Source organism: Massilia sp., from assembly GCF_046293535.1.
Taxonomy (GTDB): domain Bacteria; phylum Pseudomonadota; class Gammaproteobacteria; order Burkholderiales; family Burkholderiaceae_D; genus Telluria.
Genome location: NZ_JBKBOV010000047.1, coordinates 1 through 40,825, shown reverse-complemented (window position 1 = coordinate 40,825; position 40,825 = coordinate 1). Strand labels below are relative to the sequence as shown.

Sequence of the window (40,825 nt, the reverse complement as noted above, 5' to 3'; positions counted from 1 at the left end):
AGGGCCCCGGTTGGGGCCCTTTTCATTTTCTGGCGGAGAGGGTGGGATTCGAACCCACGGTACGGTCACCCGTACGCCTGATTTCGAGTCAGGTACATTCGACCACTCTGCCACCTCTCCTGAATCGGTGCTGCGTGGTCGCGTAAGCGAGGCCGCATTATAGCGGCTGTTTCAGGTTTGTGGAAGATGAAATTATTCCACTGCATGGCTTTCCTGTTAGTGGGGCGCAATAAAATTACACGGCAGGCATCGGGGAGAAATAATATTTCATTACTGGCCCGCTTGCGCGGAGAGCTTACGCAGAAGCCAACAGGGCCCCGTTGAGGGGCCCCGTTGGCTGGTGGGATTCGCCCACGTGCCGCAGGCCGCTTTGGCGCGAGTACGCGCCAAGCTTCGAATCCCACGCGGGAGCCCCGCAGGGGGCTCCGTCCTCTCCGCCCAAAAATAAAAAGGGCCCCGGTTGGGGCCCTTTTCATTTTCTGGCGGAGAGGGTGGGATTCGAACCCACGGTACGGTCACCCGTACGCCTGATTTCGAGTCAGGTACATTCGACCACTCTGCCACCTCTCCTAATTCGGTGCGGCGCGGTCGCTGCAAGAGACACGCATTATAGCGATGGTCTTGTGAAAACGGAAGAGCAAATTCAGCCCGCGCCGAAAAACCTGATTCCGCCGACTCAGGCGGCCGGAACCAGGCGCTCCAGTCCACCCATGTAGGGACGCAGCACTTCCGGAACGATCACGCTGCCGTCGGCCTGCTGGTAGTTCTCCAGCACTGCAACCAGCGTGCGGCCCACGGCCAGGCCGGAACCGTTCAGGGTGTGCAGCAGTTCCGGCTTGCCGGCCGCGTTGCGGAAGCGCGCCTGCATGCGGCGCGCCTGGAAGGCTTCGCAGTTCGACAGCGAGGAGATCTCGCGGTAGGTGTTCTGCGCGGGCAGCCACACTTCCAGGTCGTAGGTCTTGGCCGCCGAGAAGCCCATGTCGCCGGTGCACAGCTGCATCACGCGGTACGGCAGGCCCAGCGAGGTCAGGATGAACTCGGCCTGGCCGACCATCTCTTCCAGGGCCGCGTAGGACTGCTCCGGATGCACCACCTGGACCAGCTCGACCTTGTCGAACTGGTGCTGGCGGATCATGCCGCGGGTGTCGCGGCCGTAGCTGCCGGCCTCCGAGCGGAAGCACGGGGTGTGCGCGGTCATCTTGAGCGGCAGCTGGTCGAGCGCCACGATCTCGTCGCGCACCACGTTGGTCAGCGAGACCTCCGAGGTCGGGATCAGGTAGAAGTTCTCGCCCTCGCCTTCCGCGCCGCCCTTCTTCACCGAGAACAGGTCGGCTTCGAACTTGGGCAACTGGCCGGTGCCGCGCAGCGAGTCGGCATTGACCATGTACGGGGTGTAGCATTCCAGGTAGCCGTGCTGGCCGGTGTGGGTGTCGAGCATGTACTGGGCCAGCGCGCGGTGCAGGCGCGCCATGCCGCCCTTCATCAGCGAGAAGCGCGAACCGGTCAGCTTGGTGGCGGTGTCGAAGTCCAGGCCCAGCTTTTCGCCGATGTCGACGTGGTCCTTCACCTCGAACTCGAAAGTGCGCGGCGTACCCACCTTGCGCACTTCGACGTTGCCCGATTCGTCCGTGCCCTGCGGAGTGGACTCGTGCGGCAGGTTCGGCAGCGCTGCGACGAAGCGCGCCAGCTTCTCCTGCACCTCGCCCAGGGCGCTTTCGTTGGCCTTGAGCTCGTCGCCCAGGCCGGCCACTTCCGCCATCACGGCCGTGGTGTCCTCGCCCTTGCCCTTCATCATGCCGATCTGCTTGGACAGCGAATTGCGCTTGCCCTGCAGTTCCTCGGTGCGCGTCTGGATCGCCTTGCGTTCCGCCTCGAGGGCGCTGAACCCGGCCACGTCGAGCTGGAACTTGCGGGTCGCCAGGCGCGCGGCGACGGTGTCGATGTCTTTGCGGAGAAGTTGGATGTCAATCATGTCGGGTTGGGCTTGCGTATGTCGAAAAATACAATTGTACCAAGCCGAAGGACAATCCTAGCGGGCGCTTTGAAAATCGGGCAAGGGGATCGATCACCGCGTGCCGGGCCTGCGCCAGCCCTTCCCCTGCATTACTTCAGGCCGGCCTTTTCGGCGACGCTCAGGCGCGGCGCCTTGACCACGACCACGTGCACGGTGGAGTCGATCAGGATCGCGGACTCCTGTTTGACCACCTCGACCGGACGGGCGGCGGCGGTGGCGTAGCTCGCGACCAGGCCCAGTGCGGCGGCGGCGAGGAAGATGGCTTCGAAGTTCTTACGGATGTTCATGGTGTGCTCCTTGCGGCGATGCGTTGTTGGTATGGTCGAACTTTAGCGACGCATCGCGGGAGTAGCCATCGACTTGCGATGAAATGCTGAAAAGGCGGCATAAAATGCAGGAACGGCGGGCCAGCCGCGATCGGGTTGGCCGGGTCCGGCATGGCGCGGCTATCCGCCCAACCTGGCGGCGGGAAGCCCGCCCGCGGCCTCGGGCGCGGGGGCACGCTGCGGCGTGGTCCGGCGCACGAAGGGCGTCATGGCGAACAGGATGAAGAGCCAGATCGGCGCTTCGTAGAAGAACATCTTCTCGTTGATCGGGACGAGCATCAGGAGCACCGAAAGGATCAATCCGTTCGCGACGAGCATGCGCCCCATGACCAGGGCAAAGGCGAGCACGACCACGATGCCGCCGCGCGTCAGCAGGTTGAAGATCATGCCGATGTCCTGGTAGTAGCAGCGCACGCAGGGATCGTTGGCGAAGCCCACGCCGATCAGCTTTTCTTCCAGGGTCAGGGCCAGCCAGGCGTTCACGCCGTCGATCCGGTGCGACAGGCTGCCGTCGTCCTGCTCGAAGAAGCGCGTCTCGAGATGCTCGAGAACGCCGGACAGCAGCATGTATGCGACCAGCGACGCGGCCAGCACCACGATATGGATCAGGCGCACCTTCGAATGCCACAGGGTGCCGAGGAGCAGCACCATGACCGGCACAAAATAGACGGACGAACCCGAATTGGTGACGAATACCGACAGCACGGCCACGAAACACAAGGCCACGAAACGGACGCTGAACGCCGAAGTCAGCATCAGGATCGCGGCCAGGCAGGCGACGTAATTGGCATAGGTGCCCGGCTCGACGTGCAAGCCGGAGAAGCGCGCGATGTTCAGGTAGTCCTCGACGAAGCGGCTGTTAGAACCGAAGATCATCTTGTGGAAGTCGAAGATCGGCGCACCCAGCAGGTGAAACATCAGCGCCTGCGCCCCGATGACGACGGCGTTGAGCAGCAGCAGCCAGGACACCGCGCTGACGAACTCCGCGCGCCACGCGAAGCTGGCCTCGTAGATGAAGACGGCCAGCACCACGTTCAGGACCACCAGCAACAGGAAGTGAAAAGGCACGGGCTTCACCACGAGCGCATGGAACACGAACATGGCGAGCGTCACCAGCACCAGCTGGCTCTCCGCCCGGAAGCGCACCTTGGTGATGACGAACAAGGGCGCGAGCGCCAGTGCCGAGACGCCCGCCGAGAAATACTTGGGGAACATGCTCGGGTTCGGCCCGCCCTGCTCGAACGGGGTAAACAACAGGAACAGCGGGATGAACAGCGCCAGGGCTGCCAGGATGCGACTGCTCCGTGCTTGTGGGTGCGCTGCCATGCTTGTCCGCCCGTGTGGAATCGGTCTCAGCCGGTCACCCGGTCGCCGTGCGCGGGCGCCACGGCCTGCGGCTCGCCGCCGGCCGGAGGACAGGGCAAGCCGGCCAGGATGCGCCCGAAGCGGTCGTAGTTGACGGCGGCGTTGAAACGCTCGTCCCAGAAGCGGCGCGCGGCGCGGCGCCAGGCGGCAGCGGCGGCGCGGTCCGCAAAGCGCGCGATGGCCGCCGCAACGGTCGCCGCGTCGGCGTCGGCCGGCACCAGCACGCCGTTGGCGCCGCCGATGATCTCCGCGCTGCCCCCGACGTCGGTGGCGACGATCGGGATGCCGACCGAGGCTGCCTCCATCAGGCTCACCGGGATGCCTTCGCTGTCGCTCACGTTGACGATGAGGTCGAAGCGCTCGTTCCGGTACAAGTCCATCAGCTCGGCCTGGGTGAGGTAGCCCTTGAACACGGCTTGCGCCCGTGCGCCCAGGCGGCGCGCGGCATGGGCCTGTACCGCTTCGAGCAGGGGGCCGTTGCCGACATGGGTCCAGCGCACCTCCAGCGCCGGATCGGCCTCGAGCAGGTGCGCGATGGCATCGACGAGCAGCGGCAGGCGCTTGCTGGCAATGACGAAGGAACACGATACGATACTCAGCGGACCGCTGCCGGGCTGCCGGTTCAGATAGCCCGGATCGTTCACCCCAAGACGCGCGAGGTGGAACTTTGCGGCCAGGTGGGCATAGTGCTGTTCCAGGTAATGCTTGCCGTGTTCCGAGATACAGTAGATCTCGTCGACATCGGCGACGATCTCGCGCCGCAGCCCGGCATAGCCGGCAGGCTTGAGTTCCTCGTACAGGTCGCCCCGGTGGGCGCGGCAGATGACCCGGATGCTGCCGCCCGAACGCCGGCTGAAGCGCGCCGCGCCCAGGATTTCGGGCACCAGCCAGTAGAAATAGATCACGTCGTAGGCGCCCTCGCCCGCCCGCGCCTGCCGTTTCAGGAAGCGCTCGAACATGTCGGCCCGGTAGAGCGCCCGCACCAGTTCCTTGACATTGGCCAGCTTGCCGGGCCGCTTCAGGATCAGCCTGAAATCGGGTAGCCAGCGGTACTTGAACAGGCTCGCCAGGAGTGCGGCGACCATCCGCGGCGCCCGCAGCGCCCCCCAGCGCCCGTCCGCGTAGGCCAGGTTGAGCGGCTGCCGGGCCGGGCGCGGCGCGGCGTCGCGGGTATAGTAACCCGGTACGATCTCGATATGGCCGAGGTGGCGCGCGACGTGTTCGAGCTCGGCCGTGATAAAGGTTTCGCCGTTCCCGTACGGGTACAGCGAGGTCACCATCAGCATTTTCCTGCTTGTCATCCTTGGTCTCCTCCGGCCGGCGCCGCTGTTTCACCGGCGCCTTCCTGTGCGATACGCCTGGCCATGATGCGCCGGTACATGAACACCGTATAAGCGGCCGTCGCCGTGAACGCCACGCTGGCCGCCAGCGCGGCGCCCCAGGCGCCGTAGGCCGGGATCGCCAGCATGCAGCCCACCCCATTCAGTACCAGGGACAATGTGGCGCCCAGGATGTTGACGCCCTGCCGGCCCATGCCCGCCAGGGAGTTGGCAATCACGTTCATGTAGCTCCAGGTAATAATTCCCGGCAACAGGACAATGAAGGGAAGCACGGCGCTCGCGTAATCCTTCCCGAAAGCCCAGGGAATCAGGACGGTCGACAGCGCCGCCGCCAGCACGCCCACCACGAGCGTGATCTTGAAGACCGCCAGCGCGATGCGCCCCACCATCTGGCGCAGCGCCGCCGGGGTGCCGTTGGCCGCCGCCGATTCCGGGAACACGACCACCGAGGCCGCGCTCGCGATCAGCCATAGCGCCTCGGCCAACTGCACCGAGAGGGCGTAGATGCCGGCCGAGGACGGGTCGAGCAGCAGGCTCACCATGTACAGGCCGACCCGGTAATTGAGAAACGTGATCACGTTGCTCAGGTGGGCCCGCAGCCCGTAGCCGATCATCCGCGCCAGGTCGAGCGCGCCTTCCGGGGGCGCGGCCGGGTAGCGCCGCACCCGCGTTTCGCTGGCCAGCCACAGCGCCGTCTGGCTCAGGATATGGCAGCTCAGCACCGTGGCGACGCTGATGGTGCCGGTGGCGCCCAGCACCAGCACGCCGGCGCAGAAGGTGAAGGGCTGGATCAGCGCCGTCTTGTTGAAGGTGGCGTAGTCGCGGGCGCCCTGGATCAGCGATACGGTCCAGGCAGCCAACAGCATGGCCGGGAACAGGAGACTGGCATACAAGGCCGTGTCCTTGCTGGTGCCGGGCAGGTAGCGCCCGATCACGGCGTCGCTGCTCAGCGCCAGCGCGAGCACGGCCATGCCCCACAGCGCGCAGGCCAGGATCCAGTTCACGCGGCGCATGGCGGCGGCGTCCGGCGTTCCGCTGCTCATGTGGTAGACGTGACTGGAAGCCAGGCCCAGGTTCAGGACCGCGTACAGGGTTTGCGGCAGCAGCAGCGCCGTCACCAGGAGGCCGTTGTGGTGGGGGCCGAGCTGGCGCGTGGTGACCCACAGCGCGACGAAGTACAGGGCGCTCGATAGCATCTGGCGCAGCACCGTCGAGCCGATGGCGGTCGAGAGGTTGCGCCGCGCATCCGGACTGCGCCCGAGCGGCAGCGACGCAAGCAGGCTCTTCATTTGGGTCAGCATTGGGCTCGTCGTCGCTGTCTGCGTGCTCGCTGTCGGGTTCGGGTGCGGATGGTGCGTGGGCGCCCAGTCCATTATCCGGACCCGTCAGCGCGACATGCTGCGCATGATCAAGCCGGCAGACGCGGCTGATCAATTGCCGTAATTAAATAAAGGTGAAATGCGGCGAAACCCGCGCCAGCGCAAGGTGCGCAATCGTGCGCAGGTTTAAGCTCGGGGTCCCGGCGGCCACGGCGCCGCGCTCATCCCGTTTTCCGAACAATGAACAAGCGAACCCTGCGGTATCCGATGATCGTCTGCATCCTGCTGGGGGCCGGCCTCGCCCTCAAGGCATGCATCTCGCTGGAGCGCCCGGTCGACCCGCGCGCCCTGTTCGTCACCCCCGGTGGCAGCGACACCAACACGGGAACGGAAGGCGCGCCGCTGCAGACCATCGGGGCCGCCGCAAAACGCGCGGTCCCGGGCAGCGTGGTCCACGTCGCGCCCGGCACCTACCGCGAGAACATCAAGTCGACGAGAAGCGGCACGCCAACGGCGCCGATACGCTACGTCTCGACGGTCAAATGGGGCGCGAAGATCATCGGAAGCGGCCCTGAAGCGGTCTGGGAAAACCATGGCGATCACGTCGAGATCGCCGGGTTCGACGTCAGCGGCAGCGGACGCAACGGCATCCTCAACTACGCCTCCTGGGTGCGGGTCCTCAACAACCGTGTGCACGACCTCGCGGTGTCGGGCGGCTGCAGCAGCAAGGGCGGCGGCGGCATCGTGTTCAGCAACTACCAGGCCTCGGACGGCGAAATCAGCGGCAATCTCGTGCACGACATCGGCGAACCCGGCACCTGTTCCGGCGTCCAGGGCATCTATTACTCCAACCTGCGCGGCAAGATTTACAACAACATTGTCTATCGCGCCTCGGCCTGGGGCATCCATCTCTGGCACGCGGCCAACAAGGTCGTCGTCGCCAACAACACGGTGTTCGCCAACGGTTCGGCCACGACGGGCGGCGGCATCGTGGTGGGTACCGGCGACGCGCCGGGAAACGTGGTGATGACGGAAACGAAGGTGATCAACAACATCGTCGCCTATCATCCGCGCGCATCGATCCGGCAGTATTGTTATCCCGGCGAGTCCTGCATCGGCGCCGACAATCTCGTCGCACACAACGTGGTGTTCGGGAATGCTGCAAAAATTGAAATGCTAGTTGGGAAGGATATTGGGACAATTACTCAAGATCCCTTATTTGTCGACTTCCGTCCCGACGGCAAAGGCGACTACCGCCTGCGCAAGAATTCGCCAGCCCGCAAGCGCGGCCTGGCCTCGCTTGCTCCGTCCACCGATATCGAAGGGGTGACTCGGCCGCGCGCGCCCGCGGTGGATATCGGCGCCTACCAGCAACCCTGAGCAAGCCATCGCCCATCGCCGGCCGCGCGCGGTCGGCGCGCGTCACGTCCCCTCCCCCTTGTCCTTGTCCCGATGCCATTCCTAGCAGTTTCCCCGGTGCGTCCTGCCGTACGGGGCGCCCTACGCCCTGGCTTCCCTGAATTGCATCCAACAATGCAATGTTCAAATAATTTTTTGAATTGGAACGCGCCTATGACGGGCTTTTCCTTTGCAAATTTTAAATAACTTTTGCGGAATTAATATCTCCAGAAAAATTTTCTCCGAAAAAATTGAACTCTTGCAGTTTCCTACCCTCAAAGGTTCGCTTTCACTTTTTTGAGAAGGAAACTCTTTAATGAAAAACGTAGTCAACTTTGCTTCGAATGCCCGTGTTAACGCAGTCCTCTGCAGCGCAGCGGTCTTGTTGACCGCTCTTGGCGCCAACGCCTACGCTGCTGATACCGTGACGGCATCCGAAGCGAGTGTTGCCGCGTCGAGCTCGGTCGACCAGGTGACCGAACTCTTCCGCACTCTGCTCGGCCGCGAGCCGGACACCGCCGGCCTCGCCTACTGGGTCGGCCACGTCAACAACGGCATGCCGCTGGAGAGCGTGCGCGTCGCCCTCATGAGCAGCCAGGAATACCAGAACCGGACGGCCGCCGCGACCAGCACCTCGTTCTACCACCTGTACGTCGCGACCACCGGCTCGGACTCGAACCCCGGCACCCAGGCACGTCCGTTCAAGACCATCAACAAGGCTGCCTCGGTCGCCAAGGCCAACACCACCGTGCACGTGGCGCCGGGCACCTACAACGGCAACGTCTCGACCAAGCTCAGCGGCACCTCGAGCGCGCCGATCCGCTTCGTGTCCGACACCAAGTGGGGCGCCAAGATCGTCGGCACCGGCAAGGAAGTGATGTGGCTGAACAATGGCAGCTACGTCGAGATCAACGGTTTCGACATTAGCGGCCCGGGCCGCCTCGGTATCCAGAACATGGGTTCGAACACGCTGGTGACGAATAACCGCGTCCACCACATCACCGTCTCGGGCGGCTGCACGGGTTCCGGCGGCGCCGGCATCGTCAACGCCAACTACAGCAGCTCGGCCGGCAACATCATCGGCAACGTGGTGCACGACATCGGCAAGCCGGGCGGCTGCAACGGCGTTCAGGGCATCTACTCGTCGAACCGCGGCAGCAAGATCATGAACAACATCGTCTACCGCGCTTCGTCCTACGGCATCCACCTGTGGCACGCGGCGACCGATTCGACCATCGCCAACAACACCGTGTTCGCCAACGGCTCGAGCGGCATGGGCGGCGGTATCGTCACCGGCGTGGGCGACAAGCCGGGCAACATCCAGCTGAAGAACACGATGGTCGTCAACAACATCGTGTACAAGAACCCGCGCCAGGGCATCTCGCAATACTGCTACTCGGGCCAGAGCTGCATCGGCTCGGGTAACGTGACCGCGAACAACCTGGTCTACGGTAACGGGTCGGCGATCTCGCTGCGGGTGGGCAGCGCTACCGGCACCGTCAACGCCGATCCGAAGTTCGTCAGCTACAACCCGACCGGCACCGGCGACTACCGCCTGCAGAGCAGCTCGCCGGCCGTGAACAAGGGCACCAAGAACCATGCCCCGACGACCGACATCGTCAACGCGCTGCGTCCGAAGGGCGGCGCATGGGATATCGGCGCCTACGAGAACTATTAATTATTATTAGTAGCTTGCCGTAGCACCCACAGCCCCACGATGGCCAGCCCATCGTGGGGCTTTCTCTTTTGCGTTCGCAATCCTTTGAATAGCGCCTGCCCGCTGTTATTCCTCACGCTCAAATCAAGGCTTATTTCGTAGATGAAACAGCCTTTATAGAAATATTATGTTTAGATAATATTTTTCTAAATTCAATTAAATGTTCTAAATCATTTTCGTTTCATCAGGTAAATATTCTTTGCGGAATTATTATCCCCAAAAAATTTTTCCGCAAAAACATTGAACTCTTGCAGTTTCCTGCTCTCAAAGTTTCGCTTTCACTTTTTTGAGAAGGAAATACCCTGATGAAAAACGTAGTCAACTTTGCTTCGAATGCCCGCACCAACGCACTCCTCTGCTGCAGCGCAGCGGTCCTGCTGACCGCTATTGGCGGAAACGCCTACGCCGCTGCCAATGCCACGGCATCCGAAGCGACTGTTGCCGCCGCGACGAGCTCGGTCGACCAGGTAACCGAACTCTACCGTACTCTGCTCGGCCGCGAGCCGGACACCGCCGGCCTCGCCTACTGGGTCGGTCACGTCAACAACGGCATGCCGCTGGATACCGTGCGCGTTTCCCTCATGAGCAGCCTGGAGTACCAGAACCGCACCGCTTCCAACGCCGATAATTCCTTCTATCACCTGTACGTCGCGACCACCGGTTCGGACTCGAACCCGGGCACCAAGGCGCGTCCGTTCAAGACCATCAACAAGGCCGCCTCGGTCGCCAAGGCCAACACCACCGTGCATGTGGCGCCGGGCACCTACTACGGCAACGTGACCACCAGGCTCAGCGGCACCTCGAGCGCGCCGATCCGCTTCGTGTCCGACACCAAGTGGGGCGCCAAGATCGTCGGCAGCGGCAAGGAAGTGATGTGGCTGAACAACGGCAGCCACGTCGAGATCAACGGCTTCGACATCAGCGGCCCGGGCCGCCTCGGTATCCAGAACATGGGCTCGAACACGCTGGTGACGAATAACCGCATCCACCACATCACCGTCTCGGGCGGCTGCACGGGCTCCGGCGGCGCCGGCATCGTCAACGCCAACTACAGCAGCTCGGCCGGTCACATCATCGGCAACGTGGTGCACGACATCGGCAAGCCGGGCGGCTGCAACGGCGTCCAGGGCATCTATTCGTCGAACCGCGGCAGCAAGATCATGAACAACATCGTCTACCGCGCTTCGTCCTACGGCATCCACCTGTGGCACGCGGCGACCGATTCGATCATCGCCAACAACACCGTGTTCGCCAACGGCTCGAGCGGCATGGGCGGCGGTATCGTCACCGGCGTGGGCGACAAGCCGGGCAACATCCAGCTGAAGAACACGATGGTCGTCAACAACATCGTGTACAAGAACCCGCGCCAGGGCATCTCGCAATACTGTTACTCGGGCCAGAACTGCATCGGCTCGGGCAACGTGACCGCGAACAACCTGGTCTACGGTAACGGCCGGGCGATCTCGCTGCGCGTCGGCAGCGCCACCGGCACCATCAGCGCCGATCCGAAGTTCGTCAGCTACAACCCGACCGGCAATGGCGACTACCGCCTGCAGAGCGGCTCGCCGGCCGTGAACAAGGGCACCAAGAACCATGCCCCGACGACCGACATCGTCAACGCGCTGCGTCCGAAGGGCGGTGCATGGGATATCGGCGCCTACGAGAACTACTAATCATTCATAGTAGCTTGCTGTAGCACCCACAGCCCCACGACGGCCAGCCCATCGTGGGGCTGTTTCGTCAGGCCCCGCCCGCCTCGTCGTCGAGGCTGCGCAGGAAGGCGAGCTTCTCGGCGATCTTCGATTCGACCCCGCGCGGCACCGGCCGGTACCAGCCAGGCTCGCGCATCCCGTCCGGCAGGTAGGTCTCGCCCGCCGCATAGGCATGCGGCTCGTCGTGGGCATAGCGGTAGGCGTGGCCGTAGCCGAGTTCCTTCATCAGCTTGGTCGGCGCGTTGCGCAGATGGACCGGGACCTCGCGCGACTTGTCCTTCTTCACGAAGGCCATCGCTTCGTTGAAGGCGTTGTAGCCGGCGTTGCTCTTGGCGGCGATCGCCAGGTAGACCACGGCCTGGCCGAGGGCCAGTTCGCCTTCCGGCGAACCGAGGCGCTCGTAGGTCGTGGCGGCATCGTTGGCGATCTGGAGCGCGCGCGGGTCGGCCAGGCCGATGTCTTCCCAGGCCATGCGCACGATGCGGCGCGACAAATACTTGGCGTCGGCGCCGCCATCGAGCATGCGGCACAGCCAGTACAGGGCGGCGTCCGGATGCGAGCCGCGCACCGACTTGTGCAGCGCCGAGATCTGGTCGTAGAAGTTGTCGCCGCCCTTGTCGAAGCGGCGCGCGTTGAGCGTCAGCGCGTTCTCGACAAATTCCGCGGTAATGCGGGTAATGCCTGCAGTATCGGCGGAGGTCTTGGTCTGCTCGAGCAGGTTGAGGAAGCGGCGCGCGTCGCCGTCGGCATAGCCGACCAGGGTGTCGATCGCGACTTCGTCGAACACCAGGTGCTGCAGCACGCGCTCCTGGGCGCGCGTCAAGAGCTGGCGCATCTCCTCGTCGCTCAGCGCCTTGAGCACGTAGACCTGCGAGCGCGACAGGAGTGCCGAGTTGACCTCGAACGACGGATTCTCGGTGGTGGCGCCGATCAGGGTCACCAGACCCGATTCCACGAAGGGCAGCAAGGCATCCTGCTGCGACTTGTTGAAGCGGTGGATCTCGTCGATGAACAGGATGGTGTGCTTGCCCTGCCGCAGGTAGTGCTCGGCCTGCTCGACGGCGGCGCGGATGTCCTTCACCCCGGACAGGACCGCCGACAGCGCGATGAACTCGCAGTCGAAGGCATAGGCGGTCAGGCGCGCCAGCGTGGTCTTGCCCACGCCCGGCGGGCCCCACAGGATCATCGAATGCGGCTTGCCGGACTTGAACACCAGGTTCAGCGGCTTGCCGGGGCCGAGCAGGTGGCTCTGGCCGATGACTTCGTCGATGGTGCGCGGACGCAGGGCTTCGGCCAGCGGCGGGGAGGGTTCGGTCTTGAAGAGGTCATCCATGATGCGTTCCCGGGGCGGTCAGCGGAGAGATGAGAAACAGCGCGGAATAAAGCGAATGGTTGTGCATGCGCCTAGTGTAATCGATAGGCGTCCCGGGGGAGGATGGACAAAAGGCGCGACCAAATGGACGGAAGTGTCGTCAGTCCTCGGCCAAGCCCAGACGAGCCATTCATCACAGCGACGAGGCAGCGGTCGGGGGCTCGCTAACTTCAGCACGCGCGATTTCTTTTACAACAAACTGCCGGATGAGTTAGAGTCGGTGCGACCGAATCATCAAGAGCAGGCCTGTCTGCGGTGAAAGGCTCGATGTCGACATGAATGAAATGGACGGGAAGATGGAAAAGAAGGCCGGCGTCGTCAACGTCTTCGATGCGCCGTACCGCAGCTGGTCCAAGCGGAAGACGACGCCGGAAGAGGCACTGGAACTAGTAGAGCACGAGGGCTTGGCGTGGATCGAGGCACTGGAGGTGAACGACAAGCTCATCGAGGAGGTTGCCACTCATGTGCAAGCGGCAAGTCGCATGCTTCGCATACGTGCCGACAACAGCCTGGAATGGCATGTCGACAGGGCTCTCGACAACAGTACCGCGTATCGCCAATTGCGCGAGCAGATGCCGGAACACGTACCCGAAGCTCTCGATGCATACCAGAGCTCCTATCCCGAATACGATCGTATTGCCGTCGACGAGGCCATCAATACTTACGGCATTGAGATCGCAGAGGGACAAGTCTTGTTTCACGGCGGTCACTGGGCGAGCGCAGCTCACACGCTCACGACGTCGCGTCCGTTTTCAACCTCGTTCTGTCCCCAGGTAGCCCTTCGGAATGCCGAGTGGCGGGGCAAGGCCTATGACGCTGGGCGGGTGGACTTGATGGTGGTTCGCGTAGCGCAGCCAAAGACCAAGGCATACGCCTATGGCCGGGAGGGAAATCACGGCAACGAAAAGGAAATCGTCTTTGCTAGCGGGGCACAGCTGAAGCATGTGCGCGAAACGCACATCGCTGACGTCGCTGTAAGAAAGGTAATTTCTGGCATTCGCGAGCACGAGAAGGTGGTACCTGCTTATGTTATTGAAGTCGAAATCAGTTGATCAAGCGGACAGCACGGCAATGTGCAACACCATTTCCATGGAGCACGCCGCCCCCGTCCTGATGATCCAGGACGTCTGGTCCAGGTGGACCAAGGCCTCGCGCGCCGCCGCCGATGCCGGGACCCGGCTGGCCGTGCCGCGCGTGCATCGCCTGCCCATCCTGAGCGGCGAGGCCGCCATCCGCCACGAGGTGGCGGCGCTGGAAACGGACGGCTTCGAACCGCGCCATCTGGTGCGCACCCTGGACGATCCGGCCTGGGCCCATGACCGCCCTGCCCGGCCGGACAACCTGAAGGCCTGGCGCGTGGGCGAGGGATTCGCCGTGTCCCTGTTCCGGCCATGGGACAGCATGCTGACGACCAAATGGCCGGCCTGGCTGGCTTCGCCCCTGTTCGAAGGCGGGCTGGGCGACGCGGTCCGGATCGACTGGAACGGGCGATTCCGCGCCTCGGTCTCCGGTTCGAACCGTTCCTATTTTTATGAGGAACACACTGTCTGGGTCACCCTGCAGGCCGCGCCGACCGACGCCACCTTCCTGACGCTGGAAGCAAGCAAGCACATCGACCTGCGCACCACGATCTATTGAACTCAGCGAACTCAGGGCTTGCCGACGTAGAGCACGATCTTGCCGACCGCCCTGCCGCTTTCGCTCAGCGCATGGGCTTGCGCGATGTCTTCCAGCGCGAACTCGGCGCCGACGACCGGCCGCAGCTTGCCGCCATCGACCATCGCAGCCAGCCTGTCGAGCACCGGCGCGTTCGGCCCGATGAAGACGAAGCCCGCGCGCACGCCCATCGCGGCTGCCCTGGCCTCGTCCGGCGGGCTGATGATCGACACCTGGATGCCGCCCGGCGTCAAGAGCGGCCACGAGGCTTCCTGCACCTCGCCGCCGATGGTGTCGAACACGGCATCCACCGGCTCGACGGCGTCCGCCACTTTCGTCGTGGTGTAGTCGACGAACTGGTCGACGCCGAGGGACTCCACCAGCGCGCGGTTGCGGCCGGATGCGGTGGCGACGACGATGGCCCCGGCCGCCTTTAGCAACTGGATCGCCAGCGAACCGACGCCGCCGGAGCCGGCGTGGACCAGCACCCGCTGCCCGGCGCGGACCTGGGCGGTGTCCATCATCGCCTCCCAGGCGGTGATCCCTGCCAGCGGCAGCGAGGCCGCCTCGACGTGGGAAATGGTGCGTGGCTTGCGCGCGCACTCAGTGGCGCGGATGGCGACGAACTCGGCGTAGGTGCCGTTGCGCGCCAGGTCGGGCCGCGCGTAGACCGCGTCGCCGACCTGCCACCGCGTCACATCGCTGCCGCTTGCCACCACCACGCCGGAGACGTCCCAGCCGAGGGTCAGCGGCATCCGATGCGGGATCATCCGGGCCAGGTAGCCGGCGCGGACCTTCCAGTCGACCGGGTTGATCGAGGCCGCCACCACGCGCACCAGCACGTCGTCGGGGCCGATGTCGGGAACGGGGATCTCGTCGAGGGAGAGGACTTCGCGTCCTCCGTACCGATGGATACGTACTGCCTTCATGGGCGCTCCTTGTGCGCGTCTAACAATTTCCCTCATGGCTGCGTTGCGTCGTCTCGCCGTACTAGCGTACTGTCTTCGACGACGCGCCTTGCCCTGATGGTTTTGTCAGCCGCTCCTTTGGCCTGCCGTTGGTCGTGCAGACCGATTGTACGGAAGGCAGGGAGGCGCAGCGCCCGGCAGGCGGGCTTTACTGGTTGACGACGTCGGCGCCCTTCGGCACCGAGAATGTGAACTGCTGGGCGCCCAGCGCCGGGTTGCGCTGGAAGTTGGTGAACTTCAAGAGCGAGACCTGGCCGAACTGGTCCTTCAGTTCCATCGCCACCGGCACGCCGCCCTTCAGGCCGATGCCGATCTGTTCGAAGGTTGTGTCCTTCGCCTTGGGAACGGCGGTCAGCCATTCGGCGCCGTCACGCTCGCCCGCCTCCGACAGGGCGAAGTTCTTTTCCAGGTCGTTGCTGCCGAACAGGATGGCGGCCGGGGACGAGCCCAGGGCGTTGCCCAGCTTGCGGGTGCTGACCTGGTTCAGGTCCTTGTCGTAGATGTAGAGCGTTTCGCCGTCGGCCTGCAGCAGCTGTTCGTAGGGCTTCTGGTAGGTCCAGATGAACTTGCCGGGGCGCGCGAACACGAAGCTGCCGCTCGAGACCGGGGCGGCCTTGCCGCTCTTGGATTTGGTCAGCTGCTGCTGGGTGAATTCGCCCTTGGCGGACTTGGTGGTGGCGACGAAGCTCTTGAACTGGTCGAGGGCGGCGGCCTGCGCTGCGCCGGCCGCGAGCGACGCCGCGATCAGCGCGGCGAATGCGAATTTCCTGCTTGTTTGCATACGTATCCTTTACTCTGCGGCTGGCCGAACGCGTGGGCGGGAAACCCGCCCACGCTACGAAAAGCATCAGCACAAGGCCGGCGACAATCCGTCCGGCCGGGTTATTCGGCGGTGGTGGCAGGCACGAGGATGTCGCGGTTGCCGTTCGACTGCATCGGCGACACCAGTCCGCTCTGCTCCATCTGCTCGATCAGGCGGGCGGCGCGGTTGTAGCCGATGCGCAGGTGGCGCTGCACCAGCGAAATCGACGCCTTGCGGTTCTTGAGCACCACGGCCACGGCCTGGTCGTAGAGCGCATCGGATTCGCCGCCGCCCTCGCCCGCCGGGATGCCGTCGGCATTGCCCTCTTCCAGCGTGCCCCCTTCGAGAATGCCTTCAATATAGTTCGGTTCGCCCAGCGATTGCAGATGTTTTACAACTCGATGCACTTCGTCGTCCGACACGAAGGCGCCGTGCACGCGGATCGGCAGGCCGGTACCCGGAGGCATGTACAGCATGTCGCCCATGCCCAGCAGGGTCTCCGCGCCCATCTGGTCGAGAATGGTGCGCGAGTCGATCTTCGAGGAGACCTGGAAGGCGATGCGGGTCGGGATGTTCGCCTTGATCAGGCCGGTGATCACGTCCACCGACGGCCGCTGGGTCGCCAGGATCAGGTGGATGCCGGCCGCGCGCGCCTTCTGGGCGATGCGGGCGATCAGCTCCTCCACCTTCTTGCCCACCACCATCATCAAGTCGGCCAGTTCGTCGATGATGATGACGATGGTCGGCAGCTTTTCAAGGGGTTCGGGCGCATCCGGGGTGATCGAGAACGGGTTCGGGATGTGCTCCTCGCGCTTGGCCGCTTCCACGATCTTGCCGTTGTAGCCGGCCAGGTTGCGCACGCCCAGCTTGGACATGAGCTTGTAGCGGCGCTCCATCTCGTTGACCGCCCAGTTCAGGGCGTGGCCGGCCTGGCGCATGTCGGTCACGACCGGGGCCAGCAGGTGCGGGATGCCTTCGTACACCGACATCTCCAGCATCTTCGGGTCGATCAGGATCAGGCGCACGTCGGCCGGGTCGGATTTGTAGAGCAGCGACAGGATGGTCGCGTTGATGCCCACCGATTTACCCGAACCGGTGGTGCCCGCCACCAGGAGGTGCGGCATCTTGGCCAGGTCGGCGCACACCGGCTTGCCGGCGATGTCCTTGCCCAGGGCAACCGTCAGCGCGGAGGCGCTGTCGCCATAGACCTTGGAGCCGACGATCTCCGACAGGCGCACGATCTGGCGCTTCGGGTTCGGCAGCTCGAGCGCCATGTAGTTCTTGCCCGGGATGGTCTCGACCACGCGGATCGAGGTCAGGGACAGCGAACGCGCCAGGTCGCGCGCCAGGTTGACGATCTGGCTGCCCTTGACGCCGGTGGCCGGCTCGATCTCGTAGCGGGTGACCACCGGTCCCGGATAGGCGGCCACGACCTTGGCTTCGACGCCGAAGTCGGACAGCTTCTTCTCGATCAGGCGGCTGGTGAATTCCAGGGTCTCGACCGCCACCGCTTCCTGCGCCGGCGGGGCTTCGTCCAGCAGCGCCAGCGGCGGCAGGCCGCCGTCGCCCGCCAGTTCGTGGAACAACGGGGTCTGCATTTCCTTCTGGGCCCGCTCGGACTTCGGCACGCTGGTCATCTGCGGCTCGATCTTGATCGAGGGGACCGGCGCCTGCGCCGACGGCGCGGCCGCGGGCATCGACAGCGACGCCGGCGTGGACGGCGGCAGGATGTGCGGCGCCTGAACGGGCGCCTGGGCCGGCTCGGCACGCGGCTCCAGCACCGGCTCGGCCTTGACGATGGGCGGCGGGGCCGGATGCTTTTCGGTGTACTTCTGGCGCTCGTTGACCACCAGTTCGTCGCGCTTGACGGCGGCGGCTTCGCCCTGCTTGCGGTCCTCGATGTCTTCCATGCGCATGCGGAACCAGCCGATGCTGTTCTCGACCGTCTCGCCGATGCGCTCGGCCACGGCCAGCCAGGATACCTGGAAGAACAGCGAGAAGCCCAGGCCGAACAGCAGCAGGAGCAGCAGGGTCGCGCCGGTGAAGCCGAAGGCGACGTGGGCCGAATGGCCGATCAACTGGCCCAGCACGCCGCCGGCGGCGCGCGGCAGTTCGACGTTCCAGGACCACAGGCGCAGGTATTCCAGGCCCAGGCTGCCGGCCAGCATGATGACGAACCCGGTCCAGCGCACGTACATCTCGCCGGCATGTGGCGCTTCGTCGCCCGCCGGACCGAGCTTGTCGGTCAGGCGGCGCCAGCCCTTCCAGACCCCGCGCAGGAAGATCACGCCCCACCACCAGGCCGAGAACCCGAAGATGAACAGCAGCAGGTCGGACAGCCAGGCGCCGGCCTTGCCGCCCAGGTTGGCGATCTTGGGCACGGCATTGGCATGCGACCAGCCCGGGTCGCCCTTGTTGTAGCTTAATAAGATCAGCACGAAATACAGGAAGGCCACGGCCATGGCGATCCAGCGCGCTTCCGACAGGAGGCGCGACAACCGGCCAGGCAGGGGCTGGCGGGCGCGCGTCGATTGCGCAGTGCGGGTGTATCCAGAGGTGCTGGCTTGGCTGTTCTTGCTCATTGCTTGTACTACGAAAGTGGCATTGAAAGCGAAAAAGAAGTGTTCGCTATCGACAATCCAGCCATTCTAAGCCATATACGGCTGGGCCTGCCTACGATTCATGCTCGCGTGCATCATCGTCTATAATCTTGTGTTGCAAACCGAGCCTTGATCTTTCCGAAGGCCGCCCCCAGTTTCCGCTTGTTCATCTCTTATTGAAGCCTCCCATGACTACTTCCAAACACGCCAAAGTCCTGATTCTCGGTTCCGGTCCTGCCGGCTACAGCGCAGCGGTGTACGCCGCGCGCGCCAACCTGAGCCCGATGCTGGTCACCGGCGTCGAACAGGGCGGCCAGCTGATGACCACGACCGACGTCGAGAACTGGCCGGGCGACCCGCTGGGCGTCCAGGGTCCGGAGCTGATGCAGCGCCTGCTGCAGCATGCCGAGCGCTTCAACACCGAGATCGTGTTCGACCACATCCACACGACCTTCCTGAACGAGAAGCCGATCCGCCTGGTCGGCGACAGCCACGAGTACACCTGCGACGCCCTGATCATCGCCACCGGCGCCTCGGCCCAGTACCTCGGCCTGCCCTCGGAACAGGCCTTCATGGGCAGGGGCGTGTCGGCCTGCGCCACCTGCGACGGTTTCTTCTACCGCAACCAGGAAGTCGCGGTCATCGGCGGCGGCAACACCGCGGTCGAGGAAGCCCTCTACCTGGCCGGCATCGCCTCCAAAGTCACGTTGATCCACCGCCGCGACAAGTTCCGCGCCGAGCCGATCCTGGTCGACCGCCTGATGCACAAGGTTCAGGAAGGCAAGATTGTGCTGGAACTCAACCATACCCTGGACGAGGTACTGGGCGACAACAGCGGCGTGACCGGCCTGCGCATCAAGTCCACCGAGACCGGCGCGGCCAAGGACATCGCCGTGCACGGCCTGTTCGTGGCGATCGGCCATAAGCCGAACACCGGCATCTTCGAAGGCCAGCTGGACATGCAGAACGGCTACATCAAGACCCGCTCGGGCCTGGAAGGCATGGCCACCGCCACCAACGTGCCGGGCGTGTTCGCCGCCGGCGACGTGCAGGACCACGTGTACCGCCAGGCGATCACCAGCTCGGGCACCGGCTGCATGGCCGCGCTCGACGCGCAGCGCTACCTGGAAGCGCTGGAGGACGACCCGAAGTAAAGGAGTCGATATACGATGGCGGGCATGAAGGACTTTTCCGAACTGAAGGGCTTGCGCGACAAGCTCAAGGAAGACGAGCGCGTGCGCGCCATCGAGCGGGCCGAACGCGAGAAGCGCGAGCGGATCGCGAAGGAGCGCGCCGTGGAATTCCGCGGCGCGATGCAGGGCGTCACCAAGATTCCCGAATCCGACCGCTACGTGTACCGTCCGGTGTACGTGGCCTCCGACCGTGTTTTCAAGGACCGCACGCCGCTCACCGAGGAAGAAGAGATCGAAGCGGTGCTGCGCGAGTCGCTGTCCGACGGGTTCGACGTCGAGGGCCTGCTCGACGAAGACCCATCGCTGAGCTACGCCCAGCCGGGCGTCGGCCCCGACGTGGTGAAAAAGCTGCGCAAGCGCCACTGGCCCGTGCAGGACGAACTCGACCTGCACGGCTTGACCCGCGACGGGGCGCGCGACGCCGTCACCGATTTTCTCCACCGCGCCAACCGCCGCGGCGTGCGCTGCGTGCGCATCGTCCATGGCATCGGCTACGGCTCCCCGCAAGGCCAGCCGGTCCTGCGCGGGATCGTGCACAGCTGGCTGGTCCAGAAAAGCGAAGTCGTCGCCTTCTGCGTTGCAGGAAAGAAAGACGGCGGCCATGGTGCCCTGATCGTGCTGCTGCGCCCTGCCTTGCTCGAGTAAGCCGCCGTACGGAGTGCAACATGGACACAACAATACAATGTGTCCTGATATGTATTACATGTAAAATGCGCTCCACCGGCATTCGCCGGAATTGACGAGAAGGGAATGGTGGCGAATTGAAGGGTACTTCCGCGATTCCCATGGAGCACGGCCGCCAGGTCGACCTGCTGAACTGCGCCGACGAGCCGATCCATCTCCCCGGCTCGATCCAGCCCCACGGCGCCCTCCTCTTCTTCAACGCCGACGGCGCGCTCGAAGGCTGGAGCGCGAACGCGCCTGCGCTGCTCGGCCTCGCGCCCGAACCCGGCGCTTCCTATGCCGCGCTGGCGCTGCCGCCGGCGGCGCTCGAACTCCTGCTCGACTACATCGGACCGGGCGAACCCGAAGTCACTCCCTCGATGGTCCCGGTTCGCATCGGCGACATGGATTTCGATTGCATCGTGCATGCCGCCTTCGGCCGGGTGATCGCCGAATTCGAGCGGCGCGAGGCGGGCGCCGACGAGGTGGCGCAGTTCGCGCTGAGGGCGCACGCGTCGATCGACCGCCTGCGCCGCCAGAAGACCATCGACGGCCTGCTGTCCATCGCGGTGGACCAGATCCGCGAGATCACCGGTTTCGACCGCGTGATGGCCTACCGTTTCCGCCCGGACGACAGCGGCGACGTGGTCGCGGAAAGCCGGCGCGAGGATATCGTGCCCTACCTCGGCCAGCGCTATCCGGCCTCGGACATCCCGGCCCAGGCGCGCCGCCTGTACGTCCTGAACACGCTGCGTTCGATCATCGACGTCAACGACACCATGGTGCCGCTGCTGGGCATGCCGGGAGCGCTGCCGCTCGACATGAGCCATGCCGTGCTGCGCAGCGTCTCGCCGATCCACATCGAGTACCTCAAGAACATGGGCGTCGGCGCTTCGATGAGCGTGTCGATCGCCATCAACGGCCAGCTGTGGGGGCTGATCGCCTGCCACCACATGTCGCGCAGGCTCGTTCCCTACTCGATCCGCATGGCCTGCGACGTGCTGGCCCAGGTGATGGCCTCGACCATCCACAGCATCGAGTCGCGCCTGGAAAGCCAGATGATCGAGCGCTCCGCCTCGACCCGCACCAAGCTGGTCGAAGACCTGCTGCTGGAAGACGATCCGCTCGAGACCTTCGGCCGCTTCCACGATGCCATCCTGGCCGCAACCCAGGCCCAGGCCCAGGTCACCAGCTACTACCACAAGGTGCAGGTCCGCGGCGACCTGCCGCTCGACCTGGCCGAAGCCATCGTCGCCTCGCTGCCCGAAGGCGCGCACGACCTGGTGGTGCGCGAGAAGCTGGACGACTGGCCGGAACCGATCCGCGCCCGCCTGGGCAAGTGGGTCGGGCTGCTGGCCCTGCCTTTCGATCCGGCCGCGAACGGCTGGAACCTGCTGCTGCGCGTCGAACAGATCGAGCAGGTCGCCTGGGGCGGCCGGCCCGAGAAGACCACCGCCTTCGGCCCGCTGGGCGAGCGCCTGACCCCGCGCGGCTCGTTCGACGCCTGGTACGAGACGGTGCGCGGCCATGCGCATCCGTGGGAATCGACCATCCTGGTCAACTCCCGCCTGACCCTCGCCGAACTGGTGCGCGTGATGACCGCGCGCCGAGCCCAGCTTGACGCCACCCGCGCCCAGCTGCTGGCCATGCTCGGGCACGACCTGCGCGACCCGCTCCATTCGATCAACATGGCCGGCATGGTGCTCGAGAAGGGCAGCAGCCAGCCGACCCTGGGCAAGCGCATCCAGTCGTCCACCAGCCGCATGCAGCGCATGATCACCCAGGTGCTGGACATGAGCCGCATCGACGGCGGACTGGGCCTGGGCGTGACGCTCGAGCCGGTCGACCTGGCCGCGCTGGTGGAAGACCTGATCGACGAAGCGCGCCTGGCCTACCCGACCATCCCCTTCCAGCTCGCCTGCGACGAACAGGCGATGGTGAACGCCGACAGTGGACGGCTGGCCCAGGTGCTGTCCAACCTCTTGAGCAATGCGCGCCACCATGGCGAGGTGGGCAAGCCGGTGCGCGTCTGCGTGCGGGTGGAAGGCCGGGAGGCGGTGGTGGAGGTGAGCAATGCGGGCGGCCCGATCCCGCCGGAACTGGTGGCGACCCTGTTCAATCCCTTCAAGCGCGCCTCGCTCAACAACCCGCGCAACCGCACCGGCATGGGGCTGGGGCTGTACATCGCGCAGCAGATCGTGCGCGAGCACCATGGCGACATCGCGTATCGCCATGACGGGAACGAGGTGGTCTTCTCGGTGCGTCTACCGCTGTTGTAGGGTGGGCGGGTTCTCCCGCCCACGCGTTCAACTATCGCCAGCACCGCCGCGAAGCTTCAAACGTCAGCGATCACCGCGTGGGCGGGAGACCCGCCCACCCTACCGTAAACGCAGAGCGGCATGGTAGTCTAGCAACACTGCCAGCTCTTCATTACCGCATGACCCTCATCAAGTTCATCGAAATCATGGCGATCCTGGTCGGCGCCTTCTCCGGCTTCATCGAAGCGCGGCGCAAGCGCATGGACCTGGTGGGTGTCTTCACGGTGGCCTTCATCACCGCCTTCGGCGGCGGCACCCTGCGCGACATCCTGCTCGACCGCCGGCCGCTGTTCTGGGTGATCCACCAGGAATATGCGATCCTGATCTTCGTGCTGGCCCTGGTCGCCTCGCCCCTGATCCGCACCCTGCGTCAGATCGTCTCGGAACGCTTGATCGTGATCGCCGACGCGGTGGGCCTGGGGCTGTTCTCGGTGGCCGGCGTGTCGGCCGCGCTGGCGGCCGGCATGCCCTTCTTCATCGCCTCGATGATGGGGGTGATCACCGGGATCTTCGGCGGGGTGCTGCGCGACATCGTCTGCAACGAAGTGCCGATGGTGTTCCGCGACGGGAAGCCCTACGCGATCTGCGCCTTCCTGGGCAACTGGCTGTTCCTCATGATGCGCCACTACGGCGTGGAGCCCGATTTCGCTCTGTGGACGAGCGCGACGTTCATCAGCGGGCTGCGCCTGCTCACCTGGAAGTTCGATTTGCGGATGGGGCGCTGAGGCCCCACGCGCGTTGGGCCGGTCAGACCGCGTCCGCGCCGGTCTCGCCGGTGCGAATGCGGATCACCTGCTCCACGTTCTGGACGAAGATCTTGCCGTCGCCGATCTTGCCGGTGCGCGCCGCCTTGATGATGGCGTCGACCACCTGATCGGCCATGCCGTCGTCCACCACCACCTCGATCTTCACCTTCGGCAGGAAGTCCACCACGTACTCGGCGCCGCGATACAGCTCGGTGTGGCCCTTCTGGCGGCCGAAGCCCTTCACTTCCGTCACCGTGAGGCCGGTGACGTTCACTTCGGCCAGCGCCTCGCGCACTTCGTCCAGCTTGAAGGGTTTGATCACGCAGGTAATCTGTTTCATGTTCTTGTCTCTCTCGTAAAAACAGGGATTAGTCAGGGATATTCTTCAGGTCGTCCATCCACACGGTGGCCTCGGAATCCGAAGGGGCGCGCCAGTCGCCGCGCGGGGACAGCGAGCCGCCGTTGCCGACCTTCGGTCCGTTGGGCACGCAGGTGCGCTTGAACTGGCTGGTCTTGAAGAAGCGCCACAGGAAGATGCCCAGGTTCTTCTTGATCGCATCGAGCCCATATTCGTTGCGCACGTTGGCCGCGCTCGGCCAGCGGCCCTGCGCGCGGTCGTGCCAGGCGCTCCAGGAAAGGAAGGCCACCTTGCTCGGCTTGAAGCCGTATCGCAGGGTGTAATACAGATTGAAGTCCTGCAGCTCGTAGGGGCCGATGGTGTTCTCCGTGATCTGGGCCGGCTTGCCGTCCTTGTCCCCGCCCGGGACCAGTTCGGGGCTGATCTCGGTGTCGAGGATCTTCAGCAGCACCTCGGCGCCATTCTCCACCACGCCGCCGGTCTCGGCCACCCAGCGCACCAGGTAGGAGATCAGGGTCTTGGGCACGCTCGCGTTGACGTTGTAGTGCGACATGTGGTCGCCCACGCCGTAGGTGCACCAGCCCAGCGCCAGCTCGGACAGGTCGCCGGTGCCGATCACGATCGCATTGTGGAAGTTCGCCAGGCGGAACAGGTGGTTGGTGCGCTCGCCCGCCTGCACGTTCTCGAACGTGATGTCGTATTCCGCCTTGCCTTCCACGTAGGGGTGGCCGAGGTCCTTGAGCATCTGGATGCAGCTCGGGCGAATGTCGATCAGCTGGGCGCTGCAGCCCACCGCCGCCATCAGCTCGTTGGCCTGCCTGAGCGTGCGCTCGCTGGTGGCGAAGCCCGGCATGGTGTAGGCGAGGATGTTGGTGCGCGGCAGGCCGAGCCGGTCCATGGCCCTGGCGCAGACCAGCAGCGCGTGGGTCGAGTCGAGCCCGCCCGAGACGCCGATCACCACCTTTTTGATGTTGGTGCTCGATAGGCGCTGGATCAGGGCCTGCACCTGGATGTTGTACACCTCCGTACAGCGCTCGTCGCGGCGCGCCTGGTCGGCCGGCACGTAGGGGAAACGTTCGACCGTGCGCGCCAGCGGCAGGTCGCGCGCCAAAGGCAGCTCGAGCGTGAACCGTACCAGGCGGAACTTCGACACCTCTTGCGCATGGCGGCGCACCGACTGCGCGAAGGTGGTCGCATGCATGCGCTCGTTCGACAGGCGGTCCAGGTCGACGTCGGCGAAGATCAGGTGCGAGTCCTCGCTGAAGCGTTCCGACTCGGCCAGCAGCTCGCCCTTCTCGTAGATGAGCGACTGGCCGTCCCAGGCCATGTCGTTGCTCGACTCGCCGAAACCGGCCGAGGTGTACAGGTAGGCCGCCAGGCAGCGCGCCGACTGCTGGCTCACCAGCTGGTGGCGGTAGCCGCTCTTGCCCACCACGACGTTCGACGCCGACAGGTTCACCAGCACCGTGGCGCCGGCCATCGCGGCGAAGGACGAGGGCGGAACCGGCACCCAGACGTCTTCGCAGATCTCGACGTGGAAGCGGAACAGCGGCAGGTTCTCGATCTCGAACAGCAGGTTGGCGCCGAAAGGCACGGTGGCGCCGAACAGCTCGATCTGGTCGACCGCCGCGCAATCGGCGGCGCTGAACTGCCTGGATTCGTAAAACTCGCCATAATTAGGCAGGAAACTCTTGGGCACCACGCCCAGCACCCGGCCGCCGGCGACGACGGCGGCGCAATTGAAGAGCTGATGGTTGACCTTCAGGGGCAGGCCGACCACCAGCGTCACCGGCAGGGCCCTCGAGGCTTCGATGATCTTCGCCAGGCCCTCGAGGCAAGCGTCGAGCAGCGCGCGCTGGTGGAACAGGTCGTCGCAACTGTAGGCGGACAGACCCAGTTCGGGGAAGGCCGCCAGCACGGCACCTTCGTCGGCGGCCTGGCGGGCAAGCGTCAAGGTCTGCTCGACGTTGAAGGCCGGATCGGCGATGCGGCAGCGCGGGATGGCCACCGCGACGCGGGCGAAGTGGTGCGTGTAGAGATTGAAAAATTGCTTGTTCATTGGTGAGACTTTCGCAAAGTCGTCGCTCATCAATTCGTTAGGGATGTCATTTTGAATTATCGCACGCATATCGTTTCTTCTCTGTCCGAGATCGGCCAGGCGCCCTGGGATTGCCTGGTGCGGGCGCAGGAAGATCCGAATCCTTTCCTGTCCTACGCCTTCCTGCACGCGCTGCACGAATCGGGCAGCGCGGCGCCCGAGGCCGGCTGGCAGCCCCAGTACATCGTCCTGTACGACGGCAAGAAGCTGGCCGCCGCCCTGCCCCTCTACGTCAAGGGCCATTCCTACGGCGAGTACGTGTTCGACTGGGCCTGGGCCGACGCCTACCACCGGCATGGGGTCGAGTACTATCCGAAGCTCCTGTCGGCGATTCCGTTCACGCCGGTGGCCGGGCCGCGCCTGCTGGCGGTCAGCGATGCGGCCCGGGCCGCGCTGGTCGACGTGCTGGTGGCCGCGCAGGGCGCGCTCGATGTCTCCTCGACCCACGTGCTGTTCCCGCCCGAGGAACAGGCGCGCCGGCTGCAGGATGCCGGCTTCATGCTGCGCAGCGGCGTGCAGTTCCACTGGCTGAACCAGGGTTACAAGGACTTCGAGGAATTCCTGGCGACGCTCGAACAGAAGAAGCGCAAGAACATCCGCGCCGAGCGGCGAAAAGTGCGCGAGGCGGGCGTCACGCTGCGGCGCGTGCGCGGGGTCGACGCGACCGACGCGGACTGGGTGCTGTTCAACCGCTGCTACCGCCACACCTACCAGGCCCACTATTCGACGCCCTACCTGAACCTGGACTTCTTCCGGCGCATCGGAGACACGATGCCCGACAACATCCTGCTCGTCATCGCCGCGCGCGCGGGGCGGGACATCGCGGCTTCGCTGGTGATCCACAACGAGACCACGCTGTTCGGGCGCTACTGGGGAGAACTGGAGCACGTGCCCTGCCTGCATTTCGAGGCGGCCTATTACCAGCCGCTCGAGTTCTGCATCGAACAAGGCATCGGGGCTTTCGAGGGCGGCGCCCAGGGCGAGCACAAGATGGCGCGCGGCTTCCTGCCGACCCGCACCTGGTCGGCGCACCGGCTGGCGCATCCCGCGTTCGCCGATGCGATCGAGCGTTTCCTGGAGCGTGAAAAAGGCGGGATCGACGACTACATGGACGAACTGAACGAGCGCAATCCGTTCCGGCCCGGCCGCTGAACGGCGGACGGGCGGGAAAATGTGAACTTTCGACACACTCCCCCGATTCGGGGTACTATCGGCTGATGAAAGTTCTGATCGTAGATGACCTGCCGCTGGACGCGGAATTGACGCAGCGCGCGCTGCAGCGTTGCGACAGCGCCTATCAGGTGACGGTGGTATCCGATGGCGAACAGGCCTTGAGCACACTGGACGAAACCCGCGACTTCGACGTCATCCTGCTGGACCTGGCCCTGCCCAAGGTGGATGGCTTCGAAGTGCTGAAGGAACTCTCCTCGAAACCCTTCCTGTCCGACATCCCCATCATTGTCCTGTCGAGTTCGCGCAGCGGTTCGGACCAGGTGCGCACCCGCATGCTCGGGGCCTGCGGTTTCGTGGAGAAGGCGCTGGACTTCTCGGCCTTTCACGCCGATCTCGCTCGCACCCTCGAGCGCAATGGACTCACCGCCTGACGCACGCTTGTCGCGCGTGGAAATGTGTGCCTCTTCGGCCAGTTGCGACCCGCTAGAATCGCGTCCTTTCAACTAGCTGCCGCAGCGCCGACATGACCGAAATCCTCGCTTACCTTCTCGAATTCACCGGCCTGGTCCTCCTCGTCCTCGGCTACCGCAAGAGCAACCGCGACCTGCTGCTGGGCGCCGCGCTGTGCCTGTGGTTCGGCGCCGGCATCGAGGGCTTCGTGCGCGGCCTCCTGCATGGCGCGAGCGGCGTCTAGCCCGGGGCCTGGCCGGCGAGCCGGCCGAGCGCTGCCTGCACACCCCCTGCCGGCAGCACGTAGCGGGCGTAGGGCACGCCGTGGATCGGGTCGAGCGCGCGGTCGCGCGTGAAGCCCAGGTGGAGGTACAGGCGCAGCGCCGTCGTCATGATGGGACTGGTATGCAGGCCGACCGCAGGGGACCGGTCGCGCAGCGCACAGCGCAGGCAGGCCGCGACCAGCTGCTGCCCGACGCCCCGGCCACGATGGGCGGGCGCGACCACCAGCATCCGGATCACCGACCAATCCTCGGGAAAGACCGCACTCCTCGGCTTGCCCGGGCCGACGTGCACCACCGCCCCGAGCACCTGCCCTGCCGATTCGGCCACCATCAGGTCGGCCTGGCCTGCCAGGTCGGCCATGCGCGCAAGGCGCTCATTGAACGTGGGCCAGTCCTGGTAGGCGTGCCGGTACTGGGCGAAGGCGGCGCAGGCCACGGCATTGACGGCCTCGCGGTCGGCCGGCTGGAAGTGCCGGATCATGGTGTTCATCGGCTCAGTCACCTCGACATCCTCGCGTGCCCAGGAAGGGTTCATGTCGCGTTCACGCCGCCGACAAGCCCGCATCCATCGGCCACGAACAGGTCCGGATGGTTCTCCGCGCATTCGCGCAGCAGGTTCCACACCACCTTCACCCGGCGCAGGCGGTACAGGTCGGTCGGGGCCGCCAGCCAGAATGCGCGCTCGGCGTGGAAATCCGGCAGCACCCGCACCAGGCGGCCGTTGTCGGGCACCGCATAGGGCGGCGCCATCATCAGGCCCATGCCGAGCGACGCGGCTTCCAGCTGCGCCGTCATGCCCGAGCAGCACATGCGCCGCCGCGGCGTGAAACCCAGCTCGTTCAGGTACGACAGTTCGCGGCTGGCCAGCCGGTCCTGCACGTAGTCGACGAAGTCGTGGCCGGCCAGGTCGGCCTGGGTGCGGATCGGCGCATGCCTGGCCAGGTAGCCCGGTGACGCATACAGGTAGAAGTGGAAGGAAGCCAGGCGCGTGACCATGTAGCGGCCGGTGGTCGGCGCGTCCATCGTGACGCCGAGGTCGGCCTCGCGGTTGGCCAGGTTGGCGAAGCTAGGCAGCGCCAGCAGGTCGATCGACAGGTCGGGATGCTGCTCCAGCAGCCTGGCCAGCAGCGGCGCCACCACCCGCACCCCGAACACCTCCGGCACGCCGAGCCGCACCACGCCGTGCGCCGCCACCTCGGCCCCGCCGATCTGTTCGGCCGCGGCCAGCGCCGCGCCTTCCATCGCCTCGGCATGCGGCAGCAGCGCGCGCCCGACCTCGGTCAGCTCGTAGCCTTCGCGCGATCGGTCGAACAGGGTCGAGCCGAGCTGGGCCTCGAGCCGGTCGATGCGGCGCGCCACGGTCGTGTGCTCCACGTCCAGCCGGCGCGAGGCGCCCGACAGGGTGCCGGCGCGCGCCAGCTCGAGGAAGAAACGCAGGTCGGTCCATTCAGGCAGCGTATTCATCGGGCCCGTTGTTCGATATCAATAAGCATATTGTGCACTAGTGCACATTCCCCCTGCAATCATTTGGAGCTTTTGTCATGCGGCAGCGCACAAACGGTGCGCCGCCCGATTTCTCCCTCGTCGGCACGCGCACGAGCCTGGTGCGGCGGGCTGTGCATTTTTGCACAAAGGGGTGGGCGATTGTTGACTATCGAACCAAACCGGAGCAAGGCACACTGCTGACCATGCGAAAACCTGAACGCATGCCGCTATCAAAAATTAGGAGACATTAATGCGTCTGACCAAGAACAAACTGAAGCTGCTGAACCCCGCCATCCAATCGGCCGTCGCCCTGCTCGTCCTCTCGGGCGGCAACGTGGCCTACGCCCAGGAAGCCACCACCGCCCCGCCGGTCGCCAGTGCCGAAGAAGGCGGCGTCAACAAGGTGGTCGTGACCGCCCGCCGCCGCGAGGAAACCCTGCAGGACGTGCCGGTCTCGGTCACCGCCTTCAGCGCCGACCAGCTCTCCAAGGTAGCGACGCCGGACATCACCGCCCTCGCCACCGCCCTGCCGAACACCACCCTGAAAGCCTCGCGCGCCACCAACTCGACCCTGACCGCCTTCATCCGCGGCGTCGGCCAGGCCGACCCGCTGGCCGGCTTCGAGTCCGGCGTCGGCATCTACATCGACGACATCTACCTGGCCAGGCCGCAAGCGGCCGTGGCCGACATCTACGACGTCGAACGCATCGAAGTGCTGCGCGGCCCACAGGGCACGCTGTACGGCCGCAACACCATCGGCGGCGCCGTCAAGTACGTCACCCGCAAGCTGGCGCCGCAGACCGACGCGCGCCTGCGCGCCACCGTCGGCCAGTACGGCCAGAAGGAAGTCGTCGCCACCGCCAGCACCCCGATCTCGGACACCGCGCGCATCGGCGGCACCTTCGCCCGCTTCAAGCGCGACGGCTTCGGCAAGAACCTGACCACCGGCGGCGAGAACTACGACAAGGATGTGACGGCCGCCCGCCTGTCGGCCGAATTCACCCCAAACCAGGACCTGTTCATCCGCATCGCCGGCGACGTCACCCAGGACGACTCCAGCCCGAAGAACGGCCACCGCCTGATCGTCGGCCGCACCAGCGGCGCCCCGATCCTCTCCAACGTCTTCGACACCCGCGCGAACCTGATGAAGGCGCTCGGCCACGACCAGGAAGTCAAGGCGCACGGCGTGTCGGCCACCGTCGAATACACCTTCAACAACGAGTGGACCTTCAAATCGATCACGGCCTCGCGCAAGGACAAGTCCTATGCGCCGATCGACTTCGACTCGCTGGCGGTGGTCGACATGGAAGTCCCGGCCCTGTACACCAACAAACAGTTCAGCCAGGAGTTCAACCTCACTTACAACGGCGACCGTCTGCAGGGCGTGGCCGGCATCTACTACATCGATGCCAACGCCTTCAACCACTTCGACACCATCCTGGGCGGCGCCGTCCCGACGTCGACCTACACGATGGGCGACATCGACACCAAGGCCTGGGCCATTTACGCCGACGGCAGCTACAACGTCACCGAGGCCTTCAGCGTCTCGCTGGGCGGCCGCTACACCGTCGACAAGCGTGAAGCCGAAGTGCTGCGCCAGATTTACCTGGGCCTGAACGGCTCGCCGGCCCTGGGCAATGCCGGCGCCATCCTGTTCCGCACCGACACCGACCTGCGTGGCGGCGTCCTGAAGCGCGAAGACAAGAAATTCACCCCGCGCGTGGCCCTCAACTACAAGCTGAACCAGGACCACAACGTCTACGCGTCCTACTCCGAAGGCTTCAAGGGCGGCGGCTTCGAACCGCGCCTGAACGTGGTCGGCACCCGCATTCCGATCGCGGTGGCGCAGCGCGGCTACGAGCCGGAAACCATCGAGACCTATGAGCTGGGCCTGAAGTCGGCCTTCAACGGCGGCCGCATCACCACCAACGCCGCGGTGTTCTACAGCGACTACCAGGACGTGCAGATCCCGGGTTCGGTGGCGATCGACACCAACGGCGACGGCAAGGACGACAGCTTCGCCGGCGTGACCACCAACGCGGGCAAGGCCAAGATCAAGGGCGCGGAACTGGAAGCGGTGGCCAACCTCACCCCGAACTTCATGATCGCGGGCATGTACAGCTACATCGACGCCGAGTACAAGGAATACATCGCGGCCGGCGTGAACGTGGCGAGCCAGCGCACCTTCCAGAACACCCCGAAGAACTCGGCCAACCTGCGCTTCAACTACGACATCCCGATGCCGATGGCAGGCTACGGCGGCAAGCTGTCGCTGATCGGCAGCGCGTCGTACAAGGGCGCCACCGCCCAGTTCGAGACCGCCTCGCTGCTGGACCAGGAATCGTACAAGCTGTATGACGCCTCCATCGTCTGGACCCGCACCGACGGCAAGGTCCGCGTCGGCCTGCACGGCAAGAACCTGAGCGACAAGCACTACAAGACCGGCGGCTACCTGTTCCCGACCCTGGGCAACGAAGGCACCCTGACCGCGTTCTACGGCAACCCGCGCCAGGTCTCGGCAACGCTCGAGTACCGCTTCTAAGCCCTCCCACGGAAGCACCCCGGCGGCACCCCAGGCCGGCGCCTCGACAGGCGCCGGCCGGGAAGCTTGCCGCCCGAACCAACGCTAACCGACCCGAACGACTCACAGGATACAAGCCAGCGTGTCTATCTACACACCAATCAGCTACACCAGCAGCGACGGGCTGGCGCTGTACGCGCGCGATTATCCGGCCAGCAGCCCGGATGCCGGCGTGAGCGCGCTGCTGCCGGTGATCTGCATCCACGGCCTGACACGCAATTCCGCCGACTTCGACGAACTCGCACCCGAGCTGTCCGCCATGGGTCGGCGCGTGATCGCGGTCGACGTGCGCGGCCGCGGCCATTCTGCCCACGACCCGAATCCGGACAATTACAACCCGGCGGTCTATGCCGGCGACATCGTCAGGCTGGCGGAAGAACTGGGCCTGTCGCGCGCCATTTTCGTCGGCACCTCGATGGGCGGCCTGATCACCATGACGGTGGCGGCGCGGCGCCTCGACCTGATCGCCGCCGCCATCCTCAACGACGTCGGCCCGGTGCTGTCGGTGCGCGGCCTGCAGCGCATCGCCGGCTACGCGGGCCGCTGCAATTCCGTCGCATCCTGGGACGCCGCCGCCGACTACCTGCGCGACATCAACGCCTGCGCCTTCCCCGCCAATTCGAGCGAGGAATGGGGCAAGTGGGCGCGCCGCGCCTTCGAACAGAAGGATGACGGACGGCTGGCGCTGCGTTACGATCCGAATATCGCGAATGCGATACAGACGGGCAAACTGCGCCCGACCTCGCTGGCCGCGCGCATGGCCTTCCGCCGGCTGGCGCGGCGCCGCCCTACCCTGCTGGTGCGCGGCGCGCTGTCCGACCTGGTCGAGCAGGAACAGGCCGACTGGATGCGCAAGGCCGCGCCGGAACTGCAGTACGCGGAAGTGCCGAACGTCGGCCATGCGCCCATGCTCACCGAGCCGGAAGCGCTGGAGGCGATCCGCGCCTTCCTGGCCAAGCTACCGTAAGAATCACAAGGAGACCGACATGCACCACCTGATCAAACCCCTGAGCGTCGCCATCGTGGCGGCGTTCGCCGCCAGCGCCGCCCCCGCCGTGCATGCCCAGGGCAAAGACCTGAAGATCGCCCTCATCGCCGGCAAGACCGGCCCGCTGGAAGCCTACGCCAAGGAAACCGAGACCGGCTTCATGATGGGCCTCGAATACCTCACCGGCGGCACCATGCAGATCAACGGCAGGAAGATCAAGGTCATCGTCAAGGACGACCAGTCCAACCCGTCGCTGGGCCGCACCCTGCTGGCCGAGGCCTACGGCGACGACAAGGTCGACCTCGCGGTCGGCACCACCTCCTCCGGCTCGGCCATCGCCATGCTGCCGGTCGCGAAGGAATACAAGAAGGTGCTGATCGTCGAACCGGCCGTGGCCGACGCGATCACCCAGGAAAAGTGGAACAAGTACATCTTCCGCACCGCGCGCAGCTCGATGCAGGATGCGATGGCCGCCGCCAGCACCTTCAAGAGCGGCAGCGTCGGTTTCCTGGCGCAGGACTACGCGTTCGGGCGCGACGCCATCGAAGCGGCCAAGGAGGCGCTCAAGACCACCGGCAGCAAGGGCGTGGTGGTGCACGAGGAGTACGCGCCGGCCACCGCCACCGACTTCACCGCGCCGGCCCAGCGCCTGTTCGACAAGCTCAAGGACAAGCCGCAGCCGCGCGTGCTGCAGATCGTCTGGGCGGGCCCGAACCCGTTGAACAAGATCGCCGACATGAAGCCGGAACGCTTCGGCATCGTGCTGGCCCCGGGCGGCAACATCCTGCCCGTCATGAAAACCTGGAAGAATTTCGCCGGCACCGAAGGCACCATCAACTACTACTACGGCTTCCCGAAGAACAAGATGAACGACTGGCTGGTGGCGGAGCACACCAAGCGCTTCAAGATGCCGCCGGATATGTTCACCGCCGGCGGGATGGCCGCCGCGGGCGCCGTGTACGCGGCGCTGTCGAAGGCCCCGAACGCGAAGAACGGCGACGAGATGGTGGCGGCGATGGAAGGCCTGTCGTTCGACACCCCGAAAGGCCGGATGAGCTTCCGCAAGGAAGACCACCAGGCGATCCAGCCGATGTACCACTTCCGCATCAAGAAGGACCAGAAGCACGAGTGGGACCTGCTGGAACTGGTGCGCGAAATCCCGGCATCCGAACTGCCGCTGCCGGTGCGGAACAAGCGCTGACATGGGCGTTCCAGCATCCCAGAGCACGGTCCAGCCGTCCCTGTCGACCCGCGACCTGACGATCCGCTTCGGCGGCCACGTCGCGGTGAACGCGGTGACGGCGGACTTCCACCCCGGCACCCTGACGGTGATCGTCGGCCCCAACGGCGCCGGCAAGACCACCTACTTCAACCTGGTGTCGGGCCAGCTGCCCGCCACCTCGGGCAGCGTGTTCGTCAATGGCCAGGACATCACCCGCGCGGGCGCCGCCAAACGCACCCGCCTGGGTGTAGGCCGCGCCTTCCAGCTCACCAACCTGTTCCCCAACCTGACGGTGGCCGAAAACGTGCGCCTGGCGGTGCAGAGCCGCGCCGGCGTGGGCCTGAACTTCCTGTCGATCTGGTCGAGCCACCGGGAACTGATCGCGCGCGCCGAGCACTACCTGGAGCGCGTGGGCCTGGTCAAGCGCCGCGACGCCTACGTGGCGACGCTCTCGCACGGCGACCAGCGCAAGCTGGAAGTGGCGATCCTGCTGGCGCTGGAGCCGAGCATCATGATGTTCGACGAACCCACCGCCGGCATGAGCGTGGACGAAGTGCCGGTGGTGCTCGACCTGATCCATGCCGTGAAGCAGGAGCGCAACAAGACCGTGCTGCTGGTCGAGCACAAGATGGACGTGGTGCGCGCCCTGGCCGACCGCATCATCGTGCTGCACAACGGCACCCTGGTGGCGGACGGCAAGCCGCTTGATGTCATGCAATCGAAGATCGTACAGGAAGCCTATCTTGGAACACCCGAATCTGCAAACAGCGCAGCACATGCGTAGGGGTGATCCGGTCCAGTGGACCGAATCACGGTCTCCCGTCCGCGCGTTCAACGACACCATGAAAACTACAGAACCCTTGCTCACACTGAGCGGCGTGCACACCCACATCGGCCAGTACCACATCCTGCAGGGCGTCGACCTGGTGGTCCCGCGCGGCGGCCTGTCGATCCTGCTGGGCCGCAACGGCGCCGGCAAGACCACCACCCTGCGCACCATCATGGGTCTGTGGAAGGCCAGCGCCGGCGCGATCACTTTCGAGGGCCGCGACATCACGAAGATGGCCACGCCCGACATCGCCCGTCTCGGGATCGCCTATGTCCCGGAAAGCATGGCCGTGTTCTCGGACCTGACGGTGCGCGAGAACCTGTATCTGGCCGCGCGCAACGGTCCACTGGACGAGGCCCGCGTGGACTGGATCTGCGGCTTCTTCCCGGCCCTGAAAAAATTCTGGAACTACCCGGCGGGGAACCTCTCGGGCGGCCAGAAACAGATGGTGGCGATCGCCCGCGCGATCGTCGAGCCGCGCAAGCTCCTGCTGGTCGACGAGCCGACCAAGGGGCTGGCGCCAAGCATCATCCAGAGCCTGATGGCGGCCTTCCGCGAGCTGAAGGACACCAGCACCAGCATCCTGCTGGTCGAGCAGAACTTCAACTTCGTGCGTTCGCTGGGCGACACGGTCGGCGTGATGGACGACGGCCGCGTCGTGCATGACGGTTCGATGGCCGCGCTTGCCGGCGACGAGGAGCTGCAACAGCGCCTGCTCGGCCTGTCTTTGGATTCACATCAATAGGAATCACCATGAGTGCAACCCTTCCCATTGCCAGCAAGGATACGCCCCTGCCCAGCGCGCCGCGCGACATCGCGCCGCTGCTCTTGGTGCCTGTGCTGATGCTGGCCATGCTGCCCCTGGTCGGCAGCTTCCCCACCTGGGTCACCCTCACCGTCGCCGGCCTGGCGATGGGCATGATGATCTTCATCATGGCAAGCGGCCTGACCCTCGTGTTCGGCCTGATGAGCGTGCTGAACTTCGGCCACGGCGCCTTCGTGTCGGTCGGCGCCTTTGCCGCCACCATGGTACTGCTGCCGATGCAGGGCTGGCTCGAGATGGACTCGCTCCTGATCAACCTCGGCGTGCTGGCGCTGGCCATCACGGTGGCGATGGTGGTCACCGGGCTGCTGGGCTGGGCCTTCGAACGCGTGATCATCATGCCGGTCTATGGCCAGCACCTGAAGCAGATCCTCATCACGATGGGCGGCATGATCGTGGCCGAGCAGCTGATCCATGTGATCTGGGGCGCCGAGACCATCGCCCTGCCGCTGCCGACCGCGCTGCGCGGCGCCATCTTCCTGGGCGACGCGGCGATCGAGAAATACCGCCTGGTGGCGGTGGTGATCGGCCTGGTGGTCTTCATCGGCATGTTCCTGACCCTGAACCGCAGCAAGATCGGCCTCCTGATCCGCGCCGGGGTCGAGAACGGCGAGATGGTGGAAAGCCTAGGCTACCGCATCAAGCGCCTGTTCGTCATCGTGTTCGCGGCGGGTTCGGCGCTGGCCGGCATGGGCGGCGTGCTGTGGGGCCTGTACAAGGAAACCCTGACCGCCGCGATGGGCGGCGAGATGATGGTCCTGATCTTCATCGTCATCATCATCGGCGGCCTCGGTTCCGTGGGCGGCTGCTTCATCGGCGCCTTGCTCATGGCCCTGGTGACCAACTATGCCGGTTTCCTGGCGCCGAAGTTCGCGCTGGTCTCGAACATCGTCCTGATGATCGCGATCCTGCTGTGGCGTCCGGCCGGCCTGTACTCGAAGATGCGGGGTTGATGAACATGCTGCACCAACTTTTATCCGCCGACATGCCGCGCAGCCGTCTGCTCTCCGCCGTGCTGCTCCTGATCCTGCTGGGACTGGCCTTCGCGCCCTTCCTGACCACGGGCGCACGCCCGCTCAACACCGCCGCCACGATCTGCATCTACATCGTGCTGGTGGCCTCCTACGACCTGCTGCTGGGCTACACGGGCATCGTTTCCTTCGCCCACACCATGTTCTACGGCATCGGCGCCTACGGCATCGGCATCGGCCTGGCGCGCGTCGACGAGCCCACCTGGAGCGCGGCCATCGGCGGCCTCGCCATCGCCCTGCTGGTGGCGCTGGCGCTGGCCCTGGTGGTGGGCCTGTTCGCCCTGCGCGTGCGCGCCATCTTCTACGCCATGATCACGCTGGCCGTCGCATCCTCGTTCGCGGTGCTGGCCTCGCAGCTGTCCGACCTGACCGGCGGCGAGGACGGCATCACCTTCAGCGTGCCCGAGGTGCTCACGCCCGGCTTCACGCTGATGGAGAACGAAGTGTTCGGGCGCGCGATCGACGGCAAGCTGCTCACCTATTACCTGGTGTTCTTCGGGTCGCTGCTGCTGTTCCTGTTCCTGCTGCGCCTGGTGAATTCGCCCTTCGGCCGGGTGCTGCAGGCGATCCGCGAGAACGAGTTCCGCGCCGAGGCGCTGGGCTACCGCACCATGACCTACCGCATCTGGGCCAACTGCCTGGCGGCGCTGGTGGCGGCGCTGGCCGGCGCGCTGATGGCCCTGTGGCTGCGCTACGTGGGCCCGGACACCTCGCTCGGCTTCAAGGTGATGACCGACATCCTCCTGATCGTCGTCATCGGCGGCATGGGCACGATGTACGGCGCGGTGGTGGGCGCCACGCTGTTCATCCTCGCGCAGAACTACCTGCAAGGGCTGATGGGCGCGGGCTCGGAGGCGCTGGCCGGCGTGCCGATGCTGGCGGCGCTGCTGCATCCGGACCGCTGGATGCTGTGGCTGGGTGTGCTGTTCATTCTGTCGATCTATTTCTTCCCGATCGGCATCGTCGGCAAGCTGAGGCTGCGCAGTTTCCTGGCGCGCCAGCGCAGCTAGGCCCATCTTCCTCCCTCCCCTGCAGTCGACACGGCCTCCTTCGCGGAGGCCGTGTTCTTTTCCACGATTTAGTTCCCTTCCCGCGCTTGAGGCAGGCCGGTCTCGCGCCGCCATGCATTGAATGAACATCAAGTTTGCTTATCAGCCTGCTCATACCATAAAGACAATATGGCCTCGCCGTCAGCCAGCGCGAGCGGACCACCATTTTCTTTCTGGCTCAGTACGAAAGGGGAATCATGAAACGACTTACCTCACTTGCCGGCGCGGCGCTCCTTGCGGCGACCACGTGGGCGCCGCTACCCGGCCATGCGGCCGGCGTCGTCGTCCTCGACGAAGGCTTCGGCAGCGTGGCCGGGCTGTCCGACTGGGCGCAGATCAACCGCAGCACGCCGCCCGGCAACGGATGGTTCCAGGGCAATTCCAGCATTTTCCCGGCACAGTCCGGCGCATCCGGCTCCTACGCCGGGGTCAACTACCTGAGCGCCGCCAACGGCAGCGGCCTGGTGGACAACTGGCTGATCACCCCGACCCTCTCGCTGAACGGGCTGACCACCCTCTCCTTCTTCACCAACCGCGCCCCCGAGCCCGGCTTCTTCGACCAGCTCGAGGTGCGTTTCAGCTACGGCAGCAACACCAGCGCCGATGGCTTCGACACCCTGCTGCTGGCCATCGGCGGCGAAAACAGTTTTCCCACGCAATGGGCGCAATGGACGACGAGCCTCGATGTCCAAGGAGAAGGACGCTTCGCTTTCCGCTATTTCGGTAATGCCGAAGCGCTTTCCTACATCGGGCTCGATACCGTCAAGGTGGTTACCGCCGTACCGGAGCCGTCGACCTACCTGATGTTGCTGGCGGGCCTGGGCGCGGTCGGGGCGCATGCCCGGCGCCTGCGCAGGCGGGCGCTGCCGGTATCCATCAACCAGGCGCCCCCTACCGTTTGAGGAGAATGCCATGTTCAATCCTACATCGATGGTCTTCCTGCCCCTGGCCGCGCTTGCCTTCCCCGCGCTCGCCCAGCAGGCCGACGCGCAGCCGGCCCCGGCCCAGCAGGGCATGGTGGTCGTGCGCGACGCCGACACCGGCGAACTGCGCGCTCCCACCGCGGACGAGGCGCGCGCCCTGCATCCGCGCACCAACACCTCGGCGGCGGGCGCGGCCGCACCTGCGCCGAAGATGGTCACCGGCCCCGGGGGGCGCCGCTCGGTCCAGCTCGGCGAGCGCGGCATGGTGTATTCGGTCGTCACCCGCGGCGCGGACGGCAAGCTCGAGGAGCAATGCGTGCACGGCGCCCATGCCGCCGACCATGCGCTCAAGGGCGCGCACCAGCACGGCGCCCCACAGCCAGAGGAGCAACGCCAATGAAAGCCACCACCTTCACCGGGCTGCTGCGCAGCCTCGCCGTCACCCTGGCATGCTCGGCTGCCGCTTTCGCCGCCGCGCTCGGCGCCGCCGGCGCCGCGCAAGCGGCCGCCACCATCGTCATCGTCAACCTGAACGCGCCGGGCGAAGGCTTCAACGACCCGACGCCGGCCGCGCCGGTCGGCGGCAACACCGGCACCACGCTGGGCGCCCAGCGCCTGATCGCCTTCCAGCGCGCAGCAAGCATCTGGGGCGCCACGCTCGACAGCAACGTGACGATCCGCGTCGGCGCGGCCTTCGTGCCGCTCTCCTGCACGGCGACCGGCGCCGTGCTCGGTTCCGCCGGCGCCTACGAGATCTGGACCGATTTCCCGAACGCGCCGCGCGCGAACACCTGGTATCCGACGGCGCTGGCCAGCAAGCTGGCCGGCGAAGACCTGACCGCGCCGACCGACCCGCACATCATCGCGCGCTTCAATTCGCGTCTCGGCCTGTTCCCCGATTGCCTGCCGGGCTCGCCCTTCTACCTGGGCCTGGACCGGCGCGCGGGCGGCCAGATCGACCTGGTCACGGTCTTGCTGCACGAGATGGCGCACGGGCTCGGCTTCCAGACCTTCACCGACGACGGAACCGGCGAACAATTCTTCGGCATCCCTTCGATCTGGGACTACTTCCTGGTGAACAACCGCAACAACATGCCCTGGGTGGCCATGACCGACGAGCAGCGCCGCATCTCCGCCATCAGCTGGCGCGGCCTGTCCTGGAACGGTCCGAACGTCACCGCCGCGGTGCCGCGCGTGCTGGCGCCGCGCACCAACCTGAACATCGGAGGCGCGAACGCCGGGGCCGCGAGGGGCGACTACTACGTCGGCGACGCGTCCTTCGGCCCGCCGGTGGGCGCACGCGGCGTGAGCGGCCAGCTGATGCCGGTGGTCGACCAGCCGAACGGCAGCGGACTGGCCTGCACGCCGCTCAGCTTCACCAATGCCCTGGCCGTGCGCAACAACATCGCCCTGGTCGACCGCGGCAGCTGCGATTTCGTCACCAAGGCGCGCAACGTCCAGGCGGCCGGCGCCATCGGCATGCTGGTGGTCGACAATGTTCCTGGTGACGTCATCGGCCTGAGCGGCTCGGATCCGAGCATCCGGATCCCGTCGCTGCGCATTACCCTGTCCGACGGGGCTGCCATCAAGGCGGCGCTGCAGCAGCGTTCGCGCACGATGTCGGGCGTCATCGCCACCTTCGGCCTCGACCCGACCCGGCTGGCCGGCACCGACCGGCAACGGCGCATCCTGATGTACAGCCCCAGCATCAACCAGCCCGGCTCCTCGGTATCGCACTACACCACCGAAGCCAAGCCCAACCAGCTGATGGAGCCGTCGATCAATGCCGACCTGCTGCACGTGGTCAAGCCGCCGCGCGACCTGACCTTCCCGCTGCTGCGCGACATCGGGTGGTAACAGCCTGGCTGCCAAAGAAAAAGCCGGCATCCCGATGAGGGACGTGAACTGAACCCCAAAAGTTGGACACCAACTTTTGGGGTTTTTTCATGACGAAGTACGATGAGCGCTTCAAGCTCTCGATAGTGCAGCAATACCTCGATGGCAAAGGCGGCTACACGACGC

The 40,825-nt window shown here is 65.4% G+C and carries 35 protein-coding genes and 2 tRNA genes; 22 read left to right on the top strand and 15 right to left on the bottom strand.

Annotation, left to right across the window (positions count from 1 at the left end; translation table 11 throughout):
• Window positions 1-30: 30 nt before the first annotated feature.
• From ACK4S9_RS19940 to ACK4S9_RS19910, 7 genes are all read right to left on the bottom strand, one after another.
• Window positions 31-120, bottom strand: a tRNA-Ser gene (locus ACK4S9_RS19940).
• Window positions 121-480: 360 nt separating this feature from the next.
• Window positions 481-570: transfer RNA gene (locus ACK4S9_RS19935), tRNA-Ser, on the bottom strand.
• Window positions 571-676: 106 nt separating this feature from the next.
• Entirely contained in the window at window positions 677-1,972 is a 1,296-nt protein-coding gene (serS, locus tag ACK4S9_RS19930) for a serine--tRNA ligase (RefSeq protein ID WP_409729155.1), read from the bottom strand.
• A gap of 131 nt (window positions 1,973-2,103) precedes the next feature.
• Complete coding sequence (locus tag ACK4S9_RS19925; RefSeq protein WP_409729153.1) at window positions 2,104-2,301, bottom strand: hypothetical protein; 198 nt, start codon at window positions 2,299-2,301, stop codon at window positions 2,104-2,106.
• A 159-nt stretch (window positions 2,302-2,460) separates the two neighbouring features.
• Window positions 2,461-3,666, bottom strand: a complete 1,206-nt coding sequence (locus tag ACK4S9_RS19920) for a hypothetical protein (protein ID WP_409729151.1) — start codon at window positions 3,664-3,666, stop codon at window positions 2,461-2,463.
• A gap of 26 nt (window positions 3,667-3,692) precedes the next feature.
• Window positions 3,693-5,006, bottom strand: coding sequence for a glycosyltransferase (locus tag ACK4S9_RS19915; protein WP_409729149.1), 1,314 nt, complete (start codon window positions 5,004-5,006; stop codon window positions 3,693-3,695).
• Window positions 5,003-6,346, bottom strand: a complete 1,344-nt coding sequence (locus tag ACK4S9_RS19910; RefSeq protein WP_409729147.1) for a polysaccharide biosynthesis C-terminal domain-containing protein — start codon at window positions 6,344-6,346, stop codon at window positions 5,003-5,005. The genes ACK4S9_RS19915 and ACK4S9_RS19910 overlap by 4 nt, the downstream gene beginning before the upstream one ends.
• 258 nt (window positions 6,347-6,604) lie before the next feature.
• Between ACK4S9_RS19910 and ACK4S9_RS19905 the strand changes: the two genes are divergently transcribed.
• From ACK4S9_RS19905 to ACK4S9_RS19895, 3 genes are all read left to right on the top strand, one after another.
• The gene (locus ACK4S9_RS19905; protein WP_409729146.1) at window positions 6,605-7,744 is read left to right on the top strand and encodes a choice-of-anchor Q domain-containing protein; all 1,140 of its coding nucleotides are present in this window, start codon (window positions 6,605-6,607) and stop codon (window positions 7,742-7,744) included.
• Window positions 7,745-8,144: 400 nt separating this feature from the next.
• Entirely contained in the window at window positions 8,145-9,440 is a 1,296-nt protein-coding gene (locus ACK4S9_RS19900) for a choice-of-anchor Q domain-containing protein (protein WP_409729144.1), read from the top strand.
• A 344-nt stretch (window positions 9,441-9,784) separates the two neighbouring features.
• Window positions 9,785-11,152, top strand: a complete 1,368-nt coding sequence (locus tag ACK4S9_RS19895) for a choice-of-anchor Q domain-containing protein (protein ID WP_409729142.1) — start codon at window positions 9,785-9,787, stop codon at window positions 11,150-11,152.
• A gap of 67 nt (window positions 11,153-11,219) precedes the next feature.
• Here the strand turns inward: ACK4S9_RS19895 and ACK4S9_RS19890 are convergent, their stop codons facing one another.
• Complete coding sequence (locus ACK4S9_RS19890) at window positions 11,220-12,524, bottom strand: replication-associated recombination protein A (RefSeq protein WP_409729140.1); 1,305 nt, start codon at window positions 12,522-12,524, stop codon at window positions 11,220-11,222.
• A 314-nt stretch (window positions 12,525-12,838) separates the two neighbouring features.
• On the opposite strand from ACK4S9_RS19890, the gene ACK4S9_RS19885 reads away from it, so the two are divergent.
• Together ACK4S9_RS19885 and ACK4S9_RS19880 are read left to right on the top strand one after the other, a co-directional pair.
• Window positions 12,839-13,615 carry a hypothetical protein gene (locus ACK4S9_RS19885; protein ID WP_409729138.1) on the top strand — a complete coding sequence of 259 codons (777 nt, stop codon included), beginning with the start codon at window positions 12,839-12,841 and terminating at the stop codon, window positions 13,613-13,615.
• A gap of 19 nt (window positions 13,616-13,634) precedes the next feature.
• Complete coding sequence (locus tag ACK4S9_RS19880; protein WP_409729137.1) at window positions 13,635-14,201, top strand: hypothetical protein; 567 nt, start codon at window positions 13,635-13,637, stop codon at window positions 14,199-14,201.
• Between the two features lie 11 nt (window positions 14,202-14,212).
• On the opposite strand, the gene ACK4S9_RS19875 is transcribed toward ACK4S9_RS19880, so the two are convergent.
• The 3 genes from ACK4S9_RS19875 to ACK4S9_RS19865 form a co-directional block, all read right to left on the bottom strand.
• On the bottom strand, window positions 14,213-15,148 hold the full coding sequence (locus ACK4S9_RS19875) for an NADP-dependent oxidoreductase (RefSeq protein ID WP_409729135.1): 936 nt from the start codon (window positions 15,146-15,148) through the stop codon (window positions 14,213-14,215).
• Window positions 15,149-15,335: 187 nt separating this feature from the next.
• Entirely contained in the window at window positions 15,336-15,968 is a 633-nt protein-coding gene (gene lolA, locus ACK4S9_RS19870; RefSeq protein WP_409729133.1) for an outer membrane lipoprotein chaperone LolA, read from the bottom strand.
• A 101-nt stretch (window positions 15,969-16,069) separates the two neighbouring features.
• Complete coding sequence (locus ACK4S9_RS19865; protein WP_409729131.1) at window positions 16,070-18,571, bottom strand: DNA translocase FtsK; 2,502 nt, start codon at window positions 18,569-18,571, stop codon at window positions 16,070-16,072.
• Between the two features lie 206 nt (window positions 18,572-18,777).
• Between ACK4S9_RS19865 and trxB the strand changes: the two genes are divergently transcribed.
• The 4 genes from trxB to ACK4S9_RS19845 all read left to right on the top strand — a co-directional run bounded on the left by trxB (window position 18,778) and on the right by ACK4S9_RS19845 (window position 23,488).
• Window positions 18,778-19,743: a thioredoxin-disulfide reductase gene (gene trxB / locus ACK4S9_RS19860; protein ID WP_409729129.1), complete on the top strand. Its 966-nt coding sequence runs from the start codon at window positions 18,778-18,780 to the stop codon at window positions 19,741-19,743.
• 24 nt (window positions 19,744-19,767) lie between these two features.
• A complete protein-coding gene (locus tag ACK4S9_RS19855) occupies window positions 19,768-20,427 on the top strand; it encodes a Smr/MutS family protein (protein ID WP_409729128.1) in 660 nt (219 codons plus the stop codon).
• Between the two features lie 116 nt (window positions 20,428-20,543).
• On the top strand, window positions 20,544-22,724 hold the full coding sequence (locus tag ACK4S9_RS19850; protein ID WP_409729126.1) for an ATP-binding protein: 2,181 nt from the start codon (window positions 20,544-20,546) through the stop codon (window positions 22,722-22,724).
• A 158-nt stretch (window positions 22,725-22,882) separates the two neighbouring features.
• Entirely contained in the window at window positions 22,883-23,488 is a 606-nt protein-coding gene (locus ACK4S9_RS19845; RefSeq protein WP_409729125.1) for a trimeric intracellular cation channel family protein, read from the top strand.
• Between the two features lie 22 nt (window positions 23,489-23,510).
• On the opposite strand, the gene ACK4S9_RS19840 is transcribed toward ACK4S9_RS19845, so the two are convergent.
• Together ACK4S9_RS19840 and ACK4S9_RS19835 are read right to left on the bottom strand one after the other, a co-directional pair.
• Window positions 23,511-23,849 (bottom strand): P-II family nitrogen regulator, encoded by a 339-nt coding sequence (locus ACK4S9_RS19840; RefSeq protein ID WP_409729123.1) that lies wholly within the window; start codon window positions 23,847-23,849, stop codon window positions 23,511-23,513.
• A 28-nt stretch (window positions 23,850-23,877) separates the two neighbouring features.
• Entirely contained in the window at window positions 23,878-25,926 is a 2,049-nt protein-coding gene (locus ACK4S9_RS19835; RefSeq protein WP_409729121.1) for an NAD(+) synthase, read from the bottom strand.
• 51 nt (window positions 25,927-25,977) lie between these two features.
• Between ACK4S9_RS19835 and ACK4S9_RS19830 the strand changes: the two genes are divergently transcribed.
• The 3 genes from ACK4S9_RS19830 (at window position 25,978) to ACK4S9_RS19820 (ending at window position 27,832) form a co-directional block, all read left to right on the top strand.
• On the top strand, window positions 25,978-27,117 hold the full coding sequence (locus ACK4S9_RS19830) for a GNAT family N-acetyltransferase (protein ID WP_409729120.1): 1,140 nt from the start codon (window positions 25,978-25,980) through the stop codon (window positions 27,115-27,117).
• A gap of 65 nt (window positions 27,118-27,182) precedes the next feature.
• The gene (locus ACK4S9_RS19825; RefSeq protein ID WP_409729118.1) at window positions 27,183-27,569 is read left to right on the top strand and encodes a response regulator; all 387 of its coding nucleotides are present in this window, start codon (window positions 27,183-27,185) and stop codon (window positions 27,567-27,569) included.
• A 92-nt stretch (window positions 27,570-27,661) separates the two neighbouring features.
• Window positions 27,662-27,832, top strand: a complete 171-nt coding sequence (locus ACK4S9_RS19820; RefSeq protein ID WP_409729117.1) for a hypothetical protein — start codon at window positions 27,662-27,664, stop codon at window positions 27,830-27,832.
• Here the strand turns inward: ACK4S9_RS19820 and ACK4S9_RS19815 are convergent.
• Together ACK4S9_RS19815 and ACK4S9_RS19810 are read right to left on the bottom strand one after the other, a co-directional pair.
• Window positions 27,829-28,407 (bottom strand): GNAT family N-acetyltransferase, encoded by a 579-nt coding sequence (locus ACK4S9_RS19815; protein WP_409729115.1) that lies wholly within the window; start codon window positions 28,405-28,407, stop codon window positions 27,829-27,831. The genes ACK4S9_RS19820 and ACK4S9_RS19815 overlap by 4 nt on opposite strands.
• Complete coding sequence (locus tag ACK4S9_RS19810) at window positions 28,404-29,336, bottom strand: LysR family transcriptional regulator (protein WP_409729113.1); 933 nt, start codon at window positions 29,334-29,336, stop codon at window positions 28,404-28,406. The genes ACK4S9_RS19815 and ACK4S9_RS19810 overlap by 4 nt, the downstream gene beginning before the upstream one ends.
• 271 nt (window positions 29,337-29,607) lie before the next feature.
• Here ACK4S9_RS19810 and ACK4S9_RS19805 point away from each other — a divergent pair, with 271 nt between their 5' ends.
• The 10 genes from ACK4S9_RS19805 (at window position 29,608) to ACK4S9_RS19760 (ending at window position 40,660) form a co-directional block, all read left to right on the top strand.
• A complete protein-coding gene (locus ACK4S9_RS19805) occupies window positions 29,608-31,899 on the top strand; it encodes a TonB-dependent receptor (RefSeq protein ID WP_409729111.1) in 2,292 nt (763 codons plus the stop codon).
• Between the two features lie 121 nt (window positions 31,900-32,020).
• Window positions 32,021-32,905 carry an alpha/beta fold hydrolase gene (locus tag ACK4S9_RS19800; protein ID WP_409729109.1) on the top strand — a complete coding sequence of 295 codons (885 nt, stop codon included), beginning with the start codon at window positions 32,021-32,023 and terminating at the stop codon, window positions 32,903-32,905.
• Window positions 32,906-32,924: 19 nt separating this feature from the next.
• Complete coding sequence (locus ACK4S9_RS19795) at window positions 32,925-34,127, top strand: substrate-binding domain-containing protein (RefSeq protein ID WP_409729107.1); 1,203 nt, start codon at window positions 32,925-32,927, stop codon at window positions 34,125-34,127.
• Between the two features lies 1 nt (window position 34,128).
• Complete coding sequence (locus ACK4S9_RS19790) at window positions 34,129-34,932, top strand: ABC transporter ATP-binding protein (protein WP_409729105.1); 804 nt, start codon at window positions 34,129-34,131, stop codon at window positions 34,930-34,932.
• Between the two features lie 58 nt (window positions 34,933-34,990).
• Window positions 34,991-35,722: an ABC transporter ATP-binding protein gene (locus ACK4S9_RS19785; protein ID WP_409729103.1), complete on the top strand. Its 732-nt coding sequence runs from the start codon at window positions 34,991-34,993 to the stop codon at window positions 35,720-35,722.
• Window positions 35,723-35,730: 8 nt separating this feature from the next.
• On the top strand, window positions 35,731-36,753 hold the full coding sequence (locus tag ACK4S9_RS19780; protein WP_409729102.1) for a branched-chain amino acid ABC transporter permease: 1,023 nt from the start codon (window positions 35,731-35,733) through the stop codon (window positions 36,751-36,753).
• Window positions 36,754-36,758: 5 nt separating this feature from the next.
• Window positions 36,759-37,841: a branched-chain amino acid ABC transporter permease gene (locus tag ACK4S9_RS19775; protein ID WP_409729157.1), complete on the top strand. Its 1,083-nt coding sequence runs from the start codon at window positions 36,759-36,761 to the stop codon at window positions 37,839-37,841.
• Between the two features lie 236 nt (window positions 37,842-38,077).
• Window positions 38,078-38,782 carry a choice-of-anchor J domain-containing protein gene (locus ACK4S9_RS19770; protein WP_409729100.1) on the top strand — a complete coding sequence of 235 codons (705 nt, stop codon included), beginning with the start codon at window positions 38,078-38,080 and terminating at the stop codon, window positions 38,780-38,782.
• A 10-nt stretch (window positions 38,783-38,792) separates the two neighbouring features.
• Window positions 38,793-39,203 carry a post-PEP-CTERM-1 domain-containing protein gene (locus ACK4S9_RS19765; RefSeq protein ID WP_409729098.1) on the top strand — a complete coding sequence of 137 codons (411 nt, stop codon included), beginning with the start codon at window positions 38,793-38,795 and terminating at the stop codon, window positions 39,201-39,203.
• Window positions 39,200-40,660: a PA domain-containing protein gene (locus tag ACK4S9_RS19760; RefSeq protein ID WP_409729096.1), complete on the top strand. Its 1,461-nt coding sequence runs from the start codon at window positions 39,200-39,202 to the stop codon at window positions 40,658-40,660. Before ACK4S9_RS19765 ends, ACK4S9_RS19760 begins: the two co-directional genes overlap by 4 nt.
• Window positions 40,661-40,825: the final 165 nt, after the last annotated feature.

Excerpts from the sequence above, each read along its gene's own strand:
- serS (WP_409729155.1), bottom strand. The coding sequence starts at position 1,972 with ATGATTGACATCCAACTTCTCCGCAAAGACATCGACACCGTCGCCGCG.
- ACK4S9_RS19925 (WP_409729153.1), bottom strand. The coding sequence starts at position 2,301 with ATGAACATCCGTAAGAACTTCGAAGCCATCTTCCTCGCCGCCGCCGCA.
- ACK4S9_RS19920 (WP_409729151.1), bottom strand. The coding sequence starts at position 3,666 with ATGGCAGCGCACCCACAAGCACGGAGCAGTCGCATCCTGGCAGCCCTG.
- ACK4S9_RS19915 (WP_409729149.1), bottom strand. The coding sequence starts at position 5,006 with ATGACAAGCAGGAAAATGCTGATGGTGACCTCGCTGTACCCGTACGGG.
- ACK4S9_RS19910 (WP_409729147.1), bottom strand. The coding sequence starts at position 6,346 with ATGCTGACCCAAATGAAGAGCCTGCTTGCGTCGCTGCCGCTCGGGCGC.
- ACK4S9_RS19905 (WP_409729146.1), top strand. The coding sequence starts at position 6,605 with ATGAACAAGCGAACCCTGCGGTATCCGATGATCGTCTGCATCCTGCTG.
- ACK4S9_RS19895 (WP_409729142.1), top strand. The coding sequence starts at position 9,785 with ATGAAAAACGTAGTCAACTTTGCTTCGAATGCCCGCACCAACGCACTC.
- ACK4S9_RS19890 (WP_409729140.1), bottom strand. The coding sequence starts at position 12,524 with ATGGATGACCTCTTCAAGACCGAACCCTCCCCGCCGCTGGCCGAAGCC.
- ACK4S9_RS19885 (WP_409729138.1), top strand. The coding sequence starts at position 12,839 with ATGAATGAAATGGACGGGAAGATGGAAAAGAAGGCCGGCGTCGTCAAC.
- ACK4S9_RS19880 (WP_409729137.1), top strand. The coding sequence starts at position 13,635 with ATGTGCAACACCATTTCCATGGAGCACGCCGCCCCCGTCCTGATGATC.
- ACK4S9_RS19875 (WP_409729135.1), bottom strand. The coding sequence starts at position 15,148 with ATGAAGGCAGTACGTATCCATCGGTACGGAGGACGCGAAGTCCTCTCC.
- lolA (WP_409729133.1), bottom strand. The coding sequence starts at position 15,968 with ATGCAAACAAGCAGGAAATTCGCATTCGCCGCGCTGATCGCGGCGTCG.
- ACK4S9_RS19865 (WP_409729131.1), bottom strand. The coding sequence starts at position 18,571 with ATGAGCAAGAACAGCCAAGCCAGCACCTCTGGATACACCCGCACTGCG.
- trxB (WP_409729129.1), top strand. The coding sequence starts at position 18,778 with ATGACTACTTCCAAACACGCCAAAGTCCTGATTCTCGGTTCCGGTCCT.
- ACK4S9_RS19855 (WP_409729128.1), top strand. The coding sequence starts at position 19,768 with ATGAAGGACTTTTCCGAACTGAAGGGCTTGCGCGACAAGCTCAAGGAA.
- ACK4S9_RS19845 (WP_409729125.1), top strand. The coding sequence starts at position 22,883 with ATGACCCTCATCAAGTTCATCGAAATCATGGCGATCCTGGTCGGCGCC.
- ACK4S9_RS19840 (WP_409729123.1), bottom strand. The coding sequence starts at position 23,849 with ATGAAACAGATTACCTGCGTGATCAAACCCTTCAAGCTGGACGAAGTG.
- ACK4S9_RS19835 (WP_409729121.1), bottom strand. The coding sequence starts at position 25,926 with ATGAACAAGCAATTTTTCAATCTCTACACGCACCACTTCGCCCGCGTC.
- ACK4S9_RS19825 (WP_409729118.1), top strand. The coding sequence starts at position 27,183 with ATGAAAGTTCTGATCGTAGATGACCTGCCGCTGGACGCGGAATTGACG.
- ACK4S9_RS19820 (WP_409729117.1), top strand. The coding sequence starts at position 27,662 with ATGACCGAAATCCTCGCTTACCTTCTCGAATTCACCGGCCTGGTCCTC.
- ACK4S9_RS19815 (WP_409729115.1), bottom strand. The coding sequence starts at position 28,407 with ATGAACCCTTCCTGGGCACGCGAGGATGTCGAGGTGACTGAGCCGATG.
- ACK4S9_RS19810 (WP_409729113.1), bottom strand. The coding sequence starts at position 29,336 with ATGAATACGCTGCCTGAATGGACCGACCTGCGTTTCTTCCTCGAGCTG.
- ACK4S9_RS19805 (WP_409729111.1), top strand. The coding sequence starts at position 29,608 with ATGCGTCTGACCAAGAACAAACTGAAGCTGCTGAACCCCGCCATCCAA.
- ACK4S9_RS19795 (WP_409729107.1), top strand. The coding sequence starts at position 32,925 with ATGCACCACCTGATCAAACCCCTGAGCGTCGCCATCGTGGCGGCGTTC.
- ACK4S9_RS19790 (WP_409729105.1), top strand. The coding sequence starts at position 34,129 with ATGGGCGTTCCAGCATCCCAGAGCACGGTCCAGCCGTCCCTGTCGACC.
- ACK4S9_RS19785 (WP_409729103.1), top strand. The coding sequence starts at position 34,991 with ATGAAAACTACAGAACCCTTGCTCACACTGAGCGGCGTGCACACCCAC.
- ACK4S9_RS19780 (WP_409729102.1), top strand. The coding sequence starts at position 35,731 with ATGAGTGCAACCCTTCCCATTGCCAGCAAGGATACGCCCCTGCCCAGC.
- ACK4S9_RS19775 (WP_409729157.1), top strand. The coding sequence starts at position 36,759 with ATGCTGCACCAACTTTTATCCGCCGACATGCCGCGCAGCCGTCTGCTC.
- ACK4S9_RS19770 (WP_409729100.1), top strand. The coding sequence starts at position 38,078 with ATGAAACGACTTACCTCACTTGCCGGCGCGGCGCTCCTTGCGGCGACC.
- ACK4S9_RS19765 (WP_409729098.1), top strand. The coding sequence starts at position 38,793 with ATGTTCAATCCTACATCGATGGTCTTCCTGCCCCTGGCCGCGCTTGCC.
- ACK4S9_RS19760 (WP_409729096.1), top strand. The coding sequence starts at position 39,200 with ATGAAAGCCACCACCTTCACCGGGCTGCTGCGCAGCCTCGCCGTCACC.